Origin of the sequence: Exilibacterium tricleocarpae, from assembly GCF_007004655.1 — a bacterium.
Lineage (GTDB): Bacteria > Pseudomonadota > Gammaproteobacteria > Pseudomonadales > Cellvibrionaceae > Exilibacterium > Exilibacterium tricleocarpae.
Genome location: NZ_ML660087.1, coordinates 130,658 through 188,328, shown reverse-complemented (window position 1 = coordinate 188,328; position 57,671 = coordinate 130,658). Strand labels below are relative to the sequence as shown.

General features: G+C 57.6%; 51 protein-coding genes and 1 tRNA gene (2 of these 52 running past the window's edge). 22 read left to right on the top strand and 30 right to left on the bottom strand.

Annotation, left to right across the window (positions count from 1 at the left end):
• Positions 1-281: the 3' portion of an ArsR/SmtB family transcription factor gene (locus FKG94_RS00755; RefSeq protein WP_142902271.1), read on the top strand. It extends 49 nt beyond the left edge of the window; 281 of the gene's 330 nt are visible here — the last part of the coding sequence; its start codon lies beyond the left edge, outside the window; its stop codon occupies positions 279-281.
• Positions 278-757, top strand: coding sequence for an SRPBCC family protein (locus FKG94_RS00750; protein ID WP_142902270.1), 480 nt, complete (start codon positions 278-280; stop codon positions 755-757). Before FKG94_RS00755 ends, FKG94_RS00750 begins: the two co-directional genes overlap by 4 nt.
• 666 nt (positions 758-1,423) lie before the next feature.
• Here FKG94_RS00750 and FKG94_RS00745 read toward each other — a convergent pair.
• From FKG94_RS00745 to FKG94_RS00670, 16 genes are all read right to left on the bottom strand, one after another.
• A tRNA-Lys gene (locus FKG94_RS00745) sits at positions 1,424-1,499 on the bottom strand.
• An 87-nt stretch (positions 1,500-1,586) separates the two neighbouring features.
• Entirely contained in the window at positions 1,587-2,261 is a 675-nt protein-coding gene (queC, locus tag FKG94_RS00740) for a 7-cyano-7-deazaguanine synthase QueC (protein WP_142902269.1), read from the bottom strand.
• Positions 2,262-2,279: 18 nt separating this feature from the next.
• Positions 2,280-2,930: a 7-carboxy-7-deazaguanine synthase QueE gene (gene queE / locus FKG94_RS00735; protein WP_142902268.1), complete on the bottom strand. Its 651-nt coding sequence runs from the start codon at positions 2,928-2,930 to the stop codon at positions 2,280-2,282.
• Between the two features lie 74 nt (positions 2,931-3,004).
• Positions 3,005-3,778 (bottom strand): tol-pal system protein YbgF, encoded by a 774-nt coding sequence (gene ybgF, locus FKG94_RS00730; protein ID WP_142902267.1) that lies wholly within the window; start codon positions 3,776-3,778, stop codon positions 3,005-3,007.
• A gap of 52 nt (positions 3,779-3,830) precedes the next feature.
• Complete coding sequence (gene pal / locus FKG94_RS00725) at positions 3,831-4,337, bottom strand: peptidoglycan-associated lipoprotein Pal (protein ID WP_142902266.1); 507 nt, start codon at positions 4,335-4,337, stop codon at positions 3,831-3,833.
• A gap of 131 nt (positions 4,338-4,468) precedes the next feature.
• Positions 4,469-5,716, bottom strand: coding sequence for a Tol-Pal system beta propeller repeat protein TolB (tolB, locus tag FKG94_RS00720; protein ID WP_218943406.1), 1,248 nt, complete (start codon positions 5,714-5,716; stop codon positions 4,469-4,471).
• A 41-nt stretch (positions 5,717-5,757) separates the two neighbouring features.
• Positions 5,758-6,540, bottom strand: coding sequence for a cell envelope integrity protein TolA (gene tolA / locus FKG94_RS00715; protein ID WP_246124868.1), 783 nt, complete (start codon positions 6,538-6,540; stop codon positions 5,758-5,760).
• A gap of 15 nt (positions 6,541-6,555) precedes the next feature.
• On the bottom strand, positions 6,556-6,981 hold the full coding sequence (tolR, locus tag FKG94_RS00710; RefSeq protein ID WP_142902265.1) for a protein TolR: 426 nt from the start codon (positions 6,979-6,981) through the stop codon (positions 6,556-6,558).
• Between the two features lie 44 nt (positions 6,982-7,025).
• Complete coding sequence (gene tolQ, locus FKG94_RS00705; RefSeq protein WP_142902264.1) at positions 7,026-7,709, bottom strand: protein TolQ; 684 nt, start codon at positions 7,707-7,709, stop codon at positions 7,026-7,028.
• Between the two features lie 198 nt (positions 7,710-7,907).
• Positions 7,908-8,336 carry a tol-pal system-associated acyl-CoA thioesterase gene (gene ybgC, locus FKG94_RS00700; RefSeq protein WP_142902263.1) on the bottom strand — a complete coding sequence of 143 codons (429 nt, stop codon included), beginning with the start codon at positions 8,334-8,336 and terminating at the stop codon, positions 7,908-7,910.
• Positions 8,337-8,457: 121 nt separating this feature from the next.
• Complete coding sequence (gene ruvB / locus FKG94_RS00695; protein WP_142902262.1) at positions 8,458-9,498, bottom strand: Holliday junction branch migration DNA helicase RuvB; 1,041 nt, start codon at positions 9,496-9,498, stop codon at positions 8,458-8,460.
• 202 nt (positions 9,499-9,700) lie between these two features.
• The gene (ruvA, locus tag FKG94_RS00690; RefSeq protein WP_142902261.1) at positions 9,701-10,327 is read right to left on the bottom strand and encodes a Holliday junction branch migration protein RuvA; all 627 of its coding nucleotides are present in this window, start codon (positions 10,325-10,327) and stop codon (positions 9,701-9,703) included.
• Between the two features lie 165 nt (positions 10,328-10,492).
• Positions 10,493-11,011 (bottom strand): crossover junction endodeoxyribonuclease RuvC, encoded by a 519-nt coding sequence (gene ruvC / locus FKG94_RS00685; RefSeq protein WP_142902260.1) that lies wholly within the window; start codon positions 11,009-11,011, stop codon positions 10,493-10,495.
• A gap of 36 nt (positions 11,012-11,047) precedes the next feature.
• A complete protein-coding gene (locus FKG94_RS00680) occupies positions 11,048-11,791 on the bottom strand; it encodes a YebC/PmpR family DNA-binding transcriptional regulator (RefSeq protein WP_142902259.1) in 744 nt (247 codons plus the stop codon).
• A gap of 118 nt (positions 11,792-11,909) precedes the next feature.
• The gene (aspS, locus tag FKG94_RS00675) at positions 11,910-13,694 is read right to left on the bottom strand and encodes an aspartate--tRNA ligase (protein ID WP_142902258.1); all 1,785 of its coding nucleotides are present in this window, start codon (positions 13,692-13,694) and stop codon (positions 11,910-11,912) included.
• A 65-nt stretch (positions 13,695-13,759) separates the two neighbouring features.
• Positions 13,760-14,077 carry an FmdB family zinc ribbon protein gene (locus FKG94_RS00670; protein ID WP_142902257.1) on the bottom strand — a complete coding sequence of 106 codons (318 nt, stop codon included), beginning with the start codon at positions 14,075-14,077 and terminating at the stop codon, positions 13,760-13,762.
• A gap of 230 nt (positions 14,078-14,307) precedes the next feature.
• On the opposite strand from FKG94_RS00670, the gene FKG94_RS00665 reads away from it, so the two are divergent.
• Both FKG94_RS00665 and FKG94_RS00660 read left to right on the top strand, forming a co-directional pair.
• Entirely contained in the window at positions 14,308-15,441 is a 1,134-nt protein-coding gene (locus FKG94_RS00665) for an HD domain-containing phosphohydrolase (RefSeq protein ID WP_142902256.1), read from the top strand.
• 541 nt (positions 15,442-15,982) lie between these two features.
• Positions 15,983-16,381 carry an HU family DNA-binding protein gene (locus FKG94_RS00660; RefSeq protein WP_142902255.1) on the top strand — a complete coding sequence of 133 codons (399 nt, stop codon included), beginning with the start codon at positions 15,983-15,985 and terminating at the stop codon, positions 16,379-16,381.
• 109 nt (positions 16,382-16,490) lie between these two features.
• Here FKG94_RS00660 and FKG94_RS00655 read toward each other — a convergent pair whose 3' ends face one another.
• Positions 16,491-16,916 carry an HIT domain-containing protein gene (locus FKG94_RS00655; protein WP_142902254.1) on the bottom strand — a complete coding sequence of 142 codons (426 nt, stop codon included), beginning with the start codon at positions 16,914-16,916 and terminating at the stop codon, positions 16,491-16,493.
• A gap of 159 nt (positions 16,917-17,075) precedes the next feature.
• Between FKG94_RS00655 and FKG94_RS00650 the strand changes: the two genes are divergently transcribed.
• Positions 17,076-18,797, top strand: a complete 1,722-nt coding sequence (locus FKG94_RS00650) for a proline--tRNA ligase (protein WP_142902253.1) — start codon at positions 17,076-17,078, stop codon at positions 18,795-18,797.
• A 166-nt stretch (positions 18,798-18,963) separates the two neighbouring features.
• A complete protein-coding gene (locus FKG94_RS00645) occupies positions 18,964-19,515 on the top strand; it encodes a lytic transglycosylase domain-containing protein (RefSeq protein WP_425460023.1) in 552 nt (183 codons plus the stop codon).
• Between the two features lie 77 nt (positions 19,516-19,592).
• Here FKG94_RS00645 and FKG94_RS00640 read toward each other — a convergent pair whose 3' ends face one another.
• Complete coding sequence (locus FKG94_RS00640) at positions 19,593-20,849, bottom strand: valine--pyruvate transaminase (protein WP_142902615.1); 1,257 nt, start codon at positions 20,847-20,849, stop codon at positions 19,593-19,595.
• Positions 20,850-21,088: 239 nt separating this feature from the next.
• Between FKG94_RS00640 and FKG94_RS00635 the strand changes: the two genes are divergently transcribed.
• Positions 21,089-22,897: a DUF885 domain-containing protein gene (locus FKG94_RS00635; RefSeq protein ID WP_142902251.1), complete on the top strand. Its 1,809-nt coding sequence runs from the start codon at positions 21,089-21,091 to the stop codon at positions 22,895-22,897.
• A 17-nt stretch (positions 22,898-22,914) separates the two neighbouring features.
• On the opposite strand, the gene FKG94_RS00630 is transcribed toward FKG94_RS00635, so the two are convergent.
• From FKG94_RS00630 to FKG94_RS00580, 11 genes are all read right to left on the bottom strand, one after another.
• Positions 22,915-24,168 (bottom strand): PP2C family protein-serine/threonine phosphatase, encoded by a 1,254-nt coding sequence (locus FKG94_RS00630; RefSeq protein WP_142902250.1) that lies wholly within the window; start codon positions 24,166-24,168, stop codon positions 22,915-22,917.
• 54 nt (positions 24,169-24,222) lie between these two features.
• The gene (locus FKG94_RS00625; RefSeq protein WP_142902249.1) at positions 24,223-24,825 is read right to left on the bottom strand and encodes an MlaC/ttg2D family ABC transporter substrate-binding protein; all 603 of its coding nucleotides are present in this window, start codon (positions 24,823-24,825) and stop codon (positions 24,223-24,225) included.
• 95 nt (positions 24,826-24,920) lie between these two features.
• Positions 24,921-25,364: an outer membrane lipid asymmetry maintenance protein MlaD gene (mlaD, locus tag FKG94_RS00620; RefSeq protein ID WP_142902248.1), complete on the bottom strand. Its 444-nt coding sequence runs from the start codon at positions 25,362-25,364 to the stop codon at positions 24,921-24,923.
• Positions 25,365-25,467: 103 nt separating this feature from the next.
• Positions 25,468-26,301: an MlaE family ABC transporter permease gene (locus FKG94_RS00615; RefSeq protein WP_179957417.1), complete on the bottom strand. Its 834-nt coding sequence runs from the start codon at positions 26,299-26,301 to the stop codon at positions 25,468-25,470.
• The gene (locus FKG94_RS00610) at positions 26,301-27,125 is read right to left on the bottom strand and encodes an ABC transporter ATP-binding protein (RefSeq protein ID WP_218943379.1); all 825 of its coding nucleotides are present in this window, start codon (positions 27,123-27,125) and stop codon (positions 26,301-26,303) included. The genes FKG94_RS00615 and FKG94_RS00610 overlap by 1 nt, the downstream gene beginning before the upstream one ends.
• 5 nt (positions 27,126-27,130) lie before the next feature.
• Positions 27,131-27,451: an STAS domain-containing protein gene (locus FKG94_RS00605; RefSeq protein WP_142902246.1), complete on the bottom strand. Its 321-nt coding sequence runs from the start codon at positions 27,449-27,451 to the stop codon at positions 27,131-27,133.
• A 20-nt stretch (positions 27,452-27,471) separates the two neighbouring features.
• Positions 27,472-27,885, bottom strand: a complete 414-nt coding sequence (locus FKG94_RS00600; protein ID WP_142902245.1) for an ATP-binding protein — start codon at positions 27,883-27,885, stop codon at positions 27,472-27,474.
• Positions 27,886-28,280: 395 nt separating this feature from the next.
• Positions 28,281-28,988: a response regulator transcription factor gene (locus FKG94_RS00595; protein ID WP_246124867.1), complete on the bottom strand. Its 708-nt coding sequence runs from the start codon at positions 28,986-28,988 to the stop codon at positions 28,281-28,283.
• Positions 28,985-30,310, bottom strand: a complete 1,326-nt coding sequence (locus FKG94_RS00590; protein WP_142902244.1) for a type II toxin-antitoxin system HipA family toxin — start codon at positions 30,308-30,310, stop codon at positions 28,985-28,987. Before FKG94_RS00590 ends, FKG94_RS00595 begins: the two co-directional genes overlap by 4 nt.
• Entirely contained in the window at positions 30,307-30,657 is a 351-nt protein-coding gene (locus tag FKG94_RS00585) for a helix-turn-helix domain-containing protein (protein ID WP_142902243.1), read from the bottom strand. Before FKG94_RS00585 ends, FKG94_RS00590 begins: the two co-directional genes overlap by 4 nt.
• A gap of 158 nt (positions 30,658-30,815) precedes the next feature.
• The gene (locus FKG94_RS00580; RefSeq protein ID WP_142902242.1) at positions 30,816-32,324 is read right to left on the bottom strand and encodes a PAS domain-containing sensor histidine kinase; all 1,509 of its coding nucleotides are present in this window, start codon (positions 32,322-32,324) and stop codon (positions 30,816-30,818) included.
• A 140-nt stretch (positions 32,325-32,464) separates the two neighbouring features.
• Between FKG94_RS00580 and FKG94_RS00575 the strand changes: the two genes are divergently transcribed.
• From FKG94_RS00575 to FKG94_RS00560, 4 genes are all read left to right on the top strand, one after another.
• Complete coding sequence (locus FKG94_RS00575; protein WP_142902241.1) at positions 32,465-34,270, top strand: acyl-CoA dehydrogenase; 1,806 nt, start codon at positions 32,465-32,467, stop codon at positions 34,268-34,270.
• A gap of 51 nt (positions 34,271-34,321) precedes the next feature.
• Positions 34,322-36,442 carry a 3-hydroxyacyl-CoA dehydrogenase NAD-binding domain-containing protein gene (locus FKG94_RS00570; protein WP_142902240.1) on the top strand — a complete coding sequence of 707 codons (2,121 nt, stop codon included), beginning with the start codon at positions 34,322-34,324 and terminating at the stop codon, positions 36,440-36,442.
• 52 nt (positions 36,443-36,494) lie between these two features.
• Positions 36,495-37,679, top strand: a complete 1,185-nt coding sequence (locus FKG94_RS00565) for an acetyl-CoA C-acyltransferase (RefSeq protein WP_142902239.1) — start codon at positions 36,495-36,497, stop codon at positions 37,677-37,679.
• Positions 37,680-37,916: 237 nt separating this feature from the next.
• Entirely contained in the window at positions 37,917-38,687 is a 771-nt protein-coding gene (locus FKG94_RS00560; RefSeq protein ID WP_142902238.1) for an SDR family NAD(P)-dependent oxidoreductase, read from the top strand.
• A 153-nt stretch (positions 38,688-38,840) separates the two neighbouring features.
• Here the strand turns inward: FKG94_RS00560 and FKG94_RS00555 are convergent, their stop codons facing one another.
• Positions 38,841-39,815, bottom strand: a complete 975-nt coding sequence (locus FKG94_RS00555; protein WP_142902237.1) for a threonine ammonia-lyase — start codon at positions 39,813-39,815, stop codon at positions 38,841-38,843.
• Positions 39,816-40,081: 266 nt separating this feature from the next.
• Here FKG94_RS00555 and FKG94_RS00550 point away from each other — a divergent pair, with 266 nt between their 5' ends.
• The 11 genes from FKG94_RS00550 to FKG94_RS00500 form a co-directional block, all read left to right on the top strand.
• Positions 40,082-40,534: a (2Fe-2S)-binding protein gene (locus tag FKG94_RS00550; RefSeq protein WP_142902236.1), complete on the top strand. Its 453-nt coding sequence runs from the start codon at positions 40,082-40,084 to the stop codon at positions 40,532-40,534.
• A complete protein-coding gene (locus tag FKG94_RS00545) occupies positions 40,531-42,795 on the top strand; it encodes a xanthine dehydrogenase family protein molybdopterin-binding subunit (RefSeq protein WP_142902235.1) in 2,265 nt (754 codons plus the stop codon). The genes FKG94_RS00550 and FKG94_RS00545 overlap by 4 nt, the downstream gene beginning before the upstream one ends.
• Before the next feature lie 242 nt (positions 42,796-43,037).
• The gene (locus tag FKG94_RS00540; RefSeq protein ID WP_142902234.1) at positions 43,038-44,216 is read left to right on the top strand and encodes a saccharopine dehydrogenase family protein; all 1,179 of its coding nucleotides are present in this window, start codon (positions 43,038-43,040) and stop codon (positions 44,214-44,216) included.
• Between the two features lie 438 nt (positions 44,217-44,654).
• Complete coding sequence (locus FKG94_RS00535) at positions 44,655-45,008, top strand: hypothetical protein (RefSeq protein ID WP_142902233.1); 354 nt, start codon at positions 44,655-44,657, stop codon at positions 45,006-45,008.
• Positions 45,009-45,518: 510 nt separating this feature from the next.
• Positions 45,519-46,937, top strand: coding sequence for an alkaline phosphatase D family protein (locus FKG94_RS00530; protein ID WP_142902232.1), 1,419 nt, complete (start codon positions 45,519-45,521; stop codon positions 46,935-46,937).
• 391 nt (positions 46,938-47,328) lie between these two features.
• Positions 47,329-47,835 (top strand): hypothetical protein, encoded by a 507-nt coding sequence (locus FKG94_RS00525; RefSeq protein WP_142902231.1) that lies wholly within the window; start codon positions 47,329-47,331, stop codon positions 47,833-47,835.
• Between the two features lie 15 nt (positions 47,836-47,850).
• On the top strand, positions 47,851-50,502 hold the full coding sequence (locus FKG94_RS00520) for a carboxypeptidase-like regulatory domain-containing protein (RefSeq protein WP_142902230.1): 2,652 nt from the start codon (positions 47,851-47,853) through the stop codon (positions 50,500-50,502).
• 486 nt (positions 50,503-50,988) lie between these two features.
• Positions 50,989-53,640, top strand: coding sequence for a hypothetical protein (locus FKG94_RS00515; RefSeq protein ID WP_142902229.1), 2,652 nt, complete (start codon positions 50,989-50,991; stop codon positions 53,638-53,640).
• A 490-nt stretch (positions 53,641-54,130) separates the two neighbouring features.
• Positions 54,131-54,640 carry a hypothetical protein gene (locus tag FKG94_RS00510; RefSeq protein WP_142902228.1) on the top strand — a complete coding sequence of 170 codons (510 nt, stop codon included), beginning with the start codon at positions 54,131-54,133 and terminating at the stop codon, positions 54,638-54,640.
• A 12-nt stretch (positions 54,641-54,652) separates the two neighbouring features.
• Positions 54,653-56,608 carry a matrixin family metalloprotease gene (locus tag FKG94_RS00505; RefSeq protein WP_142902227.1) on the top strand — a complete coding sequence of 652 codons (1,956 nt, stop codon included), beginning with the start codon at positions 54,653-54,655 and terminating at the stop codon, positions 56,606-56,608.
• 342 nt (positions 56,609-56,950) lie between these two features.
• A protein-coding gene (locus FKG94_RS00500; RefSeq protein WP_218943378.1) for an alpha-amylase family protein crosses the window boundary here: on the top strand, positions 56,951-57,671 show its 5' portion. 677 nt of this gene lie beyond the right edge of the window; 721 of the gene's 1,398 nt are visible here — the first part of the coding sequence; the start codon lies at positions 56,951-56,953; the stop codon falls past the right edge of the window.

Here is a 57,671-nt window from a genome sequence, read left to right as displayed (position 1 = left end):
TTATTGCGCTCCTCGCCAATGAAGAGCTATCAGTGGGCGAAGTGGTTGATCAATTCTCTTTAACACAGTCTGCGATTACGAGACATCTTGACGTGTTAGAGCGTGCTCAATTAGTGCAACGACGACGTGAAGGGCAGCGGCGTATTTGCTCTCTTCAATGCGAACCCTTAGCCGAATTACATGAGTGGCTTGACAACTACAAGGAGTTCTGGCAAGGCTCCCTAAGCCGTTTAGAAAAAACACTGTCAAAAAAGCGAAAAGAACAGGGAAATAAACGATGAGTATTGGCGACAATCGAGTCGAATTAAGTCAGCTTGTTGAAGGGATTCCTGAGGAGGTCTTTGATGCTTGGGTGACCCCGGAACTAGTAGAAGTCTGGTGGGGTCCTGAAGGCTACCAAACTAAGGTGAGACGACTGGAACCAAGACTTCACGGCAATTTTGTGTTTGATATGACCAGCCCTTCTGGTGCTAGCTGCCCGATGACTGGGATCTATACGGAATTTGATCGGCCAAATAAGCTCTCTTTTAAAGTTTTTGACCATTGCTCAGCAGATGTGCCGGACCAAATCGAACTTCCCACCAAGCCCTCGCTTGTGGAAGTGACATTTATAGGATATGGCGACAAGACCGAACTCACGCTGGTCCAAACGGGTCTCAATCTGGATTATCAGAAACTGGTGCGGCATGGCTGGACTGATAGTCTTAATCGTCTGTCATTGAGCAAAGTTTCGACTGGACAAATGAGAGGTAAATGACTTCATAGTATGCGCTATTTGATACGATGTACTGGGATCGGGTTCGATGAGTGCCCACCCCCCGTTAATGGGTAGAGCCTGAAAATGTTAACAATGTCTCCGGTATAGACCTTGATATAAATGGCGGGTCGCACTGGATAAATCAAAATAGCCTCAGGGCTATTTTGACCCTGCGGGCTTCGGCGCTGCGCGCCTCGTGGCAAACTGCTCGCGCAGTTTGTCGAACCGACTTAAAGAACAAACCCAGTACGACCCACCATATACTAAAAAGGCCGCCCAACTGGGCGGCCTTGTTTTGATATATCGGAGAGTCGCACTGGATAAATCAAAATAGCCTCAGGGCTATTTTGACCCTGCGGGCTTCGGCGCTGCGCGCCTCGTGGCAAACTGCTCGCGCAGTTTGTCGAACCGACCTAAAGAACAAACCCAGTACGACCCACCATATACTAAAAAGGCCGCCCAGTTGGGCGGCCTTGTTTTGATATATCGGAGAGTCGCACTGGATAAATCAAAATAGCCTCAGGGCTATTTTGACCCTGCGGGCTTCGGCGCTGCGCGCCTCGTTGCAAACTGCTGCGCAGTTTGTCGAACCGACCTAAAGAACAAACCCAGTACGACCCACCATATACTAAAAAGGCCGCCCAGTTGGGCGGCCTTTTTAGTATATGGTGGGTCGTACTGGATTCGAACCAGTGACCAATTGGTTAAAAGCCAACTGCTCTACCAACTGAGCTAACGACCCGGAAAGGCGCATATCTTAATGAATTAAACCGAAAAAACAAGCAATTTCTTGTACTTTTTTATCGGATTTATCCCTATAAACAACAGCTTACCGATACCGGGTAGGGTCCGCCGCACCGGCCTCAACAAACCCGGCCCGACGCAGCCGGCAACTGTCACAGCGGCCACAGGCCTCACCCGCCTCGCTCGCCTGGTAACAGGAGACCGTCAGGCCGTAATCCACTCCCAAGGCCAGACCCCGGCGGATTATTTCAGCCTTGGTCAGCGTCAACAAAGGCGATCTGATACGCAAAGAATGACCCTCTACCCCAGCTTTGGTGGCGAGATTAGCCATTTTCTCATAAGCATCGATATATTCCGGCCGGCAGTCAGGGTAACCTGAATAATCCACCGCATTGACACCGATAAAGATATCGCCCGCCCCCAAAACCTCAGCCCACCCCAAAGCAATAGAGAGAAAAACTGTATTGCGGGCAGGGACATAGGTCACCGGGATGCCCTCACTGGCCTCTTCCGGCACCGCAATACTGTCATCGGTAAGAGCGGACCCGCCAATACAGCGCAAATCCAGCGCTACAACCTTGTGCTCCACCGCACCCATGGCTGCCGATACACGAGCCGCCGCGGCCAGTTCCGCACGATGGCGCTGGCCGTAGTCGAAACTCAAGGTATAACAGGCAAAACCCTCAGCCCCGGCCATGGCCAGCACCGTGCTGGAATCCAGGCCACCGGACACCAGAACAACGGCTTTTTTGTCACTCATATCAGCTAAGTTCCCGCACTAATGACCCGGTTGGTCACCCCAAAGCAGTTTATGCACCTGCAATTGAAAGCGCACCGGCAGGTTGTCCTCGAGAATCCATTCCGCCAGCTCCCGCGGCGCCAACTGCCCCTCACTCGGGGAAAAGAGCACATCCTCCACCCGCCGCTCCAAGGCATATTCCGACACTTTAAATCTGGCCCACTCGTAGTCGCTGCGATCGCAGATCACAAACTTGACCTGATCCCGCGGCTTGAGCAGCGCCAGGTTACCGTAGTCGTTGCGCTTCACCTCACCGGAGGCGGGGGTTTTCAAATCCATCACCACCACTACCCTCGCGTCAATCCCCTGTAGCGACAGGGCACCGCTGGTCTCGAGAGAGACCTCGTAGCCGGCATCGCAAAGCGCCGCCAGCAGCGGCAGGCAATTGGGTTGCGCCAGTGGCTCCCCACCGGTTACACAGACAAAAGCGGGCCGGTAAGCGGCCACCTTGGCGAGTATGGTGTCGAGGGTGAACTTCTCGCCACCGTAAAACGCGTACTCGGAATCACAGTAGTGGCAACGCAACGGGCAGCCAGTCAGGCGCACAAACACCGTGGGCCTGCCCACTGTCCTGGCTTCACCCTGCAGGGAATAGAAAATTTCGGTGATGCGAAGCGCGGACTCACTCATAAGATAACAATAACCGGAGGGCGGGGACGGGTTTAACAGGACAGCCGCTGCGCTGCCCGCAACGGCTGTGAACCCTAGAAATTCTCCGCCAGGTAGTTGCGGGCCAGGCGAGAGGCATCGGTGCCGCTGGCAGCCACTTCTTCGAGCAGCACCTTGGCCCTGCTCTTGTCACCCATCTGATCGTACACCTTGCCAAGTTTGAACTTGGCATCCGGCGCCTTGCGATGATCGGCAAAGCCGTCCAGTAAACGGGTGAACCACTGACGCGCCTGCTCGAGATCATTTTTCAGCAGGTAAATCTCACCGAGCCAGTAGTGCGCATTGGCGGCATAGCGACCTCTGGGATAAGTACCCAGATAACGGTCCAACTCAGCGATCGCGCTGTCGTAGTCCTTTTGCTTGAGCACCAGATCGATAGCTTTGCGGTATTGCTGCAGCTCGTCACCGGCCTGGGCAGCGGGTTGCGCCGGCGCCGGCGTGGGAGTTTGGACACCGCTGTCCGGACTGCCGCCAGTGCCGGATCGCGACCCGGTGCCGGCACTGCCCAGCCCGCTCAAGCGGCGGTCGAGGTCGAGATAATCATCCAGGCGCTGCTGCTTCAGACGCTTCAGTTCATAGGCCTGCTCTTCTACCATGCCACGCAGTTGCAACACTTCCTGCTGCAATGCCTGCAACTGGTAAAAAATTTCAGCCTGTACATTGGGAGTGGTGCCTGCGCCGGGCTGCCCGGTCAGCGGGGGCGCCCCTCTTACCGGAGCAGATTCGACCACATCCACCTGGGCGCGGGCATCTGTCGGAAAATAAATAGCCGCCACCATTACGGCGGCGGCGACACTCGGTTTTTTCATGTTTAGAAAATCTGTTAAATGCCTATCGGAAACGCACCGGGCTGGAGAGTGATTACTTTAACTCCACACGGCGGTTTTGTTCCCAGGCGCTTTCATAGGAGCCGACTACCGCCGGATACTCCTCACCATAGCTTACCGTCTCGATAAAGCTGGAACTCACGCCTTGGAGCACCAGGAAATCTCTCACGGCATTGGCGCGACGCTCGCCCAGAGCCATATTGTACTCGCGGGTACCGCGCTCGTCAGCATGGCCTTCGAGGCGAATGCTGCGTGAGTCGGCCTTCAGCCGCTCAGCATGGGCAGTGAGTGCCGCACGGGCTTCGGGCAACAACTCCGCCTTGTCAAACTCGAAATAAAAGACGGTGTCCAGTTCCACAACAGGCTCGGGGACCGGCTCGCTCACAAAGCCGGGATCATCTATGCCACTGCCGGATTCTGTCACTTCAGGTTCCGGGGTGGTGACTGGCGGCTCTTCCACTTCCGGAGCAGACGAACAACCGGCTAACACCGCCATGACACAAACCAGGCCCAGACCGTGCTTTAACGTTTTAATACCCATAATTCACTCCCAATTATTGTTAGTCCTAAATGACCTTTACTGAATGACTTTTACTTGTCAGTTGCTAATGAAAACTGCTCACAACCGCTCGACCACCGATGGGCGAAGCTTACCGCCTGGGCTGCCATATCTCAATTCAAATACGGCGACCATGCCGGTTCACGGGCATCCCCAAGTTTCGACGGCAGCCGCACTTTTACCCCGGCATCCAGCGACACTGCCGCCAGAATACCTTTGCCGTTGTAGCGTGTCGCGTACATCAACATGGCTCCGTTGGGAGCTATGCTTGGCGATTCATCCAAACGGGTTTCCGTTAAAACGCGAATATCTCCGCTGACCAGTTCCTGGGTCGCGATATGGTAAATACCGTTATGGCGATGAACCATGACCAGGTGCTTGCCATCCGGAGATACCCTCGGTCTCGCATTGTAATCGCCCTCGAAGGTTAAGCGCTCTACACGGCCACTGGCAAGTGTTACTTGGTAAATTTGTGGTCTACCTCCGCGATTAGACGTAAAAATGATGCCTTTTCCATCATTTGTCCAGTTTGGTTCGGTATCAATAGCGAAGTGTCGGGTAATTCGGGTAAAGCGGCGCGTGGTCAAATCGAGGGTATAAATCTCCGGATTGCCGTCTTTGGAGAGCACCATGGCTAATTTTTGACCATCCGGCGACCAGGCCGGGGCGCCGTTGAGTCCTTTGAAATTGGTCAGTTGTTCGCGCTTGCCCGAACTGAGTTCCTGGCGAAACACCGCCGCTCGGGAAGTCTCAAACGACACATAAGCCACCTGTTTACCGTCGGGCGACCAGGCCGGTGACATGATCGGCGCATCGGATTCGTGAATCACCTGTTCGCGGGCACCGTCGGCATCGGCATAAATCAGCCGAAACTTTTCTTTGTTGGAACCCGACCCGGCTTTGCGCGCCTCCACATAGATGATCTTGGTGGAAAAGGCACCGCGAATGCCGGTCAGGGTTTCGTAGACGGAGTCACTGATATAGTGGGCCAGGTCACGCAATTGCGACACACTGCCATCGATCGGCTGCGCCAGCAAACGGCGCTGGCCGAAAACATCGTACAGTTCATAGGTAACCCGGTAACGCCCCGCCGCTTCACTGATGGTACCCACCAGTAGATACTCGGCTTTCAACACCCGCCAGTTGCGGTAGTAAATGGTGTCCCCGGCTTTGGGAAATGCGAGCATGTCAGACTGCGGCACGGCGCGAAACTGACCACTGCGTTCGAGGTCCGCCGCCACTATCGCGTCGATATTTTCAGGCAGAGTGGTAGTACCCTCCCAGCCGAAAGGCGCAATCGCAATAGAGGTGGGGTTTTCGACAAAATTCTGAATTTCTATGGTCAACTCCGCTGTCGCCATCCAACTGGACAGCGTCAGCACAACCCCCAGATAAAAATGTTTCACAACCTTAAATCCCTTGGATTAAACAATAATGTAATCGTTCTGAATTCACGTTCAAAAAGTGCTGGCGGTATCTTCTGTACTTCCGGGAACTGCTCCACTTTTTTTACCGCCTGCAACGCAGAACGGTCAAACGCACTGTTGCCACTGCTCTCACTGACAGTGACATTGACCACCCGGCCCGTCGGTACCAATTGCAGGGTCAACTTGCACTTCATGCCCCTGCGGGCCGACGGCGGCGGATTCCAGTTGTCCTCGATGCGCGAGGCGATCAAGGCCACGTAGCTCTGTGCCTCCGTGGCATATTGCTCCTCCAACAACAACGATTGCTCCTGTTCGAGCTCGCTGGCCATTTGCGCCTCCAGCGCCAACTGCTGTTGCTGTCGTTGTTCCTCTCGCTGTCGTTGCTCTTCAAGTTTCTGTTGTTCTTCGAGTTGCCGCTGGCGCTCGAGTTCCGCTGCCTGTTCCTTGCGTTCCCGTTCCCGTTTCGCTTTGGCCGCGGCGGCTTTGCGGGCCTCCTCCTGACGCCGTTTCTCCTCCGCCGCGCGGCGCTTTTGCTCCTGGGCCTTGCGTTTTGCCACCAGGTCCACCTTGTTGACCTGGGGCTTTTGCGCCGCTGCCTTGGCCTGCGGTTTGAGTTGCACCAGTTTCGCCTCCACGTAACGCGGCACCTGCACCTGGGTAGTGTGGGAGCTGGCCTCCCAACCCCAGGTTACCGCCGCCAACAGCACCAGGTGCATCCCCACGCTAACCAGGGTCGGCAACAGATAGGAGCTATTCACCGCCGCAGCCTCCGGTCACAGGGGCGGTGGATCGGTAACCAGCCCCACTGAAGGCGCACCGGCCGCCTGCAACTCGGTCATCAACGCCACCACCTTACCGTAGTCCACCTCTCTGTCACCCCAGACCAACACCAGCGTTCTGGGCTGTTGCCGCAGCACCTTTGCCACCGTGTCCTTGATCTGGGCAATGGGTTTAGGCTGTTTCTGGTCCTTGCCCAGGTTGATGTAGTAACTGCCGTCGGTTTTTACCGACACAATCAAGGGTTCTTCATCGTCACCGTCAATAGGCTCGGAGGGCGCCTGCGGCAAATCCACCTTGACACCCTGCATCAACAGCGGTGCGGTAACCATAAACACTACCAGCAATACCAGCATCACGTCGATATAAGGCACGACGTTGATCTCCGCCATGGGCTTTCTTTTCGTCTTGCGTTTAGCCATCGCGTTGCGCCCTCATGCGCAGCACCCCACCCTTGCGCCGGCGGTCACTTGGCATGAACCTGACGGTGCAAGATGGAGGAAAACTCTTCAGCGAAGGTTTCATAGCCGTTACTCAGAGTCTCGGCTCTGGCGGAATAGCGGTTGTAGGCGAGCACCGCCGGAATCGCCGCAAACAACCCCATGGCAGTCGCCACCAGCGCTTCGGAAATACCCGGGGCCACCGCCGCCAGCGTGGCCTGGTGCACGTTGGCCAGCCCGCGAAATGAATTCATGATGCCCCAAACGGTGCCGAACAGACCGATGTAGGGACTGACCGAGGCAACGCTGGCGAGAAACGGGAGATTGGTCTCCAGTTTCTCCTCCTCGCGGGACAACGCCACGCGCATGGCGCGCTGGGTGCCCTCCATCACGGCATCGGGGTCGGCGCCCACCTGTTGGCGCAGGCGGGTAAATTCTTTGAAGCCGGCGCGAAAAATAGTTTCGACGCCGCCGATACCGCCCTTGCGGGCATTGCCCTGGCGGAACAACTGATTCAGGTCGATCCCCGACCAGAACTGTTTTTCGAACTCGAGAAAAGAACTTCTCGCCCGGCTCTGGTAGAGCCCGCGCTGAATAATCATCACCCAGGAGATCACCGATGCCAGAAACAACATGGCCATGACGATTTGAACCAACAGACTGGCATTGGCCACCAGACTCCAAATCGAGAGGGTTTCTGTTTCGCTCATAAATAAGTCAGCCCCTGTAGCTCAAAAGTACCAGTTCAGAAATACCAGTTCCAAAATACTAGTTCGAAAATACTAACTCAAGAATACTGGTTCAAAAAAACCGGTTCCAAGATACCAGCTCTAAAACACCAGTTCCAAAATACGGGTTCCGAAATACCGATTCCGTAACGCCGGGCAGTGCCGCCAAACGGAGACGCTCTACTGCTGTGCCGCCACTTCCTCGCTCTCCACCCAGTGCTGGATCACCGTGCGAATCACACCCGGCATGGCACATGGCTGCATAGTGCTCTGCGACACACAGGCGACTTTAATGTCGCCTTCACACAACACCTCACCGGCGCGCAGGACCCGTTGGCGAAAGACGAGGTAGCTTTTCGCCAATTTACTGACGCCGGCGGTCACGATAATCTCTTCATCGAGACGCGCAGGGCGACGATAATTCACTTGGGCCGAATGTACAACCAGCATCAAACCCTCTTGGATAAATGCCGGCTTGTGAAAACCCAGGTGACGCATCAATTCAGTACGACTGCGCTCCATATACTTCAGGTAGTTGACATAATAAACAATACCCCCCGCATCCGTATCTTCGATATAGACGCGCTGCGGTAGTGAAAATTCCCTCATACCGGCCCCCACTCGGGCCCAAAGTCGATCCTGCCCGGGCTTGAGATGGCCTTTGCTCCCAAGGCCGGTCTTCTTGCGCTCAAGGCTGGTCTTCCTGCGCTCAAGGCCGGTTTTTCTGCGCTCAAGGCTGCGCCGACCCCGTACCCGCTTCTTGCAGTCTGGCGGGAAGCGCCAGCCCGAAATGCTGATAAGCGTGGGGGGTCACCACGCGGCCGCGCGGTGTGCGGGCGATATAGCCCTGCTGGATCAGATAGGGTTCGAGCACGTCCTCGATCGTATCGCGCTCTTCGCTTATCGCCGCTGCCAGGCTTTCCACCCCCACCGGGCCACCGGCAAACTTTTCTATCAACGCCAACAGCAGACGGCGATCCATATGATCAAAACCACTGGCGTCCACGTTTAACATATTCAGCGCCCGGTCGGCCATGACGGCGGTCACAATACCATCGCCCTTTACCTCGGCGAAGTCGCGCACGCGCCGCAACAGGCGGTTGGCAATACGCGGCGTGCCGCGTGAGCGCTTGGCAATCTCCAGCGCACCGGCCTCATCCATATCGATTTCCATCAGGCGGGCCGAGCGGGATACGATTTGTGTGAGGTCGGCCACATTATAGAATTCCAGACGTTGAACAATACCGAAGCGATCACGTAACGGCGAGGTCAGCAATCCGGCCCGGGTGGTGGCACCGACCAGGGTGAACGGGGGCAACTCGAGTTTGATGGAGCGAGCCGCGGGGCCCTCGCCGATCATGATATCGAGTTGGTAGTCTTCCATGGCGGGGTATAACACTTCCTCGACCACCGGGCTCAAGCGGTGTATCTCGTCGATAAACAACACATCACCGGGCTCGAGGTTGGTCATCAACGCCGCCAGGTCGCCGGCTTTTTCCAACACCGGCCCGGAGGTGGTTTTCAGGTCCACCGCCATCTCCGCGGCAATGATATTGGCCAGGGTGGTCTTACCCAATCCGGGGGGACCAAAGACCAGGGTGTGGTCCAGCGCTTCACCGCGATTCTTGGCGGCGCTGATAAAAATTTCCATCTGCTCGCGCACCACCGGCTGACCGACATAGTCCGCCAGGCGCTTGGGCCTGACGGCGCGGTCCTGCTGCTCTTCCCGGGGTTTTGCAGTGGGCGCCACCAGGCGGTCTTTTTCTATCATTGGGCGTACCTGTTGTCAGCCGGTCTGTCAGTCGACTTTGCAAAGCTGTTGTTGATACCTGTTGTTGATACCTGTTGTTGATACCTGTTGTTGATATCTGTTGTTGATACCTGTTGCAAACTTTTGACATAAATCGGTGTTGTCAACCGACATTGTATATCACTGTCGGCTCCGGTATTGCCGGGCGGCCCGGCAGTGCAGTCTAGACCGGCACCATACTGCGCAATGCCAGGCGAATCAGTTCTTCACTGCGGGTCACGGGCTGCTCCCGCAAGATTCCGGCAATGACTTTCGCCGCTTCCGTCGGCTTGTAGCCGAGGGCGATCAAGGCACTCTCGGCCTCTTCCACCACAGCATTGTGGTGCGGTGGCGACACGGCACCGACGGCGGCTTCCAGGTCACCTGCCGGCGCCGCCTGTGAGTCCCAGTCCTTGAGCCGATCCCGCATTTCCACCACCAGGCGCTCAGCCGTCTTTTTACCGACTCCGGGCACCTTTACCAGGGCGGCGACGTTATTGTCCATCACACAGCGGGCGACGTCGATCGCTTCCATACCGGAGAGAATCCCGAGTGCCATTTTCGGCCCGACCCCATTGACCTTGATCAGGGCCCGAAACAACTGCCGATCGCGGGGTTCGGCAAAGCCGAACAACTGCTGGGCGGTTTCGCTGACGGCGAAGTGGGTGTGCAGAGACACCTCCGCCCCCAGCTCCGGCAACCGGTAAAAAGTCGTCATCGGGGCCTGCACCTCGTAGCCGACTCCCTGTACATCTATTAATAGAAGCGGTGGTTGTTTTTCGAGTAGAACACCGCTCAATCGTCCAATCATAGTGAGAGTCTCGTGATTTGCCAGTTATGGTTGGATTAACCAGGAGGTTGGTGGCAAAAACCCGGTCAGACTGCTGGAAGAACCTCTGGAAACACGCCGTACCCCCCCCTCCCAGCCAAGGACCGGATCGGTTGGCACCACTCGCCAAAGAATTCCAAAACCAAGCTAAACAATCCGCCCCCGACGAAACTTACTTGCCGAGGCCATCTTAATCAGCCGTTGCTGCGTGTTGGCGTGACACAGGGCGACCGCCAGGGCATCGGCGGCATCCTCCTGGGGCGCTGCGGGCAGCTTGAGCAGCACCTTTACCATATGCTGCACCTGCACCTTGTCGGCGGCACCACTGCCCACCACCGATTGCTTGACCTTGCGCGCCTCGTACTCCGAAACCGGTAAATCCTGACTCACCCCCGCCACGATCGCCGCGCCGCGGGCCTGCCCCAGCTTCAGCGCGGAGCCGGCGCTCTTGGCCATAAACACCTGTTCAACGGCCATTTCCTGAGGACAGTATTCCTCAATAACCTGGGTGATAGAGTCGAATATCACTTTCAAGCGTTCGGGCAGTACCGTGTCCGGCACCCGGATGACCCCGCTGGTAACATACTCGCTGCGAGCGCCGAGGGTATTGATGATGCCGAAGCCGGTTTTGCGGGAACCGGGGTCTACACCCAGTATCAGGGCCATAATGTCAGTCGCCGGTGGTTGGTCCACACCTGCAATCTAACTCAATTGCGCCAGTATCTCATCCGGAATCTCGGCATTAGTGTAGACATTCTGCACATCGTCGAGGTCCTCCAGCATATCCACCAGCCCCATCACCTTCTCGGCGCCGGCCAGATCCAGGGTCACGCTGGTGGACGGAATCATAGTCACTTCGGCGGCGGCAGGCTCCAGACCCGTTGCCAGCATGGCTTCCTTGACGTTGATAAAATCCTCAAACGTGGTGGTGACATCCACCGAGCCGTCTTCATTGCCAACCACATCGTCGGCGCCGGCCTCCAGCGCCGCCTCCATGATCTGGTCCTCGTCGGCACCCGGCGCGAAACTGATCTGCCCTTTGCGGGTAAACAGATAGGCCACAGACCCGTCAGTACCCAGGTTGCCGCCGCGTTTGGAAAAAGCGTGACGCACCTCGGCCACGGTGCGATTGCGATTGTCGGTCATGACCTCAACCAGCACCGCCACCCCGCCGACACCATAACCTTCGTAGGTCAGTTCCTCGTAATTTTCACCCTCGCCGTCACCGGCACCGCGGGCGATCGCCTTGTCGATGGTATCGCGCTTCATATTCGCGCCCAGCGCCTTGTCCACCGCCGCGCGCAGGCGCGGGTTGTCGTCCGGGTTACCGCCCTGTTTGGCGGCGACGGTCAGTTCGCGAATGATTTTGGTAAACACCTTGCCGCGCTTGGCATCCTGCGCCGCTTTTCGGTGTTTGATATTTGCCCATTTGGAGTGACCCGCCATTGAAACTATCTCCAGCCGTTCTGATTCACTGTTGCCCATTCAGCGTCGTATGATGCAACTCAGTATGTTGCAACCCGCCAGGTTGCAACCCGATGGCAGCCGCCGTTGCGCCGGCGGCCTAGCCTGCAGATTCCTCTTTGCGCCGCAGGCGGATATGCAGCTCACGCAACACCGCCGCATCGACTTCCCCCGGTGCATCGGTCATCACACAGGCGGCGCTCTGGGTTTTCGGAAACGCCATCACATCGCGGATGGAACCGGCCCCGGTCATCAGCATAATCAGGCGATCGAGCCCGAACGCCAGACCGCCGTGCGGGGGTGCGCCGTATTTAAGCGCATCGAGCAGAAAACCGAATTTCTCCCGCTGCTCGGCCGCATCGATACCGAGTATCTGAAACACCGTCTGCTGCATAACCGGATCGTGAATACGAATGGAGCCGCCGCCCAGTTCAGTACCGTTCAACACCATGTCGTAAGCGCGCGACAGAGCCGCACCCGGGGCGTCCGCCAACGCCTCCGCCGAGCAGGACGGCGCCGTAAACGGGTGGTGCAGCGGGGTCCAGGCGCCGGCGCTGCCGTCCAACTGTTCGAACATGGGAAAATCCACTACCCACAGGGGCGCCCAGTCACAGGTAAAGAGATCGAGGTCCTCACCCAGCCGACAGCGCAGCGCACCCAGCGCCTCGGACACCACTTTACCGGTATCGGCACCGAAAAAGATCAGATCGCCGCTCTCGGCTTCCACCCGCTGCAAGATAGCGGCGCAGACCTCGGTGGGCAGGTGTTTCACAATCGGCGATTGCAGGCCGTTTTGCAGGTCGTCCCTGTCGTTCACCTTGATATAGGCAAGCCCTTTGGCGCCGTAGATACTGACGAATTTGGTGTAGTCGTCGATCTGTTTGCGGGTCAGTTTGTCGTTGCCGCCGGGCAGTTTCAGGGCTGTCACCCGGCCATTGGGGTCTCTGGCCGGGCCGGAAAAGACCTTGAACTCGACCTCGGTCATCAAATCCTTCACATCCACCAACTGCAGGGGGATGCGCAGGTCCGGTTTGTCCGAGCCATACTTGGCCATGGCCTCGGCGAAGGTCAGGCGCGGAAACGCCCCCAGCTCCACATCCTGGTGGTCGCGAAACAGTTGCCGGATCATGCCCTCGGTGACCGCCATCACATCCTCTTCGCTGACGAACGACGCCTCGAGGTCAATCTGGGTGAATTCCGGCTGCCGGTCGGCGCGCAGGTCTTCGTCGCGAAAGCATTTGGCAATCTGGTAATAGCGGTCGAAGCCCGCCACCATCAAAAGCTGCTTGAACAGTTGCGGCGACTGCGGCAGCGCGAAGAATTTGCCGGCATGGGTGCGGGAGGGTACCAGATAATCCCGCGCGCCCTCCGGTGTCGCGCGGGTCAGGATCGGCGTCTCGATATCGAGAAAGCCCTGCTGATCCAGGTAGTTGCGAATCGCCGTGGTCACCTTGGAGCGAAAGCGGAAGTGGTGTTGCATCTCCGCCCGACGCAAATCCAGGTAGCGGTATTTGAGGCGCACGTCCTCGCCCACGGCGGTGTGCTCGTCCAGTTGAAAAGGCGGTGTCTCGGCCCGGCTGAGAATTGTCAGCTCGCGCCCGTAGACCTCTACCTCGCCGGTGGCCATATTGGGGTTTACGGTCTCCGGCGACCGCGCCCGCACCTTGCCGGTTACTCGCAGCACATATTCACTGCGCACGGTATCGGCACGCTGAAAATCCTCTTTGCCGTCGGGGTCAAACACCACCTGGAGCACCCCGTCGCGGTCGCGCAGGTCGATAAAAATCACCCCACCGTGGTCGCGGCGGCGATCGACCCAGCCACACAGGGTCACTTCACGACCTATAAATGAAGCATCTACAGCGCCACAGTAGTCGGTGCGCATACTTGGTTTCCTGTCAATTGAAAGCTGATCTGTTTGCCGCGCGGGCCCCGGGGCCCGCGCTGCGGTTACTGGGTACCGGCGCCGGTCTTGGCCGGTGCGGCGGCGGGCTTGGCGGCCCCGGCCTTGTCAGCAGAAGCGGGGGTCGCTTTGGCATCAGCACCCGCATTGCCGTTGTCGCCGGCCAGGTTTTTCTTTTTATTACCCGACTTGAAATCCGTCTCGTACCAGCCGCTGCCCGTCAGGCGAAATCCGGCCGCCGAGATTTTCTTCTTTAACTGCGGTTGCTGGCAGGCCGGGCAGTCGCGCAGGGGGGCATCACTCATCTTTTGCAATGCTTCCATTTCATGCTGACATGACTGGCATTGATACTCATAGATCGGCATAAGAACGCTACCTCTCAGTTGCAACCTGGCGATTATTTAAGTCTGCTGAGGGCCCCGATTCGTCCGGGGCCCGCCCAAAAGCCGGCCATTATACCCCAGCTTCCAAGCGACTAGAAACCGCTCCCGGCCGGGGATATTGGCAGCCTATATTGTCGCGCACTTCCACAAGTGCCAATACCTGTGCTTATAATAGCGCCAACCGGGACTACCCAAAGGTTTAATCCTCAATCATGTTCACGTTTTATAGCGACGACCTGAACCAAGAGCTGCTGAAAGACTTCTTTTATGACCTCAACGACGCCTACCGCCGCTGTGAAAAGATACTGCTGGCGCTGGAACTGACGCCGAAAGACCAGGTTCTGATCAACAAGCTGCTCCGCTCAGTGCACACGATCAAGGCCAATCTGGTGTATGTGGGCCTGAAGGAACTCTGCCCGCTGTTACAGGCGGTGGAGGATGTGCTGGAGGAGTTGCACGCAGGCAGAATGGCCTACGACGACCTGATCAGCGATATGGTGTTACTGGCCGTCGATACGATCAAAAAACTGGTGGACGACAGTGTGACACCAGGTGCGTCGCGTATCGACATAACAACTTTCGGGACGCTATGCAGCGCCGTTCGGGCAGTGGTATCCGCACCGCCCCGGCAACGGCAGCAGGCTATCTACGATGCCATTCGGGTACTCGATCCCGGGACCAAAGTACAGCGACCAACGCCACAGCCCCCGGCCGGGCCATCCGTACCGGCACCGAACGGCGGCGCAGGGCTGGCGGAATTCGGTGTCGAGACCTGCGCCGATCTGGAATTCTTCGCCGGCCTGGCGCTGGCGTTCGAGCAGCGCTCGCAGTACTGGCACGGCAGCAGCTGCCGCATCGCCCGACTGGCCCTGGCTATGAATGACGCTGCCGGCCGGCCGGTCGATCCGTCACAACTGGCGGCGGCGGTTTATGTGCACGATTTCGGCATGGCGTTTCTGCCCCTGGAACTACTGCACAAGCAGTCCAGCTACGACTACCTTGAACAATTACAACTACATCATCATGTAAAAATTGCCCATGGATTGTTGTCTCACATGGAGCGCTGGCGGGCGGCGGCGGAAATGGTGTCGCAGCATCACGAGCACTGCGACGGCAGGGGTTACCCGAACGGCCTGCAGGAAGCGGAGATTTGCGACGGCGCAAAAATTATTGCCATTGCTGACGCCTTCGAGGCGTGCAGTCATAGCCGGGCCCACAACCGCGAACCCCAGCGACCGCTTATTCGCGCTGTACTGGAGGTCAACCGCTACGCCGGCTCTCAATTCAGCCAGTTTTGGGTGGACATCTTCAATAAGGTGGCCCGCGGGCAGGAAACCCGCCACTGACTCCCGACCTTAAACACCGGTGCCATGAGCCCGTTATAAAAACCGATACAAACAATTACAATTGGCGACCGGCTACTAGCAAGCCAAGCGGGCACGACACGCTTTCGGGCAGCCCGCCGGATATTTTTTATCAGCCGATCCGATAAAATAACAAATGTTGCTGCCGGGTATTTTTTTCCAATTCACCGGCAAATAACCGGAACCACGCCTCCATTCGTCTCAAAACCTTATTTTTTTAGCCTTTTGAGTAGTTTTTTGTTGCCCGTGGCAAAAATATGCTATATACATAGCCGCAAATGCATCGGTATTGATTTTAAGCCTGTATTTATAGGTATTTGGGCCAGCTATTTGAGCAGTTTTTCAGCCCAGATTGCTAACGTTGTAATGTGCTCTGCTATACTCCATATCGATTTGCATTGGCTGTAACATGTTTACGCCATTAACCACCCAATGCGGAAGGGTTAGTGTCGAAAACACTTACACTAATCAACTTAGATTGATAAAACGCTCCATACCATTACCACTTAAGAAGGAAACACGCATGGCTGCTCGCAAGACTGCTGCAAAAAAAACCACACGTAAAGCCGCCGCCAAGAAGGCCGCCGTACCTGATCGCAAGATCAAGGCCATTAAAGAGCGCATGAACAAGACCCAGATACTCAATCAAATCGCCGAAGCCACTGAACTGTCCAAAAAGCAGGTTCAGTCTGTTTTGGACGAACTGACTGATGTCATCGAGGGACATATTAAGAAGCGCGCCATCGGCGAATTCGTGTTGCCCGGTCTGCTGAAGATCACCACCGTGAAAAAGCCGGCTCGCAAAGCCCGCAAAGGGATCAACCCCTTTACCGGTGAAGAAACCACATTTGCCGCCAAGCCGGCCAGCATCCAGGTTAAGGTGCGTCCGCTGAAAAAGCTGAAGGAAATGGCCGACAGCTAATTCCCGACAGCGCTAAACTGCCTTAGCAGGCAGCCCATCCGACCCCGTGACGGCGGGGTCGTGTGGTTCCCTCCCCCTTATTATTCAGCTAACAGTTATCAATTAACTGTTATCCACCTACCTCAAACCCTTCGCCGGCCAGCGCATTGCGCAGGCGAGCCACCCGCTCCTCCAGCGCCTCTTTATCATAGGGCCGCGCCGCCACCGCGCCCCAAACCGGACCGGGCCAGGCGGGATCATCCTCGAAGCGGGCGACATGGTGGACATGGAGTTGTGGCACCTGGTTGCCCAGGGCGGCAATATTCATCTTTTTGGGAGCGAATACCGCCGCCATGACTTCCGCCAGGTGACAGGATTCACGCATTAATTGCAGCCGGTCCTCTTCATTCAAGTGGTGAATCTCGCGGATGTCCCGACGCCGGGGCACCAGCAGACACCAGGGGTAGTTACTGTCGCGGTGCAACAGTACCAGCGACAACGGAAATTTGCCGAGCGCTACCGTATCCTCGTGCAGTTTTGCAGCCAATTCGAACATACTTTTCAATCCTCCCGCCGGGTGGCCGCGGAAACCATCATTGCTCCGGCTCCCGCTGGCTGTTTTCTCTTTTGCTACAGGTTTCATTGTACCCGGACAGGCATCCGACTTAGAATAGCCGCCTCGACCCGCCAGAATGCCTGAGAGAAAAGTATAGCAATGCGAGCCAGCCGTTTTTTGATTGCCACCCTCAAGGAAACCCCTGCAGATGCCGAGGTCATCAGCCACCAATTGATGCTGCGCGCCGGCATGATCCGCAAACTGGCCGCCGGACTCTACACCTGGTTACCGCTCGGGCTCAGAGTGCTGCGCAAGGTGGAAGCCATAGTGCGCGAAGAAATGAACGGCGCCGGCGCCCAGGAGGTGTTGATGCCGGTGGTGCAGCCGGCGGAGTTGTGGCAGGAATCCGAACGCTGGGAGCAATTTGGCCCCGAGTTACTGCGCGTCGAGGACCGCCACCAGCGCCCGTTTTGCCTCGGTCCCACGCACGAGGAGGTTATCACCGATCTGGTTCGCCAGCAGATCAAAAGCTATCGCCAGTTGCCGGTAAACCTCTACCAGATTCAGACCAAGTTCCGCGACGAAACCCGACCCCGCTTCGGCATTATGCGGGCGCGTGAATTTCTGATGAAAGATGCTTATTCGTTCCATCTCGAACAGGCCTCGTTGCAGGACACCTACGACATCATGCACGGGGCTTACACCCGCATATTTACCCGCATCGGCCTGGATTTTCGCCCGGTGCTGGCCGCCACCGGCGCCATCGGCGGCTCCAGTTCCCATGAATTCCACGTCCTTGCCGACAGCGGCGAAGATGCTATCGCCTTCAGCGATAACAGCGATTACGCGGCCAATGTCGAGTTGGCAGAAGCCGTGGCACCGACTGTCGAGCGCGCCGCCCCCACCCGCGAGCTGATCGAGGTGGTAACCCCGGATCAACACACCATCGAGGAGGTCTCGGACTTTCTGGCGGTGCCCCCTACCGATATGGTGAAAACCCTGATTGTCCTGGGTGAAGCGACCGCTGAAGAGGAGCAACCGCTGCTGGCGCTGGTGCTGCGCGGCGATCACGAACTCAATGCGGTCAAAGCGGAAAACCTGGCGGGCGTCGCCAGTCCGCTGACCTTGGCGGCGCCGCAACGGATCGAAACCGCACTCGGCTGCCAGGTGGGCTCGATCGGTCCGGTGGGGCTGCCGATACCGGTCATCGTCGATCGCAGTGCCGCGGTGCTGGCCGATTTTGTCTGCGGTGCCAACAAAGACGGTTATCACCTGACCGGCGTCAACTGGGACAGAGATGCGCAACTCGACCGGGTCGCGGACCTGCGCAATGTGGTGCCCGGCGATCCCAGCCCGGACGGCAACGGCAGCCTGGACATCAAGCGGGGTATCGAGGTGGGCCATATCTTCCAACTCGGCGATAAATACAGCCGCACCATGAATGCCACCGTACTCGACGAAAACGGCCGTGAACAGACCATGGTGATGGGCTGCTACGGCATCGGTGTCAGCCGTATCGTGGCCGCTGCCATCGAGCAGAATCACGACGACAGCGGCATTATCTGGCCCGCCGCCATCGCCCCGTTTGACATTGCCCTGGTGCCGATCAATATGCACAAATCGGCGGCGGTCGCCGCAAAGTGCGAGGCACTTTACCGGGATCTCCAGGCCGCCGGATACACGGTTCTGTTTATGGACGAGGCCAAAGCGCGCCTCGGCGGTATGCTGGCCGACGTGGAACTGATGGGTATTCCCCACCGCGTGGTGGTGGGCGAACGCGGTCTGCAGGCAGGCCTGGTCGAATACAAAGGCCGGCGCGACGCCGACAGTCGTGACCTCACTGAGAAGGACCTGCTAGACTTGCTCAAGCGAGAAGAATAACCAACCCAGCAATACATAATGCGCCGTTATGAACAGGCTGACCTCACGATTGGCAACAGGATTAACCACAAGCATCGCAGCAAGACTGGCGGCGCCGGTTCAATCCCCGGTCGCGCCGGCGACCCCGAACCAGGCGATTTATGGTTGGCTGGCACTGCTATTGGCTATCTGCACCTGCCACAGCGCGCTGGCGCAGCCGAAGATTGAGCCGGCGCCGCCGCAGTTTGAAGTAGAGGATGAACTGCGACGCCTGTTGGTGGAAACCATCGAAGCAGCCGACAGTTTCGACGATCGCTTTGACGCGGAAGTCTGGCTGGTGTCCAAGTCGCCGCCACTGCGGCGCTTTATCGACAATCCGAAAAAACGCATGTCAATGCTGAAGAGCATTCACCGCGCCGCCCGCCGCGCCGGCCTGCAGCCGGAGGTGGTGCTGGCGGTCATCGAGGTGGAAAGCGGCTTCAACCGCTACGCCGTCTCGCGGGTCGGCGCCCAGGGCCTGATGCAGGTGATGCCGTTTTGGAAACATGAGATAGGCCGACCGGAAGACAACCTGATTGACCTGGAAACCAACCTCAAATACGGCTGTGCGATTCTCAAGCACTATCTCAACAGGTCAAACGGTCATCTGGCCGAAGCCCTGGCCCGCTACAACGGCAGTTACGGCCGCTACACCTATGTCGAAAAAGTAATGATGGCCTGGCAGAAATACTGGCGTTGAGAGAATGGCACTCGCGCCTGGCGCGAGTGCCATTCGGCGCTTAGCCGGTGCACAGTCCCCATATCGGACTGCCAGGTCTATCCTTTATAAGCTTTGCGCACTTCGTCGGCAAGAATGTCGATGCCGCGCTCCACCACCTCCGGGTCCTGGCTGTAAGTCACCCTTATACACTCTTCGGTATGGCGCCAGTCAGAGGACGCCATACCGACAAAAAAATGGTGCCCGGCGACAATCAACACCCCGCGAGCCTTGAGCCTCTCGTAAAGTGCCTGGCTGGTAATGGGCAGCCCCTTGAACCACAGCCATAGAAAAATGGCGCCCTCCGGTTTGTGAATATAGTAAGGTAAACCGTCCAGGGCCCGGCGCAGGGCGGTCACCGCCTGTTGCGACCGGGTTCGGTAAAACGGCTGCACCAGATCGCTGCTGACCGACAGAATCTCACCACTGCGAAACAGCTCCCGGGCCAGCGCCGGTCCCAGGTTGCCGCTGGCCAGGCTGATAATGGTATTGGCCTGGGTAAAGGCACTGATCAGCGCCTCCTCGGCCACGACAATGCCGGTGCGGGCTCCGGGCAATCCCAGCTTTGACAGGCTCAGCACCAACACGGTGTTGTCGTTCCAGTGGGGCTTGACCTCGGTAAAAATAATGCCGGGAAACGGGGTGCCGTAGGCGCCGTCAATAATCAATGGAATGCCGTGCTGGCGGGCCAGGTCATCGAGCTGTTCCACTTCCGCATCGGTCAGCACGTTACCGGTGGGGTTGGTGGGGCGGGATACGCAGATCGCACCGGTGGTATGGTCGACGCTCAACTTGTCGAAGTCCACCCGGTACTTAAAGAGGTGGTCGTCGAGAATATCAATGGCGGGCCGGGTTGCGCGGAAAAAGTCCCGGCTCAGACCGACATCGCTGTAACCGAGGTACTCCGGCGCCAACGGCAACTGGATATGCCGGTGGCTACCGTCGGCAAATTCGCCGGCAAACATATTGAACAGGATGTAAAAAGCCGACTGGCTGCCGTTGGCGATGGCGATATTTTTTGCCGTTACCGGCCAGCCGAACTGGCGTTGCAGCAACTCGGCTATCTGTACCAGCAGTTGCGGGTCTCCCTGGGGCGACTGGTAGATACCCAGTAAGCGGTGCAGATCGGCGTCACTGCCGAGCAGTTGCAGTAGGCGGTCACGAAATACCCGCTCCACCGCGGGGATACGGCTGGGGTTGCCGCCACCCATAGAAATCATATCGGGGTTGAGGTTCAGGGCGGTGCCCAGATCGTCCATTAGCGTGACGATGCCCGACTCGGCGGTGTATTTCTCTCCAAAACGAGAAAACTGCATGGCCATAACAGGTCTGTTGCTCCGGTGTTTACCGACAAGCTTAGCGTGTTTGTCACCACAGCCCAAGCGCACCGGCAACAATAGATAACAACAGGCAACACAAGCGGCAAAACAGGCGGTAAAATAGGCCCGCAGCTTGAGGGGAAGGGCGCGACGCTCGTCCACTACTGTACTTACTCAGCCCGACTATTTTGACCCAATTATTCGACCCAGGTATTTGACCCAATGGGAAACCCGTCATGACACGCCTTACCGCTTTACTGTGCATAGTGGCAATAGCCGCGGTGTTTACCGCCTGCAGCACATCCGAGCCCTCGCGCCAGGAAGACGAGTCTGCACGCGCCAATGCGTTGTTCGAGACATTTTTCGAGGAAGACCTAGCCCGCAGCCCCATGCGGCAGACCTACCTCGGCATCAAGACTGACTACGACAAATGGGACAATATCAGCGACGCTTTCGAGGCCATGAGCCATGCGCTGCGCCGCGATCAATTGGCGCGCCTGAGCCGGCTCAACCCCGAGAATATGGACGCCGCCACCGCCCTGAGTTTCCGGCTCCAGCGACAGGTCTTGGAAGATGCGATCGCCGACTACCGGTGGCGCCACCACAACTACCCGGTCAATCAGATGTTTGGCATTCACACTACAGCGCCGTCGCTGTTGATTAACCAACACCATATTGACAACAGACAGGATGCCGAGGCCTACATTACCCGCCTGGCGGGTATCGCGGTGTTATTCGACCAGTTGATCGACGGCCTGAGAGCCCGGGCTGAAAAGGGCATTGTCATGCCCAAGTTCGTTTTCCCCTACGCCATCGAGGCAAGCAATAACATCATTACCGGCGCGCCGTTCGGCGCCGGTGACGACAGTGTTCTCTACGCTGATTTCAAGCGCAAGATCGGGGCCCTGCAACTGACCTATGCACAGCGCGAGGCCCTGCTGACAGATGCCAGTACCGCCTTGCGGCAACACGTTAAACCGGCCTATGAGAAGCTGATCCGCTACCTGGTCGAGTTGGAACAACAGGCAGACACCCGCGACGGCGCCTGGAAATTCCCCGAGGGCGAGGCTTTCTACAACAACGCGCTGGCCCGCACGACCACCACGTCGTTCAGCGCCGCTGAGATTCATATCGTCGGCCTGGAGGAAGTCGCGCGTATTCACAGCGAGATGCGCGATATCATGAAACAGGTGAATTTCGCCGGCGACCTGGCCGCGTTCTTTACGTTTATGCGCACCGACCCGCAGTTTTACTACCCGGAGGACGAGGCCAGCAAAGAGGCGTACCTCGCTGCCGCCACCGCTATTATCGACAATATGGAGTCGCGCCTCGACGAGCTGTTTCTCACCCGCCCCAAGGCGGCTCTGAAAGTGCAACGCGTGGAGGCATTCCGGGAGAAGTCCGCCGGCAAGGCATTCTATCAGCGGCCGTCCATGGATGGCTCGCGCCCCGGCCTGTACTATGCCAATTTGTACAGAATGTCCAATATGCCCACCTATCAGATGGAAGCGCTCGCTTACCACGAAGGCATCCCCGGCCACCATATGCAAATTGCCATCGCCCAGGAATTGGAGGGTATTCCACAATTCCGCAAATTCGGCGGTTACACGGCCTACGTCGAGGGCTGGGGGCTTTACTCTGAGTGGATACCCAAGCAGATGGGACTCTACCAGGACCCCTATTCTGACTTCGGCCGGCTGGCCATGGAACTCTGGCGGGCCTGCCGACTGGTGGTGGATACCGGTATCCATGCCAAACAATGGACCCGACAACAGGCTATCGATTATTTAAAAGCCAATACCCCCAACCCCGAGGGCGATATTGTCAACGCCATCGAACGTTATATCGTCATCCCGTCCCAGGCCACCGCCTACAAAATCGGTATGCTGAAAATTCAACAGCTACGCGCAACATCGGAACAGGCGCTGGGCAAGCGGTTCGATATTCGTCAATTCCACGATGTGGTGTTGCGCAACGGTCCGGTGCCGCTCAATGTGTTGGAGGATTTGGTGGACCGCTGGGTGCAGGAGACGAAGCGGGGCTAAAGGCTGCCAACCTGCAGCTAATGCAAAAACTGTATCGCACACAACGTTAAGTCATCTTCAAATTCGTTCTGCGCACAAAAGTCCTGCAGCGCCTCCTCCACCGCATCCACCACACAGTGGGGGCAGGCCTCCGTGGTTTTGATCAACGCTTCCAGACGCTCCCGGCCAAACTCCTGCTGCTCGGTATTGCGGGTCTCCAATACCACATCGGTATACATAAAGAGTATATCGCCCCTCTCGATCGCAAATTCATGCCTCTGCCAGCGGTAGTCCCGCAATACGCCAACGGGGATATCCTGGGCCTCGCTCAGCGGGATCACCTGTTCGTCACGCTTGATATAGGCTACCGGATGCCCCGCCGAACAGTAGTTGAGCCTGCGCAGCGCCGGCTCATAGTGAAAGGTGTTCAGGGTGATAAACTTGCCGCGATGCTTACGGGTAAAAAAGTGTGTGTTCAGGTAGTTTAAAAATTCATCTACCGAGGCATCCCCCGCCGGCCGATAGGTGCGCACAATAGCGTCCAGCATAGCCGCCTCCACCGCAGCACTGGGCCCGTGGCCGGCAACATCGGCAATCATAGCGCCGAACTCATGGGGCTGCGAACTCGGCTGGTCTTCTCCCAAACTGCTGATATCCAGGTAGTCGCCACTGGTTTGCTTATACGCCTTGAAACGGAAAGCGAGTTCCACACCGGGAATGCTGGTGTCCTCTTCCGGCAGCAGCAGCTTTTGCAGGCGCGCCATTTCGTTGATCTCGCGGTCAATCCACTGCTGCGCCTCCTTCAACTGCCGCTTCTCTACCACGCGCGCCATGCTGCTGAAGGCATAATTGGCAATCAACGCGAGTTTTGCGGTATCCACATCGAGAATCGAACATTCAGACTCGAGCACCAGTAACCAGCGTTCGACCTCCCTGTCGTGCCAGATCGGCAATACAAACGCAATTTCGTAACGCTGGAGATTATCTCTGAACAGATCGGGCGCCTGTGATCGCAATACGGTAAACGGCTCGGCAGCCGCCTTCCAGACCTCGATGAAGTCACCCTGATAAACGGGAAATTCATCGGAGGGCAGCAGCAACTCATCGGGAGAATAAATGGGGCAGTAGTGCTGGTCGCAAAACCCGGACAGCTGAAAACAACCCTGCGCCAGGCCGACGCTGTTGACGATACCGAGCGTACAACCACCCAACTCCTCCATCAGTGCCTTGTAGAGAAACGCCAGCGCATTGGACTCGCTGCTGGCCTGGCTGAGTTGTAGTAGATACCGCAAGATTTTGCTCCCGGAGCCGGCGGCTGCCGATCCGTCAGGCAGCCGGGTATGCCGTCAGTTCGACGCCAGCTCCTGTGTCAGTGATTCATTCAATGCTTTGAGCCCGCCGCGCCTCAATATCGGTTTATAGCTGCTATTGTAGCTGCTGACCAGGGAAATACCCTCCACCACGTAATCGTAGATACGCCAGCCCTCGGCACGCTTGATCATACGGAACTTGACCGGTATTTTTTTACCCTGGGATAAGATATGGGTGTCGACCACCGCATACTTGTCCCTTCTAATCTCTTCCTCCAGGTACTCAACGCTCTCGCCACTGTATTTATCCAGTAAGCCGTAGTAGGTATTTACCACTACCTGAGAGAATAAACCGATAAACTCATCTTTGTCTTCGGTCTCGGCTTTGCGCCAGTCAGTAGCCACTATCCGTTGCGACATGGCCCTGAAATCCGCATATTCATCGACAATGGCCGTCATCTTGACCCTTTTCTGCTCACTGCTCATATCCTCGTCGACAACGATGGCAAGTAAACCGTCGACAGCCTGCTGCAGCGTCTGGGTCGGTGTCTGGTTCGAAGTTTGAGCCGCCTGCACCCATGCTGCGGGTGTTAGAAGCAACAAAATGATAGTGAATACCAAAGGTCTGGTCGCGTTCATGGTTATCTCGATATCCTCAAGGGGTAAATTAGCTACACCGGGTCACAGCGCCACTGCGGCCACCCGCGTTTTTTCAGCGTCCGGACCGGCACCGCTTACTCTTCAAAAATATATTTACTGACAAGCTCCTCGATACTGATCGAAGACTCTGTTTCAAATATCTCATCTCCCGGAGCCAGCACCTCTTCGGCGCCGCCGGGCGACAGCTTGATAAACCTGTCACCGATGATACCGGCCGTGCGAATCGACGCGATAGAATCCTCCGGCAGACTGACTTCCTTATCGATAACCATGGTCACCACCGATTCAAACGAGTCGTAGTCCAGCGCAATGGTTTGCACCTGCCCTACGCGTACGCCGGCCACTTCGATAAACGCCCCCTCCTTCAGACCGGAAGAATTATCAAACCGCGCGACCAGCGAATAACGCTTGTCGGCATCGCCGGAGACACCGGCGATATCCACGGCCAGATAGGCCAGTGCCGCGGTGCCCATCAAAACAAAAATCCCAACAAAAAACTCCACACCAAATTTCTTCATTATTTTTCCCAAACGAAATTCGACAATCTGTTATACGAAAAAACCGCCTACAGCTGACACCAACCCCTTACTGTCAACAGCAAAGTGACTCTTCACAAAACTTTCACAACATCAAAGCGCTGACCACATAATCGGTGAACAGCATCAGCATCGCACTCAACACCACCGCATCGGTAGTGGCGCGACCAACGCCCTCGGCACCGGAAACCGGTTGTTCAATATGCACGTAATAGCCCTTGGCCAGTACCACACAAAAAATCACCGCGCCAAACAGCGTCGATTTGACCAGCCCCATACGCACGTCCGACCACAGCACCGTATCGGCCATACCACCCAGGTAAGCACCGTCACTAACACCCTGAATGATGACGCCGACAATGTAGCCGCCGCCAATGCCCACCACATTCACAATCGCCGTCAACAGCGGCACGGCGATAATACCGGCAATCAGGCGCGGCAACATAACATAGCGAAAGCTGTCAATCGCCATACAATCCAGAGCATCGAACTGTTGTTCGTTACGCATGATGGCAATTTCCGAACAGGTGGCGGAGCCGGCCCGGGCGATGACCATCAGCGCCGCCATCACCGGACCCAGTTCCCGAATCAGCGACAGGGCCACCACCGATCCTAACAGGTCGACCGAACCGAACCGAATCAGCGCATCGTAAAACTGCAGCGCCACCACCATTCCGGTAAACAGGCCGGCCACCGCAATAACCGGCAGCGACCTGGCGCCGATAAAATGCATTTGCTTAATAACTTCAGCAACCGGAAACGGCCAATACACCAGCCGCGACAGGCAGGTAACAAAGAAGATCGCCAAGCGCCCGGCCTGTTCCACGACACGGATCGCAGCGCGGCCCAGGCGGCTGACCGGCGCCAGCAACACGGTACGGAACAGGCTGTTGGACTCGACACTATCGCTCGCTGTCATCAGTCGGCCCCCGCAGTCAAACGATTGAGATATTTATTGGCATCGACCGGGTCTTTGCGCGGGCGCCGGTTGATCATGTTCTGAATGCGCTCGTCGGTACTGGCCCGGATTTCATCGGGCGTGCCGGTCTGCACTATCTCACCGTCGAATAACACCGTGATGCGATCGGCAATTTTAAAGGCGCTCTCCAACTCGTGAGTCACGACAATAACCGTTATATTCACAGCCTCGCGCAGCTTCAAAATCAGGTCGTCCAGTTCCACCGAGGTCACCGGGTCCAGACCCGCCGAGGGCTCATCGAAGAATAACAACTTCGGGTCCATAATCACGGCCCGCGCCAGGCCGGTACGCTTGAGCATGCCGCCGGACAATTCCGCCGGCATAAAATCCTCGCAACCGGCCAGGTTCATCATCTCCAGTTTGAGGCGCGCCATGATGTCGATGGTATCGTCGTTGAGCTTGGTATGCTGGCGCAACGGCAGTTTGACATTGTCGCCCACCGTCATCGAACTGAGCAGCGCACCGCCTTGAAATGCCACACCGATGCGTTTGCGCAACTCGGCCAGCTGTTTGCCGCTGGCGCCGGCGACATCCAAACCGTCCACCATTATCCGGCCGGAGGTGGGCTTTTCCAATGCCAGCAAGTGGCGCAACAGCGTACTCTTACCGGAACCACTGCCGCCCATGACCACCATAATCTCGCCGCGGTTGACGCTGAAGTTGACCGATTTGAGAATTTGTCGCTCACCGTAGTGGGTGACCAGATCGGTGACCTGAATGATAGGCGACTGCGGGTCGCCTCCCGCTTCGACGGCTGTTGCCACAGGCGCTACTCCCTCACGTCGTCGAGGGTGGCCGCCAGGGGAAACACCTGGTCTAGCCGCGTCAACTGCAGCACCTGCAGCGGTGATCCGCTGGCCCCGATAATGGCAAATTGCAGGTCTTTGCCCTTGGACACATTGAGCCCCTCCACCAGCGTGGCGATGCCGGAACTGTCGATATAGGTTAGTGACGTGAAATCGACCAGCAAAGACTGGCCCTGTTCGAGAATAGATAAGACTTCATCGCGCAGCTTCGGCGAGTTGTTCAAATCCACCTCGCCCTGCAAGTGCAACACCCGGTAGTGCAGGTGCTCGGAGGTTTCGTACATAGTTGTTATATCCTTTGGCGTTATTGCGGTAGTTTTTTCCGCATTTCGAGCAAGTTACCGACATTTGGCGGCGGTGGCAGCAGGGTGACCGAGTCCATGACCTTGTGGATCAGCAGCAGCCCCAGACCACCGGGTTCGCGCAGGTTCTCAGCCGGCGGCTGCAGGCAGTCTCGATCCACCGGATCGGCAAAATCCTGCAACTTGAATACCACCATCCCGTCATCCCGATAGATTTCTAAAATAAACCTGCCATCCGTGCGGTCTTTATAGGCATGGCGTATCACATTGGCACAGGCCTCATCGATCGCCAGGGTAATGCAATCGGTGTCGGTGGAGGGATAGCCCAGTTGGATACAAATGTCCCGTACCTGTTCGCGTACGCCACACAACTCGGTGGAGCAGGCCTCGCAGGGTAATTTGTGAATCAATTCCATAAGCTAGGTTCGCTGTCGGTCGGTAGAACGGCTAAAGGTATCTGTTCAGAAACTGCAACCACTTCACTTAAAGTCTGTCATTCACTCAATCACTAACTGCCTCACTGGTCTCACAACGCCGGCAAGTGGCGAGACCCAGTTATAAATTTATGGCAAAACCGCCGCTATCGCCATCACTAAACCACTAAATCGACCATTAAACCAGTAAATCAGAATGGTTTGCCGGCGGTGACCGGAATTCGCTTTGACAACGCGTCAAACATTAGTTCCGCCAGGAGGTCCTGAGTGTCACGGTTGCACCGCCCTGCCCCCAAGCGGTGCACCTGTACCCACCGCCCGCATCGAACATGACCCAGCCGCGACACGCCGCCGCCCGGGCGAGCCAGCCTGCGCGCTCAAGTCCCGGGCGCCGGCACATCGGTCTTGAGCCTGGACAATCCAGCCGCAAGTTCTGGCACCGCATCGGTGAGCTCGGGCAGTGCCGCCACCAACTCGGGCAGATTATTCGCCCCCATTTTACGCATCACCCGGCTGCGATGGATTTCCACGGTTTTGACACTGATCGCCAGCGCCGCAGCGATCTCCCGGTTGGACAGGCCCGTCATCACCCGCTCGGCCACCTGTTGTTCACGCTGGCTCAACGACTGCCAGCGCGCCAGCAAAAGCTCGGCCCGCCGGGCCTGATTAAACGCACGGTCGCTGTGGACCAGGGTTGCGGTCACCAGCTTTAACAGCGCCTCATCGTCAAACGGTTTCTCAATAAAGTCGACAGCCCTGTGTTTCATCGCCTGCACCGCCATGGCGACATCGCCGTGCCCGGTAATGACAATAACCGGCAACACCCGCCCCTGGCGCTGGAGTTCCTGCAGCAATGCCAGCCCGCTCATACCCGACATACGTACATCCAATAACAGGCAGCCGGGCCCGCCGGCATAGGCCTGTAAAAAGGCCTCGGCGCTCTCGAACTGCCGGCAAGTCAACCCCGCACTGTCCAGCAGCCAGCCCAGAGACTCGCGAAAGTCGCGATCGTCGTCAACAATATAAACCGTTTGCGGTGTCGCCGGCATGGGTCCGTCACTGTAGTTGATAGCGGTTCGGGTCAATCAAAATGCAACCGCAGGTGGCTGCCGATATGTTGAATCCACGTATCGGAAACCTGTGCCTGGCGAGCAAAGTTCTTCCAGTTGCTGCAAACGTCGACGATGTCGCCGACGATGCGCCGCGCCCGCGCCGGCGGCAGATTCGCTTTTTTACCCGCTTCGATCAAATCGAGCAGGGTAAAGTCTTCCCGCTTGCCATTACAGCTCATCTGGTGGCGCGAGGTCCATTTACCGCGAGGATTGAACGAGTAAATCATGTCATAAGCCGGTGCCAGCGACCACTCGCCTTTGCGATTCATCAAAAAGGCAATGTTCTTTACATGGTCGTCCTGGTTGCGTGCGACGATATTAAACACCATGCGCCGGAATAGCTGCTCCAACTCGCCGGCCTGGTGAGCAGTCTCCAACAGGCGCAGGACCTGGAACGCCTGTTCGTAGGAGTAGGCCCCCGGCGCATTGAAATCGTAGTGGGCCAGGGCGCACAGTGACTGCATATGCAGCTTATCGCCGTCCTCCAGACGGTCGAAGCGCCGGGTCATAAAGTGAGCGCGCTGGTGCTCTTCCAACAGCCGGCACTCCATCATGGTAATACCTGCCGCAGCCGCCATTTTGGAATAAGCATACTCGATGCGACCAAAACCCTGGGGATCGGCCAACTCTTTATCCCGATTATTGGCGACGCCATCGAACTTCAGCAACCAATGGCCAAAGCCGCTCGGCGTCGATACCTGTCCCGATCGAACTTCGTGGCTCGACGGATTCCAGGCAATCACCGCCTTGGCCCGCGCGCCGCCCGCCGAGGTGCCCACCAGCAGGATGTCCTCGATACCGGACTTGGCATCCTGCAGATTGGTCTTGAAGTCCTCGCGAGCGGTCAGGATGTCTGACGCCAGGTCGACCAGGTGGGCAATATCCAGCGCCTTGTCCACCGTAACCGGTTGGCGCAGGGTCGGTTTGAATTCCAGCGCTCCCATCGCCCGGTCCCCCACATAGCACAGGCGCTCAACCGGAGAAAAGCTGGCGGGCGAGCGCTCCTGTTCAGCGAGCCAGCGGTCGATCAGGCGATTGCCAAAGCGGTCGGGCAGCGCATCGGCCAGCAGCCCCGGCAAACCTTTGAAGGTCTCCCGGTTCAGCTCCGGAAATGAGAAAACCCGACTCCCTGCGGCTTTCGGCATGACGATGGGTGCCAGCTCCACCGGCGCTGATAAAAACGTCCTGTCGTACTCGAAAAAGCCCAGGGCAGCGTCGGGGTCCCAAATAACGACGCCGACGCGGGTGCCCCACAGCATCACATCCGCCATTAATTCCGGCGCCAGATCACTCACGTCTCATCACCCCATTTCCACTCTCCTGCGGGAGGGCTTTCCGATATGCGGTGACCGGAAGCGCGCCGGCGCCGCTTGCCACCACCCGCCTTCAGGTCCACCGGCCGATAAGGGGGCACCTGCAACAACCTGCTGAGAGACCCGACTTCACCCAGGCCGCGCAACACCGCGACCAGATAGAGGCTGCCGACACTGTTGCCGCCCTCTATGTTCTTTACCGTGCCTTTGGATACACCGGAAACAGCCGCCAAATCCTCCCGCCTGAGGTTTTGCTGGAGCCGGATGGTTTCTATTTTCCTGCCCAGATCGGCCAAAACCGCCTGATTGCTGACTGTGTTGTAGTCCATGAGAACACCACTAAAAGGTATAATTAAGTATTTAGCCGCTTTTTTAGACAATAAAAGGCATCAATATAGCTTTTATTTAATACCTTAATAAATTATACATTTATATACTTTAAAACCATAGACCGATTTAAAAGCCATAAATATACCTTTAATAAAAATCATAGCGGTAATACCACCTCCAAGACAGTGCGGCAAACCCCATCTGAGCGGGCAGCTATCTGACCGCCGTGGGCTTCAACGATAGACCGTGATATTTGCAATCCCATTCCCAGGCCTGCCGACTTGGAGGTGTAGTAGGGCTCGAACATCTGCTCCAATTTATTCCCGTCGACACCGCCGGCGCTATCTGTAACCCGGATGCGGGCGTGCAGCGCATCGCGCTGCAGCTCTACCTGCACCGATTTTTCCGCCGCCTCGCTACCGCGGTACGCCTCTATGGCGTTGCGCACTAAATTGATCAATACCTGCTCGATCTGAATGCGATCGGCCACCAGGGCAATGGGGGTCTCGCTGCGGCGCAGATGCAGGTCGACCTGCTGCCCGGCGGCCTCCCACTGCAGAAATCCCAACACCTCCGCGCATACGTCGTCCAGCATAAACCGCACCGGCTGGTAAGGTGTTCGCTTCACCATACTGCGCAGGCGCTTGACGATATCCGCCGCCCGCTGCGCCTGTTTGGTAATCGATTCCAGTACGCCGCGCAGCTTGTCGGGTGCCAACTGCCGGCCCCGGTCCAGTTGCCGGATACTGCCCCGCGCATAGTTCAAGGTAGTTGCCAGCGGTTGATTGATTTCGTGAGCGAGACCGCTGGCCATTTCACCCAGCGTCATCAGGCGCGAGGCGTGGACCAGCTCCGCCTGCCGATCCTGGGCCTCCCGCTCGGCCCGCTTTTGCTCCGTCTGGTCGCGGATAATCAGTGAAAAATAGTCATCGGTCTCCGTCAACTGCGGCTGCGCGATGACCTGCTCCAGGACCCAATAGCGCGCCGCTGCCAATGGCGACTTGACCCGCAGGCGCCCCTGCCAGTTACCCCGCGTGCCGGCCACCTGAAACGCCAGGGTCTTTACTTTCTGGAAGCTCTCGGTGCTCAGCAGCCGCTTCAACTCCAACTGCGCGCCTTCCCGCGAGGTCGGGTCGTCAGTTAGCCCTAACCCCTCCTGCGCCGCCCGGTTCATATAGGTTACCCGGGTGCGGTGATCGCAAAACAAAATGATATCGGCGGACGCTTCAACCACCGCCGCCAGTCGCTGGGTGGACTGTTCGGCCCTGACCTGCTCGGAGATATCCCGGGTCACGGCAATCACCTCCCTGAGCTCCCCGGTATCGGCATCGCGAATCGACCGGTGGGTGCTCTCCACCCAGAAGTAGTTGCCGCTCTTGTGCAAGCTGCGATAGCGAAACGTGCGAATACCGTGATGATAAATGGCCGGAATCAGCTTGTTTTTCATCGCTGCGGCATCGTCCGGGTGGAAAAAGTCGTAGGCCGGTCTGCCCAACATCTCCCCGGCCGTGAATCCCGATATCTGCAGCGTCTGCGGGCTGATGGTGGTATAGGCCCAATCGCCGGGCCTGTGGGTGGTAATCATGTCCCCCATATGCTCGAGAATGAAGCGATAACGCTCATCCTCGGCGCCCGGCCCCTCGTCCCACTGCGTGCTTTCTGTCATGACAAATGATCCATCTCTAAGTAACAACCCGTAATGTAAACGGCATCTTTTACTTGATCAAACGCCATAAGCTGGTTAAGAATAGGGGTTTTCCCTAATTCATACGCCATTTACGCCAATCTTTACCCGCAGAGGTTTTTATGACTACCCCGCTGCTCAACGACCGCGATATGGAATTTATGCTCTATGAGCTGCTCGACAGCGAGCAGCTGCTCAATCGCGAGCGCTATCGGGAACACTCCCGGGAGGTCTTCAATGCCACCCTGGATACCGCCAAAACCATCGCCGAGAAGTATTTTGCCAATCACAATGCCAAGGGCGATGCCAATGAACCCACCTTCGACGGCGAAAACGTCCATCAGATTCCGGAGACCAAACAGGCCTGGGATGCCTTCGCCGAAGCGGGCTTCCTCGCCGCCCACTATGACTTCGACGAGGGCGGCATGCAGATGCCGGAAATTGTTCTGCGTATCGCCAACGCCTATATCAGCGCCGCCAATATCGCTACCGCCGGCTACGGCTTCCTCAGCCTGGGGGCCGCCAACCTGCTGCGCTCCTTCGGCAGCGAGGAACAGAAAGCCCGTTTCATTCCCCCCATGCAGGAGGGCCGGTTCTCCGGCACCATGGCCCTGACCGAACCCAACCAGGGCTCGGCGCTGGCGGATATCAGCACCTACGCCGAACCCCAGGCGGACGGCACCTACCGCCTGTTCGGCCAAAAGATGTATATCTCCGGCGGCGATCAATCGATCACGGAAAATATCGTGCATATGGTGCTGGCAAAAATCAAAGGCGCGCCGGCCGGCGTCAAAGGTATCTCGCTGTTTATCTGTCCGAAAGTGCTGGTCAACGAGGACGGCAGCCTGGGCGCGCGCAACGACGTCGCCCTGGCCGGCCTGCTGCACAAAATGGGGTATCGCAACACCACCTCCACGGTACTCAGTTTCGGCGAGAAAGGCGGTGCTGAAGCCTATCTGGTCGGCGAACCGCACAAAGGTCTGCACTACATGTTCCAGATGATGAACGAGGCCCGTATCGGCGTCGGCCTGGGGGCCGCCATTCTCGGCTACCAGGGCTATAACTACTCCCTGAACTACGCGCGGGAGCGACCCCAGGGCCGCCTGCCCTCCTGCAAGGACCCCGAGTCCAAGCAGGTGAATATTATCGAGCACGCCGATGTCAGGCGCATGCTGCTGGCCCAGAAAGCGTATGCCGAGGGCGCCATGGCCATGTGCCTGTATGCCAGTTCGCTGTTTGAGGATGCCGAGACCGCGCCGACCGAGCAGGCGCGCAGCGATGCGTTTGAGCTGCTCGATCTGCTGACACCGATCGTGAAGTCCTGGCCGTCAAAATACGGTTTGAAGGCCAACGAGCTGGCGATTCAGGTACTGGGAGGCGCGGGCTATATCCGCGAGTACCCGGTGGAGCAATACTACCGCGACAACCGCCTCAACCCCATTCACGAGGGCACCGAGGCAATTCACGGTCTGGACCTGCTCGGGCGAAAAGTGCCCATGAAAAACATGCAGGGTTACGCATTGTTCAAGAAAACCGTGACACAAACCCTCGCTACCGCGCAAGCCGATGCATTGACTACTGAGTTTGTCGCGCCCCTGCAACAGGCGCTCGATACTCTCGACGATGTCACCCAGACGCTGCTGCCGCAGATGGCGCGCGACGTCGATCTCGGTCTCGCCAATGCCACGCTGTATCTCGACCTGTTCGGTCGCGTGGTGGCCGGTTGGCTATGGGTGGAACAGGCCGTGGTTGCGGCCAGGGGTCTGCAGCGAGAAAACCTGCATCGGGATGACGACAACTTTTACCGGGGCAAACTTCAGGCCGCCCGCTACTACTGCGAGTGGGAACTGCCGGAAATCCAACCCCAGGCCAAGCTGTTGAAAGACTGTAACGCTGTTTGTTTCGATATGAAAAACGAGTGGTTCTAAAACGACGCCGTCAACGCAACAACGACTATATTTACCGGAGGAATAAACTCAATGAGTGCTCCCACTCACTACGCGACACACGCCAATATCGCGGTCATCACCATGGATTCACCCCCCGTCAACGGCCTCGGGCACGCACTGCGCCGCAGCCTGCTGGACGATTTCGAACGGGCGCTGGCCGATGACGGCATTGCAGCCATCGTCATTGCCTCGGCCGGCAAACTCTTCTGTGGCGGCGCCGACATCAGCGAGTTTGGCGGCGACAGCGCGCTGCGCGAACCCAACCTGCCCCAGGTGTTGAACCGGCTCGAGGAGTCACCCAAGCCCGTAGTCGCCGCGGTAAACGGCATGGCGCTCGGCGGTGGCATGGAATTGGCGCTGGTGTGCGACTATCGCTTTGCCGGCGCCGCCGCCAGGTTCGGCCTGCCGGAGGTCAACCTGGGCATTTTACCCGGTGCCGGCGGCACCCAGCGTTTACCGCGCCTGGCAGGCGTGCCTCTGGCCCTGGAGATGATCACCTCCGGTCGCCCCATCTCGGTGGACAAGGCGCAACAGGCAGGCCTGGTCGATCGCCGCCATAACGACACCGGCGAGTTTCTCGATGCCGCTATCACCTACGCCGCTGAATTGGTCGACAGCGGCGCCAGCGTCCACAGCTGCGCCACACTCAGTGTCGACACCACCGATCTGCCCGACAACTTCTTCGCCGATTTCCGCCGCTCTATCGCCCGCCGCACGCGCGGACTCTATGCACCGGAGCGCTGCATCCAGGCGGTGGAGGCAGCCTGCACCCTGCCGCTGGCGGAGGGGCTGCAACGGGAGGGCGAACTGTTTATCGAGTGTATGAACACACCCCAGGCCCGCGCCCAACAGCACCTGTTCTTCGCCGAGCGGGCCGCCACCAAAGTGCCCGGCGTCGATCCCAAAACGCCGGTGCGCAACATCGAAAAAGTAGCCGTCATCGGTTCGGGTACCATGGGTGGCGGCATCGCCATGAACTTTCTGAACGCGGGAATTCCCGTAACCGTGTTGGACCTGAACGCCGAAGCGCTCGAGCGCGGCGCCGAGGTTATCCGCAACAACTACGCCATCACTGCCAAAAAAGGCAAGCTCACCGAAGCACAGGTGGAACAGCGGATGGAACTGCTGACCACCACCACCGAGTATGCGAGTATTGCCGGCGTCGACCTGGTGATCGAGGCAGTCTTCGAAAACATGGATATCAAGAAAAAAGTGTTTACCACGCTGGACGAGGTGTGCAAGCCCGGCGCCATTCTCGCCACCAATACCTCGACACTGGATGTGGACGAGATTGCGGCAGTCACCAAACGCCCGCAGGATGTGATCGGTTTGCATTTCTTCAGCCCCGCCAATGTGATGCGTCTGCTGGAGATCGTGCGCGGCAAGGCCACCGCCGACGATGTCATCGTCACCAGCATCAAAATGGCGCAGGCCATTAAAAAGATACCTGTGGTTGTGGGGGTGTGCTTTGGTTTTGTCGGTAACCGCATGCTCGAACCCTACAGTCGCGAGGCCTCGCGACTGCTGCTGGAGGGCGCCACCCCGGCCCAGGTCGACCGGGTACTCTACGATTTCGGGCTGGCGATGGGTATTTTCAGCATGGGCGACCTGGCCGGCATCGATGTGAGTTTTCTGGTGCGCGAAGGCATTCGCGACCAGATTGCACACGATCCCGGTTACCAGAAAATCAGCGATAAACTTTACGCACTCGGCCGCTATGGGCAGAAGACCGGTCGGGGATTTTATATTTATGAGGGCCGCGAGCGACAGGAGGACCCGGAGGTGGTCACGCTGGCAGAGGAGATCGCCGCAGAGCTCGGTATTGAACGCCGCGAGATTTCCGACCAGGAGATACTGGAGCGCACAATCTATATGTTGATCAACGAAGGCGCGCAGATTCTCGACGAGGGTATCGCCTACCGCTCCAGCGACTGCGACATCGTCTATTGCAACGGCTACGGCTTTCCGATCGGTCGTGGCGGCCCCATGCAATATGCCGATGAAATCGGCCTGGACACCGTGCTGGCAGCCATCGAGAAGTATCGCCAACAACTCGGCGCCTATGGGGAAATGTGGTTCAAGCCCGCACCACTGCTGCAGCGGCTGGTGAAAGAGGGCAAGCAGTTCAAACAATACACCGTTAAGTCATAACACCAAAGTGGGGTAAGCAAACCCCACTGATACTTTTATTGAGGACAAACACATGAGAGACGCCGTTATTGTTTCCACCGCCCGCACCCCCATCGGCAAAGCGTTTCGCGGAGCGCTCAACAATATCAAATCACCCACCATGACCGCCCATGCGATCAGCAACGCTGTCGCGCGCGCCGGTATTGAAGGCGGCGAGGTCGAGGACGTGGTTATCGGCTCCGTGCTCAACGCCGGCACCGCCGGCGGCAATATTGCCCGCAACGCCGCCCTCGCCGCCGGCCTGCCGGTAACCGCCGCCGCCCAGACCATCGATCGCCAGTGTGCATCGGGCCTGATGGCGGTGGCCACCGCCGCCAAACAGGTAATGGTTGACGGCTTCGATGTGATCGTCGCCGGCGGCCAGGAAAATATCTCGGCGGTGCAGATTCCCTACGGTGAATTCGGGGCGCAAACGGTGGACGAAAATGTTATCAAGGCGGCCGAGCACGCTTATATGCCGATGTTGCACACCGCTGAGTTCGTCTCTAAAAAGTACGACATCAGCCGTGAGTCACAGGACGAGTACTCGCTGCAATCACAACAGCGCACGGCGGCGGCGCAGGCAGCCGGCCGCCTGGACGATGAAATCGTGCCCATTACCGCGATCAAAAAAATCGTCAACAAAGAAACCAAAGAGGAAACCTTCGCCGAAGTGACGCTGAGCAAAGATGAAGGCAACCGGCCGGAGACAACACTGGAAGGACTACAGAGCCTCAAGCCGGTGATCGAAGGCGGCTGTATCACCGCCGGCAATGCCAGCCAACTGTCCGATGGCGCCTCCGCCTGTGTTGTTATGGACGGCACGCTGGCGGAGAAAAAAGGTCTGCAACCTCTCGGCATCTATCGCGGTATGACCGTCGCCGGCAATGCGCCGGAAGAAATGGGGATCGGCCCGATCTACGCCATTCCGAAGCTGTTGAAGCAACACAACCTCAGTGTCGGCGATATTGGTCTTTGGGAGTTGAACGAAGCCTTCGCCTGCCAGGTGATGTATTGCCGCGACCAACTGGGCATCGATCCCGCTATTTACAATGTCAACGGCGGCGGTATTTCCGTCGGCCATCCCTACGGCATGACCGGTGCCCGCCTGGTGGGCCACGCGCTGATCGAGGGCCGCCGCCGCGGCGTCAAGTACGTCGTCGTCTCCATGTGTATCGGCGGTGGCATGGGTGCCGCGGGCCTGTTTGAAATCGCCTGACGATGTCTAACGGCACTTGCTTCAGGCGCCTACTTCCGGTGCTTTAGCAAAGAGGTGTCAACTTACCGGTCTGTCTCCGGTACTTTTAATCAGGGTTGATAACGGTAGCGAGAGGGTCGACACATTGTGCAAATCCTCTTACCTCAGCGCCATTACTGATGGTGTCCGTAAAACTGCCATTGCGCACTGTCGCAATGGCAGCAACCGGCACGCTACCCACAAACAGCGGGAGCCACTATGACCTTACAGCAATTCAGTCTCGCCAAGCACACTGCACTGGTCACCGGTGCATCCAGCGGTATCGGCCACGGTCTGGCCAAGGGGTTGGCCGCGGCCGGCGCCAGCGTCGTCGCCGCGGCGCGGCGAGTCGAGCGCCTGCATGAACTGGTAGGCGAGATTGAACAGGCGGGGGGCACCGCCATCGCCGTGGCCATGGATGTCACCGACACCGACAGTATCGGTGCGGCTTACACCGAAGCGCAGGAACGCCTCGGGGTGGTGGATATTATTATCAACAATGCCGGTGTGGCCGCACCCCGCAACTTTCTCAAGACCGATCCGGCGACACTCGATTTCGTTATGGAGACCAATTTCAACGGCGTCTGGCAGGTCGCCCAGGAAGGGGCGCGGCGCCTGGTCGATGCGGGCCGGCCGGGCAGTATTATCAATATCGCCTCGGTGCTGGGGCTCGGTGTGCAACCGGGACAAAGCGCCTACTGCGCCTCCAAGGGCGCCGTCTTACAACTGACCCGCGCCATGGCCAACGACCTGATGAAGTACGGTATCCGGGTCAATGCCATAGCACCGGGTTGGTTCAAAACGGAAATCAATGCCGAGTACTTTGACACGCCCGCCGGCAAAAGCTATATCGACAAAATGCCGGCCAGGCGCCTGGGCCGGGTGGAGGAACTGATAGGCCCGGCAGTACTGCTGGCCAGCGCGGCCGGATCGTTTATCAACGGTGCGGTGTTGCCGGTGGATGGGGCGATACATACGCGGCTAGTGTAGTGACAGCAGCTTTAGGCTGACGATACCTTACCGATCTCCGCCGACTTTGCCGGTATCGGACCTGGGTTGGGGTCTATAACCTGCGCAAATCTTATTGCATACCATCAACAACAGACAGACGCCTGAAGCGAGTACCATTTGGCTCCGCGCCAGTCAGGGCGACGGATAAGTCTGCAGGCAGCGCTCGAACAGCTCGGTATCCACATTGCCGCCGGAGGCAATGGCAACCACCGTCTTGCCGGCCACATCCACTTTTCCGCTCAGCAGCGCCGCCAGCGTCACCGCACCGCCCGGCTCCAGCACCAGCTTCAAATAACTGAACCCATAGCTCATCGCATGCAGCACCTGCGCGTCGCTCACACTCAAACCGGCATCCACACAGCGCCGATTCACCTCCCAGGTAAGTTCCCCCGGCGTCGGCGCCAGCAGCGCATCGCAAATCGAAGCGGCGCCGGCGGCGTTGCGCTGCCGCACACCGGTGCGCAGCGACCGGCAATGATCGTCGAAATACTGCGGCTCCACCGCACAAATCCGGGCCGCGGGCGCCAGCGCCTTCACGGCGGTGGCAACGCCGGCCAGGAGCCCGCCGCCGCCGCAGGGCACCAGGCAAATATCCGGCGGCCGCGGCAGCTGTCTGACCAGCTCCAGGCCGCAAGTGCCCTGACCGGCAATGATATCGGGGTCGTCATAGGCGGGCACCAGCACGGCGCCGCGCGCATCGGCGATCGCCGCGGCAATGTCTTCCCGGCTTTCGGTGGCGCGATCATAGAGCCGCACGTCAGCGCCATAGGCCCGGGTACGGCTGAGTTTTATCGCCGGCGCATCCGCCGGCATCACGATAGTGGCGGACACGCCCAGCAGGCGTGCGGCCAGGGCAACACCCTGGGCGTGATTACCGGAGGAATAGGCGACCACACCTGCCTGCCGCTGGCTGTCGGACAATTGCGACAGCCGGTTGTAAGCACCGCGGAACTTGAAAGCACCGCCGTGCTGGAGACTCTCGGTCTTGATAAAAATATCGCCGCCCAGGCGCTGGTTGAGAAACGGATTGGTAAGCAGCGGCGTCTCGACGGCGTGCCCCGCCAGCCGCTTCCGGGCGCCTTGGATAGTGTCGATACTGACGATCATCAAATTTCACCGTCCGCCGCGCTCCTGCGCAAACCGCGGGCCTCGGCGTTGAGAGTTATATAATGGCGCTAACTATAAACGCTTTTTCCGGCCGGCGGCCAGCGTTGTGGCGCCTGCTACCACCGAGCGACAAGTGGTAGTCTAAGCCCGCGGCAATTCTCCCTACAAAACATTGAACAGCCGATATAAAGATTTGTAGACTGCGACTCTGCTTCCGCGCTCCCGCCCGGCGCAGGCGGCCATTTCACCTCTCGAGGAACCTCAATATGAAAGTGAAGATCAACGGTAAGACACACGACTACCGCGGCGACCCCAGCATGCCGATACTCTGGTACCTGCGCGATGAACTCTCTCTCACCGGCACCAAGTACGGCTGCGGCATGGCGCTGTGCGGTGCCTGCACGGTGCATCTCGACGGCCAGGCCGTGCGCGCCTGTATGACCCCGATGTCGGTGGCCGAGGGCGGCACCATCACCACCATCGAAGGACTGAGCGAGAACGGCGATCACCCGGTGCAACAGGCCTGGGCGGAACACAACGTACCCCAATGCGGCTATTGCCAGAGCGGGCAGATGATGCAGGCGGCGGCACTGCTGGCGGGCAACAAAAATCCCGGCGACGCAGATATCGACCAGGCTATGGCGGGCAATATCTGTCGGTGCGGCACCTATGTGAGAATTCGCGCCGCGATCAAAACGGCGGCGGAGGCGACATCATGAACAACACCGTTGAGCCGGTATTGAACCGGCGCAGTTTCCTCAAAACCGCCGCCGGCAGAGCGGGCCTGGTTATCGGGGTCCAGTTGCTGCCCGGCTGCGCCCTGCCGGAAGACCCCACCCGAACCGGCAAACCCGCCGGCCAGTCCTGGTCGCCCGGTGTGTTCGTCGCCATTGACGAAACGGGCACGGTGACCATCACCTGCCACAGATCGGAGATGGGGCAGCAAATCCGCACCAGCATAGCGCAGATTGTCGCCGATGAACTGGAGGCGGACTGGGATAAAGTCGTGGTGGCACAGGCCACCGGCGACCCCAAATACGGCGACCAGAACACCGATGGCTCGCGCAGCGTGAGGCGCAATCTCACCCGCCTCAGGCAGGCCGGCGCCGCCGCTCGCCAGTTGCTGGAACAGGCCGCAGCCGAGCAATGGCAGGTGGCCGCCGGAGAATGTAAAGCCGACCTGCACGTCGTCGTGCATCAACCCAGTGGCCGGCGCCTGGCCTACGGCGACCTGGTGCCGGCGGCAGCACAGCTATCCCTGCCCGCCCCGGAAACAGTCATACTGAAGTCGCGCCGGGATTGGCGTTATATCGGCAAAGGTCAGACCAGCGTGGATATGGCGTCCGTCCTGCAGGGGCGGGCCATTTACGGCTACGACGTACAACTACCCGGTATGAAAGTGGCGGTAATCGCCCGCCCCCCCACCTTGTTCGGCAAAGCGGAGTCAGTGGATAGAACCGCAGCGCTGGAGGTCGCCGGTGTGGAACAGGTGGTGGAGTTACCGGTATTGACCCCGCCGGCCGCCTTTAAAGCCTTGGGTGGTGTAGCTGTCGTGGCCAGTAATAGCTGGGCTGCTATCCGGGGCCGCGAGGCGCTGGTCGTCGATTGGAATGCCGGCGCCAACGCCGATTACGACTCCCGGGCCTATGGCGAAGCGCTGCTGGCATCGGCCCACCGCCCCGGGCGCCCGGTGCGCAACGAAGGCGATGTGGACACGGCCCTGCGCGGCGCCGCCAAAAAGGTAAAGGCGGAGTACTACGTCCCCCATTTATCCCAGGCACCCATGGAGCCGCCCTGTGCCACGGCCCAGGTCACCGCGACCACGGCCGAGGTCTGGGCCTGTACCCAGACACCCCAGGCGACCCGGCGTTCGGTAGCGCAGGCACTGGGGTTCGAGGAACAGCAGGTCACCGTCAACGTCACTCTGCTCGGCGGCGGTTTCGGTCGCAAATCCAAACCGGACTTCGCTGTCGAGGCGGCGCTGCTCGCGAGGGAGGTAGGCGCGCCGGTGAAAGTGATGTGGACCCGTGAAGACGATATTCGCAACGGTTATCTCCACAGCGTCAGCGCCCAGTGTATCGAAGCGGGCCTGGATGAGCGCGGCAAAGCAGTGGCCTGGAAACACTGCACGGTGTTTCCCTCCATCAGCGCCACCTTCGCCCAGGGCACCAAGTCGGCCAGCGCCGGCGAGATGCGCCTCGGCTTTGTAGACAATCCGTTCGACATTCCCAATATGCGGTTGGAAAACGGTGAAGCTGAGGCCCACGTGCGTATCGGCTGGCTGCGTGCGGTGGCCAATGTTTACCACGCCTTTGCCACCCAGTCATTTGCCTGCGAACTGGCCGTTGCCGCCGGCCGCGATCCCAAGGACTATCTACTGGAGTTGATCGGTGCCCCACGCCTGGTGGACCTGGCAGCCAAGGGCGTGGAGTATGACAACTACGGCGATCCCATCGAAACCTACCCGATCGACACCGGCCGCCTGGCCAATGTGGTGAAAATCGCCGCCGAGCGGGCCGACTGGTCGCGGCCCAGGCCGGCCGGCAGCGGCCTGGGTATCGCCGTACACCGCAGCTTTCTATCCTATGTGGCAACCGTGGTGGAAGTGACCGTGGATGCCGAGGGCGCACTCACTATACCCGCCACCTATGTCGCTATAGACGCGGGCACAGTGGTCAACCCGGAGCATGTCCGGGCCCAGTGCGAAGGTGGCAGTATTTACGGATTGAGCTGCGCGCTGGGGGAGATTACCGCCAAAGATGGCGCCATCGAACAAGGTAACTACAACGACTTCCTGGTCGCCCGCATGGATGAGGCCCCGTACAAAATCGACGTGCATATCGTCGACAGCGACGCCCCTCCCGGCGGCGTCGGCGAGCCGCCCACGCCGCCGTTTGCGCCGGCGCTGTGCAACGCCATTCACGCCGCCACCGGCAAACGCATTCGCAGGCTGCCGATCGGCAATCAACTGCAGGCCTGAAACCGGCAGTACCGGTGGGACCCGCGCAGGGAGCGTGCGGGTTTGCCGGGCGACAGCCAGAACCGACGCCCCGATCGCAGTCCGGGTGTCAACACCGGCACCGTTCGGCGCTGTCCCGACTTGCAAAAAACTGCCCGCCGCGGCCCGGCCTCGACACCACCAAAGTTAATGACATAGCACCGAGTAATGGATAAGGTTACCGTCAGTTTTCAAGTATCAGTTTCCAAGCAGGAGTCAAGCAAATGCCGTCAGAGAGAGAGTTCGACATTATTGTGTATGGCGCTACCGGTTTCACCGGGCGCCTGGTAGCCGAGTACATGTCCCAACAGTACGGTCTGAATGCCGGCCTGACCTGGGCCATGGCCGGGCGCAGTGCGGAAAAGCTGGCCGCCGTCAGAGACGAGATAGGCGCACCTGCGGCCACCCCCCTGGTTACCGCCGACGCCGGCGATGTCGACTCTCTCGACGCCATGGTAAAGCGCGCAAAGGTGGTGCTGACTACAGTCGGGCCTTATCAACTCTACGGCTCCGAGCTGGTGGCAGCATGTGCCCGCACGGGTACCGACTACGTGGACCTCTGCGGCGAACCTGCCTGGATGCGCAACATGATCGATGCCCACAGCGAAACCGCCAAAGGCAGTGGTGCCCGTATTGTGTTTTCCTGCGGTTTTGATTCGATTCCCTTTGATCTGGGGGTGCTCTACCTGCAGGAAGCCGCCAAAGCGCAGTTAGGGGCGCCGGTGTCCCGGGTAAGGGGCCGGGTCCGCAAAATGAAGGGGACCTTTTCCGGCGGCACCGCGGCGAGCCTCAAGGCGACCATGGCCGCCGCCAAAGACCCGGAGGTTATGCAACTGCTGCGCGATCCTTTTGCACTGACACCGGGCTTCAGCGGCCCCGCGCAACCATCCGGCACCAAGCCGCTCTACGAGGCGGACCTCGACACCTGGGTGGCCCCTTTTATCATGGCCGTAATCAACACCCGCAATATACACCGCTCCAACGCGCTTATGGATCACCCCTATGGAGAGGACTTTGTTTACGATGAAATGCTGATTACCGGGCCCGGCGAACAGGGCGAAGCCATCGCCAATGCGGTTGCCGAGGATAAGTCCCTGGCCAGCGACGACGGCCCCAAACCCGGCGAAGGACCCAGCAAGGCAGAACGCGAGGCCGGTTGCTACGATGTGCTCTTTATCGGCGAGGCGGCCGGTGGCGGCAGCGTGCGGGTCAGCGTATCCGCTGACCTTGACCCCGGCTATGGCTCAACCTCGCGCATAATCGCCGAAAGTGCGGTGTGCCTGGTGCAGGACGCCACCGAAACACCGGGTGGCATCTGGACCCCGGCACCCGCCATGGGCATGCGACTGATCCAACGCCTTGTCGACAACGCCGGTCTGACCTTCCAACAGGAAACCGCCTGAACCTCCCGCCTCTCTCTTTATTTAAACCCCGAACCCCGGTATCGCCAACCGGGCTTCGGGGTTTCATTCCGATACCTCGTCAGCTTAAGAAAATTAGCTTGAAAAAGCTGGCAATGAAACCTTGACACTGTATATAAATACAGTAGAATAAAACCCGCAAATCAGCGGCATACGACAAGAAAACGGCTATCACAACAGTTATCACAACAACAGGCTACTGAGGCAAGCAAGCTTTTAAGGCAAGATAATTTACTAAGGCAAGACAGCTTACTAAGGCAAGACAGTTTACCAAGGTAAGACATTTCACTAAGGAGAGTACCGACTATGCCCAAAGCAAACCGTCACCACACGGTAGACCCACAACCTGCTATACACTCAAGCCACACAAACCGCACAAACCAAAATAGCAGAGCCCTGACGAGCAACAATCTGTACCGGTTGCAACCCAGACAGGCGCCTCGCTTTGAAATCCGCCAGCCCGATAACAGCTCGGTATTGACGGTGGAACGCGCCGCGTCCAAAGCCGCAACATCCAAAGCCGCAAGACAGTTGCTGGACCTGCAGGATCAACTCTATGACATTATCGCCGCTAATCACTTCTACTATGAGGCGGTCGAATCGATAGCGGCGCGATACGATGAAAGTATCGACAGGAAAACCCAGCACGGCTGGGCCACCACCTCGGCCTGGCTCGAGAACAGCCAACACAACATACTGCAAACTGTCGAGGATATCAGGCGTACCTTGGTGGCTGCTGAAGACGAATGCCAGGCAGACACCGCGGAGGAGTGAAACACCGCCCCCGAGACCGTCCGGATTGACGGCGGAGGTCCGGCGTTATGACCGCCGGTACACAAAGCTTCCGAAGTGTCATGTCCGGAACTCCGCTCAAATTCGGGGGTTCTCTTCAGGCCGCCGCCTGCACCGACCTCACCGATTTGGCACTGTGCCCCGAATAACACGGCCTTAAGCCGGCACGGTGCTGCCGTCTGCTCTCCCGGGTGCCGGCTTCAGGAAGTGCCATTTCACTATGTCCCCTTGTTCTCAAAGCTCCGATGACTCTATTTGATGAAATATAGCCCCAGGTAACTGAGGTGTTGTAAAGAACTCACGTATAGCATTTCTTGGGCACCTGCAGAGGCCGGCAGACGTGTCTGGCATCCACCGCAAACCGAAACAAAAGAAACCGCGGAAAATGTAAGGTTAAACCCGGCTGGCCTTCCGGCACCACAGCGCGAAGTCCCGGGTTTCCACTATCGACCCAGCCAGGAAAAATCGTGTGACCGAGAGAAGGGGGGAAAAATGATCGATCTCAAGCCACTATCGGTTGGACCTGTGGTTGGGCACACGGACGCTGACAGTGTCCGTCTCTGGGGACGCGCCCGATACGAACTCACCGGCGACGGCAATCCGCGCCGCTGTTTCGGCGTCGCACGCGTGCGGAGAAAAGCAAGTCGGGGTTACGAACCACCGCGCTACTTCAAGATGAATCCCAACTTTGATATGAGCGGTATAGCAGTTTTTTCCAAGTTAAAGCCGGATACTGAATATGTTTTCCAAATGGGTTGGTTCTTTTCCGACAAGGATTTCAGTGAACTGTTCAGCACCGCCGAGATAGACTGGCACAACGCCTCTCGGGGGGAGTTTCGCTCCGCCAGCAACGACACCCATAGTCCCTGCGAGTTTGTATTCGGCTCCCATCGCTATCGGCTGCGAATGCTGGACGGCCGCTGGTATGATGATCGCGGCGACAAGGCCTTCCGTACAATTCTCCGCCAAATCCGCAGCGGTCGGGAAACCCGTAAGCTATTACTGGTGGGCGATCAGCCCTACACGGATGATCTCAGCTCCCTGGGGTCCGACCACCAGGTTGACGAGTACCTGCAGCGTTATCAGCAAGCTTATTCGCAGCGCCATATCCGCGCGCTGATGAGCGGCATATCCACTTACATGACGCTGGATGATAACAGCCTCGCAGCCGACCGGTCTCCGCACACCGGCAGCGGCGAGCCACCATCCCATCACGCTGCCGCCCACGCTCTGCAAATATACCGGGCCAGTCACAGTCCACTGTTCAAACTGAACAGCCACAACAGGCTGGTGGGTACCCCCAACGCCTACTACTACGATTTTAAAGACGGGTGCTGTGAGTTTTTTGTCACCGACACCCGCACCGAGCGCCGCTCGGAACCGGAATCGAACGCCGGGGAAATTATCGGGCAACAACAGATGTGCGCCCTGTTGGCCTGGCTGAACAACGGCTTCGACGGTGTAAAGTTTATCGTCTCGAGCGTGCCTTTTTTCCCGGATAGCACAGAACCCGGTGACCAGCATTGGGGCGGTTTTTGCCGGCAGCGCGACCAGATTTTCGCTCATATCCGCAAACACCGGATCGACAAGGTGATCTTCCTCTGCGGCGGCTCGCACAGTTCAGTGACCGCGGAGATGGATATCAGTGCCGACGGCGACGATACCCTGAAGATATATTCAGTGATTGCATCGGCTTTTTACTGGCCCTACCCCCGCAACCCATACCACCGCTTCCACCTCAGCGAACCCCCGGTCTCTGCTGATAAGAATCACGCCTACCGGCTCGGCACGGTAAGCGATCTCTTCTCCGGTGACGGCTTTGTGAGAGTCAGGGCCACCGTCGATGAATTGACCCTCTGGGTTTATGAACGCAAGGGGAAGCTGGTACGAGAGATACAATACTGCTTTTAAGACATTAAGCGAATATATAATAGAAACTTGATCTAAACGCCGACAACGAAATTTAGTTAAGTTATTTAGACTATATTTTCCGAGCCTAATACCGCACCGCGGTTACTCTCTGGCACTGAAAAACGCTTTCACAGTGAAGCACTATTAGCGCCTATATTTTGCCACCGACCTTGTAAACCCCTTTAGTCAAACTATGCTTCATCCGTTAGTGTTTTCACTCTGATTTTCTACTACAAAATACGTCACCGGGAAGTTGGGTCTCTTCTCCGGTTATTTCTTATTTTTTTAAAAAGGAATTGTTATGCGACTTTTACTTTTATTCACACTCATTTTCCTTCTACCGATCAACACCACACAAGCCACCAGCGTCTTGCAAATGAATCTGGCTGATATGACAACTCAGTCGGAAAAAATCTTCCGCGGCACACTCATCGACGCCGCTAAGACAAAGGTCAACATCGGCGGCGGTGAGATCGCTGCTGTGGTTTACACCTTCGATGTTACCGAAGTGTTCAAAGGTCAGGTGCAAACCGTCAAAGACAGGCGTGTTGCCAAAGTCACCATGCTCGGCACTTTGCAAAAACAGCAGGCCGGCCAGCGGGTATTGCCCGGTTTGCCGCTGTTAAGCACCGGTAAGCAGTACCTGCTGATGGTCGCTCCCGCCGGGCCGACCGGCTTGACCACCACTATGGGGTTGGGTCAGGGCGCTTTTCAAATTCTCTCCGGGGGCAAGACTGAAGTGGCGGTTAACGAGTTCAATAATATCGGCCTGTTCACAGACACCAGTCAACCCGGTGCCCGCATCGCGGCGCCCGTCAGTGCCGGTAGCGATCGACAAAAGGGCGCCATTCCCTATACGGAACTGGCCGCTCAAATTCACACGCTACTCGGACAATGAAGGGAGTCTCCGGTCATGAAAAAGAACACTTACACACTATGCAAGCTCCTCCTGGCCACACTATTGGGTTGTATTCCCCTAACCGTCAGTTTCGCCGGGGGACCACTTGACCTCAACCCCAACGACCCTGAAAACTTCAGTCGCTGGCCCAACGGCGGGGCCAATATACCTTTTAATCCTGATCTCAGCGGCCTTGGTCCCCTGAGCAATGCCGAAGCCGTGCAGCAGACCGTCGATGCTTTCCAGCGCTGGCAGGACATCCCGACAGCAACGGCTACCTACGTTAACGCGGGCCCTCTGCCATTTGATGTAGACGTCACCAACTTTCAGCCGTTTATCGACAACCTGTTCAACGAAAACAACAACTCAGACGGTTTGAGTCCCATTGTCTACGACGAAGACGGTTCTATCTTTATCGCCCTGTTTGGAGTGAGCGGTATTTTGGGGTTTGCCAGCGCGGATACCTTCGACAGCAACGGCACCCCCATTGAAGGTGTTTCTTTCCTGAACGGCGGCGCGCTCAACGACGGCTTTCCGCTGGAGGACTTTTTTGCCGTTCAGGTTCACGAGTTCGGCCATTACAGCGGCCTGGCCCATACCGTTATCAACGGCCAGAACATTGCTTTCAACGATGCCACCGGTCCCTCGCCCAACAACACCTTCGGCAATGCCCCGGCGGATCAGGTTGAAACCATGTATCCGTTTGCTATCCGCGGCGGCGGGCAGGCCACACCCCACGCTGACGATATCGCCTTTTACTCCACCCTGTACCCGGCGCCCGACTTTTTTTCCACCACAGGCTCCATCAGCGGCACCATCATTGCACCAAACGGCACCACACCGCTCAGCGGGGTCAATGTCATTGCACGCAATGTCGCCGACCCGTTTGTCGACGCCGTCTCGGCGATTTCCGGTGATCGGGGCGTGCCGGGCATCTACACCATTGGTGGCCTCACCCCCGGAGCCGAGTACGTCCTCTATATCGATGAGATTATCGATGGCGGCTTCAGCACCGAACCTTTACAGCCCCTGCCCGGACCCGAGGAATTCTACAACGGAGCCGGCGAATCCAATGACGGCGCCGCCGATGACCCTGCAGACTCGGTCACCATCACCGCCATGGCCGGCACCAACCAGACAGGTATCGATGTCATTTTCAATGGTGCCGCGGCCGGAGTGCCGCTGCCGGTTGGTGACGACGGTTTTGTCGAAGTCTTCCTGCCATTTACGTTTGCGATGTGCGGGCAGGACTTCGACTCGGTCTTTATCAACGCCAACGGCAACCTCACCTTTGGTGCCCCGGATGCTGAGTTCCGCGAAACGGCCAACGGCCTGCTCGCCGGTCCGCCGCGTATTGCCGGGGTATGGGACGACCTGAATCCGAGCGCCGGCGGCAGCGTCGTCTTTGCCTCGGACCCGCATCGCTTTTCTGTCAGCTGGACGGATGTGCCGGAGTTTCCGGAAGCCGGCGCCAACTCTTTCAAAATTACCTTAAAGCGCAATTTGCCCGGCAGTCCGTTTGGCAATGCCTTTGCCATCACCTACAACGACCTCACCCTGGTGGACGGTATTTCCGGATATAGCTGCGGCAGCAAGGTCACGTCCCGTTTTGAAACCCAGAACGATCTCAGCGCCGCGGCACCTTTTATCCTCAAGTCACTGTTTAAAACCGCGGTATTTGAACAGTTCGATGCCGACACACCGATCGACCTCAACGGCAGTGCTGCGTTTTACGTGGGCACCCGCACATTCCGCGATCGCTTCGAACCCAACGACAGCCTCAAACGCGCCCGCTGGATTCACTTGCCGTTTAACAGCGAAAGCAACAGCCGAGCCTATACCGCCATAGCGCCCGAAGGTGACGATGTGGATTACTATCGTTTCTACGCGCGGGCCGGGCAAAGTCTGGTTGCCGAGGTTCTGACCGGTGATATCGATTCCGTGGCCGGACTGTTCGACAGCGACGGCAACCTGATCGCCTTTGACGATGACGGCGGTGTCGGGGCACTGTCGCGCCTGGTGGCCGAAATTCCCGCCAACGGTCTCTATTCACTGGCTATTGGTACCTTCCCGGACACTGATTTCAGTGGCGATGGCAATGGCAACGGCCGCTACGTGCTGGACGCCTTTACCGTCAATGGTCGTGTACTAACGCTTGGAGACGACACCAGCACCGAATTGCCTCTGGATTTCAGTTTCCCGTTTCAGGGCCAGAATTGGGACAGTGTATTTGTCAATTCCAACGGCAACCTGACCTTCGGCGGCGGCGACACGGCATTCACTGAAAGTGTGACCGGCCTGCTCAACGGCTTGCCGCGTATTGCCCCGCTGTGGGACGATCTGAGTCCTAATGTCGGCGGACTGGTGATCGCCAACGTGCAATCGGATACAGCCACTATCACGTTCTCGAACGTGCCGGAGTTCCTGGCGGCGACGACCAATACCTTCTCGGTAACACTCAATGCCGACGGCAGTGTCGGCATTGACTACGGCGCGCTCGCGGCCACTGACGGTATTGCCGGTGTTACCGAAGGCGGGGGGGCGGTCGATCCGGGGGCAACTGATCTGTCCGAGGCGATGTCACTGCCGGCCTCAGGCACCACCTATGAGCTGTTCGATTCGGACAATAACAACGATCTGGCCGAAAGCCTGCTTATCTTTGACTAACATCATTTAGTCCGGGCGGCCTTGATGCCGCCCACTCTCCTCAACTACCCGTCGGCAGCAATGTAAAACCGACCCGGCGGGTGGTTGCCTGTTTACCGATTGGTCTTTTAAGCGGCCTCTCTCAATCAGCGCCTCAGAAACCTTTATATCCGGATAACGGCATTAACGCGGAAAGAAAACCTTCATGCTGTTATTTAGCCTGTGTTTTTCGGCTGTAGAGTGGCCCGGGTATCGACCAGGTCGTAATGCGCCGGCATAACGAAATAATATTGGCGCCTATCTATCGCTGACGATTTCATCAAACGCTGCATCATCCGTTACTATTTTCATTTTATTGATCTAACAAACCACACGCCATGGTAGTCAGCCACACGACGGTGTTCGCTGACACCAGGCAGCGCAGCACCGGCTCGAAGGGCGCAATCCCCAATCCGGAGCTGGCCGCTCACATTCACACGTTACTCGAACAATGAAGGGAGTCTGGCTATGAGAATGCACACTGGTAAAGTGTCAAATATCGTCCTCGCCGCTCTGTTGTGGTGCCTCCCGCTGACAGCCAGCTTTGCCGGCGGGCCCTTGAAACTCAATCCCAATGATCCGGACAACTTCAGCCGCTGGCCCAACGGTGGGGTCAATATTCCCTACAATCCCGACCTCGGCGGTCTCGGCCCTCTCAGTAACGACGAAGCTGTGCAGCAAACCGCCGCTGCTTTTCAGCGCTGGCAGGACATTGATACGGCAACGGCCACGTACAGCAACAACGGCCCGCTGCCATTCGACGTAAACGTCACTAACTTTCTGCCCTTTATCAAAAACCTTCTCACCGGCAACAATAACGCGGACGGTTTGAGTCCTATTGTCTATGACGAGGACGGCGCCATCTTCACCGCCCTGTTCGGTGCCAGCCGCATTTTGGGGTTTGCCGCAGCCGATACGTTTGACAGCGACGGCGTGCCTATTGAGGGTGTCGCTTTTCTAAACGGAGGAGCGATTAACAGGGACTTATCGAGAGAAGAGTTTTTAGCCGTCCAAGTACACGCATTCGGTCACTACAGCGGTTTGGCCCATAGCGTGGTCAATGGCCAGTCTATCGTCTTTGGCGACGCCGTGAGCCCGGCGCCCATTAGCTTCGGCCTTCCCTCGTTGGACGAACTTGAAACTATGTATCCTTTTCTTATCCCCGGCGCCGGCCAGGCTAGGCTACATGCTGACGATATCGCCTTTTACTCCACCCTGTATCCCGTGCCCGATTTTTTTGCCAGAAGAGGTTCCATCAGCGGTACTATTTACGCATCGGACGGCGTCACGCCACTCAGTGGCGTTAACGTTGTCGCTCGTAGACTTTTCAGGCCCTTTCTCAACGCCGTATCGGCGATTTCCGGCGACCGCGGCGTGCCGGGAGCCTATACAATCGGCGGACTTACCCCCGGCGCCAGGTACGTTCTTTATATCGATGAGCTTATGGCCGGCAGCTTCAGCACCACCCCTTTGCGCCCCCTGCCCGGGGTCGAAGAGTTCTACAACGGCGCCAACGAATCCAATGACAGTTTTATCGACAACCCAACAGAGCGCGAGCTTCTCATCCCTGTCGCCGGTACCGAACAGACGGGTATTGATATCACGCTGAATGCAACCCTCCTACCCGGCGAGCCGTTGCCGCTGGATGACCGCAGTTTCGTCCAGGTCTTCCTGCCATTTGCCTTTACCCTGTGCGGGCAAGACTTCTCCTCCGTATTTATCAATGCTGATGGCAGCCTGACCTTCGGCAGAGATGGTCTGGTTGCCTTTAGGCTCCTTCCGGAATTTCTTGCCGGTCCGCCCCGCATCGCCGGCCTCTGGAAAGACTTGGACCCGGCACAGGGGGGTAGCGTTATCTTTACCACTGGTCCGGACCGCTTTTCCGTGCACTGGATCAATGTGCCCGAATCTATCCAAGGTGGTGCCAACTCCTTCACCATCACCTTGAAACGCAAGTTGCCAGGCAGCCCGTTCGGCAATGCCTTCAGTGTAACCTATGGCAGTCTCACCGCCGAAGCCGGTATTTCCGGCTACAGCTGTGGCGGCAAGGTAACCTCCCGTGTTGAAACATCGAGCGATCTCAGTGCAGAGGCGCCGTTCATCTTTAAATCCTTATTTAAAACAGCGGTGTTTGAGGATTTCACTCGCGCAGGGAGCGCCACCGACCTCATCGACACACCCCTGTTTTATCCCGGCACCCGCCGGTTTCGCGATCGCTTCGAGCCCAACGATACGTTCAGTACCGCACGCCGAATTCATCTGCCTTTCAACAGCGAGGATACCAATCGCCGTTACACCGCTATCGAACCCAGAGGCGACGATGTGGACTATTATCGATTCCACGCCCGGGCCGGGCAGAGTGTGATCGTTGAGCTTTTGAGCGGTAGTTTCACTCCAGTGCTCGGACTATTTGACGCCAGTGGTAATCGAGTGGCTTTCAAAGAACCTTTCGGTATCCCGACCAGCCTGGTGTACGAGGTCCCTGACAGTGGCACCTATGCGCTGGCTATTGGCGCCTCCCCGGATACAGAACTCACCGGCAACGGCCTCGGTGACGGCCGTTATGTAATGAACGTCTTCAGTGTAGAGGGCCGTGTGCTGAACCTGAGAGACGAATCGAGTGAAGAAGTGGAGCTGGATTTCAGCTTCCCCTTCCAGGGTCAAAACTGGGACAGTGTGTTTGTCAACTCCAATGGTAACTTGACCTTCGGCAGTCCCGACCTGTCATTTCCAAGTGCTGGCAATCTGCTCAGCGGGCCACCGCGTATCGCCCAGTTCTGGGCCGACCTGGACCCCGGCAGTCAAGGACTGGTGACCGCCAATGTGCAGTCGGCGACGGCTACCATCACCTTCTCGAACGTGCCCCTGTTTCCGATTACTCAACCCAACACGTTTGCGGTAACACTCAATGCCAACGGCAGTATCGCCTTCGACTACGGTGACCTCGATGATGTAACCACGCCCCGCTTAGTCGGCATTAGTGAAGGTGGCGGCGCCGTCGATCCGGGTTCTACCGACTTGTCCGGTGCCGCTAACTTCCCTGTCTCCGGCACCACCTATGAAGAATTCGGTTCCAATAATGCCCTGGATCTGGAGGATACATTGATTACCTTCGACTAAAGAGGCGCTACTCGCGGGTGGCATGGCAGTCGCCGAAGCAGCACTGACGCCGGGGCGGACTTTTTTTGGCGATTGACACATCAAACCTCATATAGGGGTAATTGATTCGAGGCGTTATTCGTCTCTATTTAAGTGGCTGCACAAGCCACTCCAAGCTGTCGCAGTAGAAGGCCGGCCCCAAACCATCGGACCGGCTTCCCGTCCTGTGCAATATAGGATTTTCGGGAATCCGCTGCATTTGGTCGGCCGGCGACCACGCTAATTTATCAACTACCAAGTCTACCTTAGTCGCTTGCAGAAAACCGAGGGTGCAACCGTTGTCGACAATGGTTACCGACAGCGTTTACCGGCGTTATTTATCGATATTATCGACACTACCTATCGATAGTGTTTTGCCGGGACGTTTATCGACAGTCTGTCACAGACAACACTAAACCTAAAACGACGTTCCACTGAAAAGTCTTTCCTTCATCAACAAGGAGTTCAAGCAATGAACAAAAAAGCGATAAAAAAACTCGTGCTTATCACGCTTATCGGACTGTCGCCGTCCTGGGCCTGGTCCACCAGTCTGATAAAAATGTCCAGCGCCGATATGGTAGATAGTGCCGTTTCCATTATCCACGGGCGCTGCACCGGCGTTACCAGTCAATGGGTAAAGGGATCACTGGTGACCAAAGCTACGATTTCCGTTACCGACACCCTGAAAGGTATTGTCGACAGGGAAATCACTCTGGTGGTGCCCGGTGGCGTGGACAGAACCCGCGCGGTACCGGTGGCAGTAACTTACCCGGGCATACCCACGCTCACCCCCAATGAGGAGATGATACTTTTTCTGGAGAACTCCAATCGATTGACCAACGCCTATTCGTTGGTCGGCTTCTCGCAGGGTTTTTACGCCGTGGTAAACAATGGCACCAGCAGCTTTGCCGCCCGCCGGATGGACGGCAAAGCCGAACAGCTGGAAGCCTTTAAAGAAAAAATTCGCCGCCTGGTCAAGTGAAGGAGAGACGACATGAAGAACTATTTAAAAATCATCGCAGGCTGTTCTACCGGGCTGGTCGCACTGGCTCTGCAACTGCCGAGCTTTGCCGGCGGCAACCTGGATACCCCGAATATCACCGGTATTGAGGTAAATCCCACCAGCGGCCTGATTGAATTTACGCCCCTGGTCGGTATTCACTGGGATAAACGCTGTATTCCCGTCAACTACACGCTGGATGATACGCCGGCCAATTTTGAAACCGGCACCGCTGCACCGCCGGTGCCCGTTGCGCAACTACAAGCTGAAATTCAGGCTTCCTTCGAAAAATGGAACGCCATTCCGACGTCTTTTATCGAGCTGAACCTGGTCGACGTTGCAACGGTGGAAAACACGGAGGGCTCCCTCAACTTCAAAAACGAGATAAATTTCCGCTCGGGTACCAACGCGCTGGCGGTGTCACCATCGACATCGCTGCTGGAAGACACCACGCTGGTGGCCGGTATGGATATTGATCTCGATGGCGATGCCGATGTCTTCGATCCCGCCGCCGAGGGTATCAATCGATGCAGCGACGTGGATAACGACGGCGATATCGAGTTTCCCGCCGGGGACTACGCGGCCGGTACCATCCTCGACAACGATGTCTTCTTTGCCGCCACTATCCTCGGCACCTTCGGCTGGGTCACAGAACCCGACGGCACCATCAACACCGATATTCAGGCAGTAGCCGTACATGAATTCGGTCATTCACACGGCTTGTCCCACAGTTTGGTCAACCAGATCAGCCGGGTCGACGGCAACGGAGCCACCATGTTTCCCTTTGTTGATGTCAACGATCCGGATGCGGAGCAAGCCCTGCGCGACCCGGCCGGCGACGATATCGCCTGGAGCTCCATGAGTTATCCGGAGGGTACGGACAACAGTGGTATCGCAGCCCTGCAACCCGGCGATATTCCATTTGGCCATGTTTACAGCCTGATCACCGGCAGCGTCTCAAGCGTGGCGCCAGACGGCACCTCGATCCCGGTTGCCGGTGCCAATATCTTTGCCGAAAACCTCCTCTCCGGCGAAGTTGTCGTCGGCGCCTACAGCGGCCTGTCCACGCTAAGTGTAGGACTGGGGCCCACCGGCACAGACAGCGATGCAGGTCTATTTCTGCCCGGCTCTGTACTGAATGGCGAATATATGATGCCGGTACCGCTCGGCTTGTATAAAATCGGTATGCAGGCGTTGGACGGCAACCCCGCAGCGGCCGGCAACATCAGCCTGACGGCGATCATCGGCGGTATCGTGGGTGATCTCACCTTCAAGGAGGAGTTTTGGAACGGCCGGCGCGAAGGCGCTTTCGAAACCAAACCTTCGCAATTCCAGCCGCTGTTTGTCTATCCCGGCCGAATAAAATCAGGCGTTGACTTCGTGACCAATGTGACGCAACAACTGGGCACCGATATTTCGGACGCGTTCCAATCCAATGACGCTCTCGGTGGCACCATCTATGCCGAGCGCTTTGCCAACGCCGATGTGAAAGCACTTCTGGACGCAGGCGCTGTGCTGCATACCGGGCTGGTATTAAGTGACGTGTCGGATGCATCGGTGCCGGTCATCTTCGACAGCGCCATCTTGGCAACAGGCAGTTTGAATCCGGATGGCAGCGCCTCGATCAAACTCGACCGCCCATTGCAGAAACGCTCGCCGTTTATCGGTCAGGACACCGATTCATCCATCTTTTCTTTTCGCAGTCCCAAAATTTTGAGCAAGTGGGTTAATTGGGTGCTGAGCAAAAATACCAACACCGATCTGTTTCTGCTGGCCAAGTTACCGGACGGACCCTTTCCCGGTTTCAACGGTTTTCCACCGACCGTCGGCGTCGACACACTGGGTCCGCTTACCGGAAACTCTTTTATTTCCACTGACGGCGGTAATACTTTTACACCATTCGGCGCCAACCTGGCGTTTGAATTGAGTTTTACACCGCAACCACAATAGTGACAGTAGTCACAAAATTTTTGCAGTAAGCAGCCGGCTCCCTTCGGAGCCGGCTTCACCCTGTCCCCAGCAAACCTGCAGCTTCACCCTGTCCCCAGCAAACCTGCACGGAGTCAATTTCGGCACCCCGTTGATGAATACGTATGCAAGGCATTGCTCAGCCTAAATATTTTACTGTAGTTTTTCGAAAACACACCAGCCCACACAATAAATAGCATCCGTCAAAAAAGTTTCGTCAGCAAGCGTGCTTGCAGCTCAACGAGCATGTTGTGATGATCGGTCGCATCGCCGGACACCCATTATTGACGGCGTTGCTTGATTTCAAAAAAATAAAGGGTCTTAATGATGATTGCAAAGAGAAGTTTTTTTACCTGGTTTTTACTGCTGCATACGATTTTACTCACCTCACACTCCCACGCAGATGTTATTTTGCATGCCTTTAACTGGCGCTACGACGAGGTGGCCGCCAAAGCCTCGGAGATAGCCAGCCTCGGCTACAAACAAGTACTGGTGGCACCGCCGCTGAAAAGCGATGCGGCAAACTGTGCCTGGTGGGGCCGCTACCAACCGCAGGACCTGAGGGTTATCGATCACTGTCTTGGCAACAAGCAGGACTTCCAAACCATGATCAATGCGCTGAACGCCGTCAACGTGTCCACCTACGCCGATATTGTGCTCAACCACATGGCCAACGAGCGCAACAACTCAACGACATTCCCGGGAACGGCAGCCCTGTCAGCTTACGCATCCAACCCGGGTTACTGGAATAACCAAAAACTGTTCGGCGATCTGAACTACGGTCTGTTTGGCTCCGGTGACTTCCATCCCGAGGGTTGCATTACCGACTACAATGACGTTGGTGCCGTACAATACTGGCGCCTGTGTGGCGGCAACGGCGACCGCGGTCTACCGGATATGGACCCTAACAACTGGGTGCGACAACAACAACGCAGTTACCTATCAGCGCTGAAGAGTATGGGCGTTAAAGGCTTTCGGGTCGACGCCGCCAAACATATGACCATCTGGCATATCAATCAAGTCTTTGACGCAACGATCAAAAACG

Excerpts from the sequence above, each read along its gene's own strand:
- FKG94_RS00750 (WP_142902270.1), top strand. The coding sequence starts at position 278 with ATGAGTATTGGCGACAATCGAGTCGAATTAAGTCAGCTTGTTGAAGGG.
- queC (WP_142902269.1), bottom strand. The coding sequence starts at position 2,261 with ATGAGTGACAAAAAAGCCGTTGTTCTGGTGTCCGGTGGCCTGGATTCC.
- queE (WP_142902268.1), bottom strand. The coding sequence starts at position 2,930 with ATGAGTGAGTCCGCGCTTCGCATCACCGAAATTTTCTATTCCCTGCAG.
- ybgF (WP_142902267.1), bottom strand. The coding sequence starts at position 3,778 with ATGAAAAAACCGAGTGTCGCCGCCGCCGTAATGGTGGCGGCTATTTAT.
- pal (WP_142902266.1), bottom strand. The coding sequence starts at position 4,337 with ATGGGTATTAAAACGTTAAAGCACGGTCTGGGCCTGGTTTGTGTCATG.
- tolB (WP_218943406.1), bottom strand. The coding sequence starts at position 5,716 with ATGGCGACAGCGGAGTTGACCATAGAAATTCAGAATTTTGTCGAAAAC.
- tolR (WP_142902265.1), bottom strand. The coding sequence starts at position 6,981 with ATGGCTAAACGCAAGACGAAAAGAAAGCCCATGGCGGAGATCAACGTC.
- tolQ (WP_142902264.1), bottom strand. The coding sequence starts at position 7,709 with ATGAGCGAAACAGAAACCCTCTCGATTTGGAGTCTGGTGGCCAATGCC.
- ybgC (WP_142902263.1), bottom strand. The coding sequence starts at position 8,336 with ATGAGGGAATTTTCACTACCGCAGCGCGTCTATATCGAAGATACGGAT.
- ruvB (WP_142902262.1), bottom strand. The coding sequence starts at position 9,498 with ATGATAGAAAAAGACCGCCTGGTGGCGCCCACTGCAAAACCCCGGGAA.
- ruvA (WP_142902261.1), bottom strand. The coding sequence starts at position 10,327 with ATGATTGGACGATTGAGCGGTGTTCTACTCGAAAAACAACCACCGCTT.
- ruvC (WP_142902260.1), bottom strand. The coding sequence starts at position 11,011 with ATGGCCCTGATACTGGGTGTAGACCCCGGTTCCCGCAAAACCGGCTTC.
- FKG94_RS00680 (WP_142902259.1), bottom strand. The coding sequence starts at position 11,791 with ATGGCGGGTCACTCCAAATGGGCAAATATCAAACACCGAAAAGCGGCG.
- aspS (WP_142902258.1), bottom strand. The coding sequence starts at position 13,694 with ATGCGCACCGACTACTGTGGCGCTGTAGATGCTTCATTTATAGGTCGT.
- FKG94_RS00670 (WP_142902257.1), bottom strand. The coding sequence starts at position 14,077 with ATGCCGATCTATGAGTATCAATGCCAGTCATGTCAGCATGAAATGGAA.
- FKG94_RS00665 (WP_142902256.1), top strand. The coding sequence starts at position 14,308 with ATGTTCACGTTTTATAGCGACGACCTGAACCAAGAGCTGCTGAAAGAC.
- FKG94_RS00660 (WP_142902255.1), top strand. The coding sequence starts at position 15,983 with ATGGCTGCTCGCAAGACTGCTGCAAAAAAAACCACACGTAAAGCCGCC.
- FKG94_RS00655 (WP_142902254.1), bottom strand. The coding sequence starts at position 16,916 with ATGTTCGAATTGGCTGCAAAACTGCACGAGGATACGGTAGCGCTCGGC.
- FKG94_RS00650 (WP_142902253.1), top strand. The coding sequence starts at position 17,076 with ATGCGAGCCAGCCGTTTTTTGATTGCCACCCTCAAGGAAACCCCTGCA.
- FKG94_RS00640 (WP_142902615.1), bottom strand. The coding sequence starts at position 20,849 with ATGCAGTTTTCTCGTTTTGGAGAGAAATACACCGCCGAGTCGGGCATC.
- FKG94_RS00635 (WP_142902251.1), top strand. The coding sequence starts at position 21,089 with ATGACACGCCTTACCGCTTTACTGTGCATAGTGGCAATAGCCGCGGTG.
- FKG94_RS00625 (WP_142902249.1), bottom strand. The coding sequence starts at position 24,825 with ATGAACGCGACCAGACCTTTGGTATTCACTATCATTTTGTTGCTTCTA.
- mlaD (WP_142902248.1), bottom strand. The coding sequence starts at position 25,364 with ATGAAGAAATTTGGTGTGGAGTTTTTTGTTGGGATTTTTGTTTTGATG.
- FKG94_RS00615 (WP_179957417.1), bottom strand. The coding sequence starts at position 26,301 with ATGACAGCGAGCGATAGTGTCGAGTCCAACAGCCTGTTCCGTACCGTG.
- FKG94_RS00605 (WP_142902246.1), bottom strand. The coding sequence starts at position 27,451 with ATGTACGAAACCTCCGAGCACCTGCACTACCGGGTGTTGCACTTGCAG.
- FKG94_RS00600 (WP_142902245.1), bottom strand. The coding sequence starts at position 27,885 with ATGGAATTGATTCACAAATTACCCTGCGAGGCCTGCTCCACCGAGTTG.
- FKG94_RS00585 (WP_142902243.1), bottom strand. The coding sequence starts at position 30,657 with ATGGACTACAACACAGTCAGCAATCAGGCGGTTTTGGCCGATCTGGGC.
- FKG94_RS00580 (WP_142902242.1), bottom strand. The coding sequence starts at position 32,324 with ATGACAGAAAGCACGCAGTGGGACGAGGGGCCGGGCGCCGAGGATGAG.
- FKG94_RS00575 (WP_142902241.1), top strand. The coding sequence starts at position 32,465 with ATGACTACCCCGCTGCTCAACGACCGCGATATGGAATTTATGCTCTAT.
- FKG94_RS00570 (WP_142902240.1), top strand. The coding sequence starts at position 34,322 with ATGAGTGCTCCCACTCACTACGCGACACACGCCAATATCGCGGTCATC.
- FKG94_RS00565 (WP_142902239.1), top strand. The coding sequence starts at position 36,495 with ATGAGAGACGCCGTTATTGTTTCCACCGCCCGCACCCCCATCGGCAAA.
- FKG94_RS00560 (WP_142902238.1), top strand. The coding sequence starts at position 37,917 with ATGACCTTACAGCAATTCAGTCTCGCCAAGCACACTGCACTGGTCACC.
- FKG94_RS00555 (WP_142902237.1), bottom strand. The coding sequence starts at position 39,815 with ATGATCGTCAGTATCGACACTATCCAAGGCGCCCGGAAGCGGCTGGCG.
- FKG94_RS00550 (WP_142902236.1), top strand. The coding sequence starts at position 40,082 with ATGAAAGTGAAGATCAACGGTAAGACACACGACTACCGCGGCGACCCC.
- FKG94_RS00545 (WP_142902235.1), top strand. The coding sequence starts at position 40,531 with ATGAACAACACCGTTGAGCCGGTATTGAACCGGCGCAGTTTCCTCAAA.
- FKG94_RS00540 (WP_142902234.1), top strand. The coding sequence starts at position 43,038 with ATGCCGTCAGAGAGAGAGTTCGACATTATTGTGTATGGCGCTACCGGT.
- FKG94_RS00530 (WP_142902232.1), top strand. The coding sequence starts at position 45,519 with ATGATCGATCTCAAGCCACTATCGGTTGGACCTGTGGTTGGGCACACG.
- FKG94_RS00525 (WP_142902231.1), top strand. The coding sequence starts at position 47,329 with ATGACAACTCAGTCGGAAAAAATCTTCCGCGGCACACTCATCGACGCC.
- FKG94_RS00520 (WP_142902230.1), top strand. The coding sequence starts at position 47,851 with ATGAAAAAGAACACTTACACACTATGCAAGCTCCTCCTGGCCACACTA.
- FKG94_RS00515 (WP_142902229.1), top strand. The coding sequence starts at position 50,989 with ATGAGAATGCACACTGGTAAAGTGTCAAATATCGTCCTCGCCGCTCTG.
- FKG94_RS00510 (WP_142902228.1), top strand. The coding sequence starts at position 54,131 with ATGAACAAAAAAGCGATAAAAAAACTCGTGCTTATCACGCTTATCGGA.
- FKG94_RS00505 (WP_142902227.1), top strand. The coding sequence starts at position 54,653 with ATGAAGAACTATTTAAAAATCATCGCAGGCTGTTCTACCGGGCTGGTC.